This window comes from Burkholderia sp. BCC1208 (assembly GCF_902833095.1).
In the GTDB taxonomy this organism is placed as follows: Bacteria; Pseudomonadota; Gammaproteobacteria; order Burkholderiales; family Burkholderiaceae; genus Burkholderia.
The window spans coordinates 283,708-339,943 of the sequence record NZ_CADFDY010000011.1 but is presented as its reverse complement, the minus strand read 5'-3'; the positions used below and the strand labels follow the sequence as shown (position 1 = coordinate 339,943).

Here is a 56,236-nt window from a genome sequence, read left to right as displayed (position 1 = left end):
ATAGAGCGCGAGATGAATGCCGATGGCGTCCACGTCGCGCCGCGGGCGCCACAGGAAACTGAGCGTCTCGACGTCGCCGCGGCCCGCGAAATGCCGCGTCTCCGACACGTCGTACTGGACGTTCTGGTTCAGCAGATAGATCGCGACGTCCTTCGGGTTGTCGGTGAATGCCTGCAAATGGATATCCGAATGCGCGTTCGCGGTGCCGTTCAGCACGGCGCCCGTCACATAAGGATGGAACTCGGCGAGCCGGCGCATCCAGTCGAGCGCGATCTCGCGCAGGCGGCGCAGTTCGTCCGGCTGCGTGTCGCTCTGGAACAGTGCGAGATACTCGCGCAGTTCTTCCTCGATCTGGTCGTTATCCGGCAGCCATTCGCCGGCAACGCGCGAATCGCCCAGCAGCTGGCGCGCGGCCTTGCGCTTCGCGCCGGCATAGTCCTGACCATCCTCCGCGATCAGACGGGCGGCGGATTGGGCGATTTCCTCGCGGACGCGCCGCGGGTCGACAAGAGGTTTGCGAGACATGATCCGGCAATCATACTCGATCGTCGCGGCGCCCGAGCACGGGTGCGGCGGCCTGCCGCCCGAGGGTGCCGGCGCCGTTCGCGCGCATCGTTCGGGCCGCCGGGCATCGCAGGCCGTCAGTTACAATACTGTCCTTTGTGTCGCGGCCAGGTCGTTGGCCGGGCGCCGGCCGCACGGCCTCGCCGGTGCGCCGCACACGCATCCTTTCCGAATCGACGGCGCCCCGGCGGCGCGAAAGCATTCATCTATGCACATCCATATTCTTGGCATCTGCGGCACCTTCATGGGCGGTCTCGCCGTACTCGCCCGCGAGGCCGGCCACACGGTGACGGGTTGCGACGCGGGCGTCTATCCGCCGATGAGCACGCAGCTCGAGGGGCAGGGCATCACGCTGACCGAGGGCTACGGCGCCGAGCAGATCGACCTGAAACCGGACCTGTTCGTGATCGGCAACGTCGTCACGCGCGGCAATCCGTTGATGGAGGCGATCCTCGATCGCGGCCTGCCTTACGTGTCCGGCCCGCAGTGGCTGGGCGAGCACGTACTCGCCGGCAAATGGGTGCTTGCGGTCGCGGGCACGCACGGCAAGACGACCACGTCGTCGATGCTCGCGTGGCTGCTGGAAGACGCGGGGCTGAACCCGGGCTTCCTGATCGGCGGCGTGCCGCTGAACTTCGGCGTGTCCGCGCGGCTCACCGATTCGAGCTTCTTCGTGATCGAGGCCGACGAATACGACACGGCATTCTTCGACAAGCGCTCGAAGTTCGTGCACTACCGGCCGCGCACCGCGGTGCTGAACAACCTCGAATTCGATCACGCCGATATCTTCCCCAATCTCGCCGCGATCGAAACGCAATTCCATCATCTCGTGCGCACCGTGCCCGGCGTCGGGCGGATCGTCACGAACGGTCGCGCGGACGCGCTCGAGCGCGTGCTGGCGCGCGGCTGCTGGAGCGAGGTCGAGCGCTTCGGCGTCGACGGCGGCTGGCAGGCGCTGCCGGCGGAGGACGGCGTGCCGGTCGACGAACGCTTCGCGGTGTATTCGCACGCCGAGCGCGTCGGCGAAGTCGCCTGGCAGGTGCAGGGCGACCACAACCGGATGAACGCGCTCGCGGCGATCGCCGCCGCGCGCCACGTCGGCGTGCCGCCCGCGCAGGCCGCCGAGTCGCTCGCATCGTTCCGCAACGTGAAGCGCCGCATGGAAGTGCGCGGCAGCGTGGACGGCGTGACCGTCTATGACGATTTCGCGCACCATCCGACCGCGATCGACACCACGATCGCCGGCCTTCGTGCGCGCATCGGCCGCGAGAATGCCCGCATCCTCGCCGTACTCGAGCCGCGTTCGAACACGATGAAGCTTGGCGTGATGAAGTCGCAATTGCCGGCAAGCCTCGCCGATGCCGATCTCGTGTTCGGCTACGGCGCGCCCGCCGGGCGCGACGCGCTCGGCTGGAATCTCGCCGAAGCGCTCGCGCCGCTCGGCGCGCGCGCGCGCGCATTCGACGATCTGCATCTGCTGGTGAAGGCGGTGGTCGAGGCCGCACGTCCGGGCGACCACGTGCTCGTGATGAGCAACGGCGGCTTCGGCGGCGTGCACCAGAAGCTGCTCGACGCGCTCGGGAGCCGCACGTGATCCTGTATCTGCACGGCTTCCGGTCGTCGCCGGAATCGCAGAAGTCGCGGCTGCTCGCCGCGCGCATGGCCGAACTCGGCCGCACCGACGAGTGGCGGTGCCCGTCGCTGTCGGTGTCGCCGCTCGAGGCGATCGCCGTCGCGGAGTCGGAGGTCGCGGGCGCCCGCGACGTCACCGTGATCGGCAGCTCGCTCGGCGGTTATTACGCGACGTGGCTCGCCGAAAAGCATGGCTGGAAGGCCGTGCTGCTGAATCCGGCGATCGTGCCGCAGCGCGATCTCGAGCAGCATCTGGGCGAACAGCCGCTGTGGCACGGCGGCGGCACGATCGTCGTCGAGCGCCGTCACCTGCACGAGCTCGACGCGCTGCGCGTGCCGGCGATCACGCGCGCCGACCGCTACTATCTGTTCGCGGCGACCGGCGACGAAGTGCTCGACTATCGCGAGATGCTCGCCCATTACCCGGGCGCGAAAACCCGCGTGATCGACGGCAGCGATCACGGAATCAGCGAATTTGCCGACTATGTCGACGACGTTCTCGCGTTTTGCGACGGAAAGACGTCATAAACCGGCCACGTGCCGATCGAATTCCCATCATCATGCGGCGCCGCCGATGCGGCGCCCGGCAGTCTGAACGAGAGTACTGAGTGAACGTTTTCTTCGAGGAATCGGGCAGTTTCAAGGCGGGCAGCGTGCTGTCGCGCCAGGGCGACGCGTTTCAGGTCGAGTTGCCCGGCGGGCGGCGCGCGAAGGTACGCGCGAAAGACGTGCTGATCGAATTCGACAAGCCGGCCGCCGGCGAGCTGATGCATGAGGCCGATACGGCCGCGCAGCAGATCGATCTGGACTTCCTGTGGGAATGCGCGCCGGCCGACGAGTTCGCGTACACGGCGCTCGCCGCCGAATACTTCGGCGCGACGTATGGCCCGGTCGAGCGCGCGGCGCTCGTGTTGCGGCTGCACGGCTCGCCCGTCTATTTCCGCCGCAAGGGGCGCGGCCAGTACCAGCGCGCGCCGGAAGACCAGCTCAAGATGGCGCTCGCGTCGCTCGAGCGCAAGCGCCAGCAGGCGCTCGTGCAGGCGCAGTATGAAGAGGAACTGAAGGCCGGCAAGTTGCCGGAAGCGTTCGCGGGCAAGGTGCTCGGGCTGCTGACGCGCCCGGACAAGAATTCGATCGAGTACAAGGCGATGGAAGCGGCGGCCGGCGCGCGCGGCGTGTCGCCGGCGCGGCTGATGCTCGACTGCGGCGGCATCGAGTCGCCGCGCGCGCTGCACGAGGCGCGCTTCCTCTCGGAATTCTTCCCGCACGGCACGGGCTTCCCGCCCGTCACGGTCGGCCCGCTGCCGGACGACCTGCCGCGCGCGAACGTCGAGGCGTTCTCGATCGACGACATCACGACCACCGAAATCGACGACGCATTTTCGGTCGAGCACCTGTCCGACGGCCGGGTGCGGATCGGCGTGCACATCGCGGCGCCGGCGCTCGGCATCGTGCGCGGCGACGCGGTCGATGCGATCGCGCGCGCGCGCCTGTCGACCGTCTACATGCCGGGCGACAAGATCACGATGCTGCCGGACGACGTCGTCGACGTGTTCACGCTGAAAGAGGGCGATTACCGCCCGGCGCTGTCGCTGTACATCATCGTCAACCGCGAGACGCAGGACATCGTCGCGAACGAGACGCGCGCCGAGCTCGTGTTCGTGAAGAACAACCTGCGCCACAACACGCTCGACGAGCTCGTCAACGAAGAGACGCTCGCGGCCGGCACCGGCGACTATCCGCACAAGGACGACATCGCCGTGCTGTGGCCGCTCGCGCAGGCGCTTTTCGAGAAGCGCCAGGTCGCGCGCGCGGGCTACGGCCTGAAGCGCGAGGTGCAGCGCAACACCGACTACAACTTCTACGTCGAAGGCGAGCACGTGACGATCACGCCGCGCCGCCGCGGCTCGCCGCTCGATCTGATCGTGTCGGAGCTCGCGATTCTCGCGAACTCGACCTGGGGCGCGTTCCTGCACGACCACACGGTGCCGGGCATCTACCGCTCGCAGCGCGGCTTCGGCGCGCCGGGCCCGAAGCGCACGCGGATGCAGACGACGGCCGCGCCGCACGAAGGCCTCGGCGTCGCGCAGTACGCGTGGAGCACGTCGCCGCTGCGCCGCTACGTCGACCTCGTGAACCAGTGGCAACTGCTCGCGTGCGTGCAGCACGGCGTCACCGCGAAGCTCGCCGCGCCGTTCAAGCCGAAGGACGCCGACCTGTACGCGGTCGTGCAAGGCTTCGACGATACGTATACGGCCTACGCCGACTACCAGCGCCGGATGGAGTACTTCTGGTGCCTGCGCTGGCTCAAGCAGGAACAGAAGAAGCAGGTCGTCGCGAGCGTCGTGAAGGGTGATCTCGTGCGCCTCGAGGACATTCCGCTGCTGCTGCACGTGCCGGGGCTCGGCGTGCATGCGCGCGGCACGCGCGTGCTGCTCGACGTGATGTCGCTCGACGAGCTGACGATCGAGGCGTCGGTGCGCCTGCTCAACGTGCTCGACGCGCCGACCGTGACGAGCGGCGACGCGGCCGACGAAGAGGACGACGCCGAAGGCGGCGACGATACGCTGGTCGACGCGCAAGACGCGTCGGCGCAGGCCGAGGCCGAGGCGCTGGCCGAATCGGGCGACGCGGCGGACGCGGCGGCAGAAGGCGGCGAAGCCGCGAGCGGCAACGACGGCGAAGAGGGGCGCGCATCATGAACGCAGTTGCGTCGACGAGCGGCGCCGACCGCTATGTCGTGTTCGGCAACCCGGTGGCGCACAGCAAGTCGCCGTTCATCCACGCGCAATTCGCCGCGCAGACCGGCGAGCCGATCGAGTACACGCACCGGCTCGCGCCGGTCGACGGTTTCGAGGCCGCCGTGCGCGCGTTCGTCGCCGAAGGCGGTCGCGGCGCGAACGTGACCGTGCCGTTCAAGCTCGACGCGCATGCGCTCGCCGACACGCTGTCGCCGCGCGCGGCGGCGGCAGGCGCGGTGAACACGTTGCGTATCGACGCCGACGGCCGCCTCCACGGCGACAACACCGACGGCGTCGGCCTCGTGCGCGACATCGAAGCGAATCTCGGCGTGTCGCTGGCGGGTGCGCGCATCCTGCTGCTCGGCGCGGGCGGCGCCGCGCGCGGCGTCGTGCTGCCGCTGCTCGACCGCGCGCCGCTGTCGATCACGATCGTGAACCGCACCGCGAGCAAGGCCGAGGCGCTCGTCGGCCAGTTCATGCAGGCCGCGCACGATGCGGGCTGCACGTTCGCGGGGGGCGGCCCCGGCGTCGTGCGGGCCGAACCGTACGACGTGGTGATCAATGCGACGGCCGGCAGCCTCGACGCCGCGCTGCCGGAATGCGACGCTGCCGCGTTCGGCGCCGGCACGCTCGCGTACGACATGATGTACGGCGCGCAGCCGACCGTGTTCATGCAGCACGCGGCGTCGCTCGGCGCGCGCACGGCCGACGGGCTCGGGATGCTGGTCGAGCAGGCGGCCGAATCGTTCTTCATCTGGCGCGGCGTGCGGCCGGACGGTGCACCGGTGCTGGCCGCGCTGCGCCAGGCGCTCGCGGCGAGCTGAACGGAGCGCGGCACGTGGTGGCGGTGAGCGGCACGCAGCGCACGCGGACGACGAGCCTCGCTCGCTGGATCGTCTACGCGGGATCGGTGTTCGCGGGCGCATGGCTCGCGACGCAACTGTTCTATCTCGGGCAGATCGCGCTGTGGTCGTTCGTGAACCCGGGCTCGACCGCGTTCATGCGCACCGACGCGTGGTGGCTGTCGCGCGACACGCCGCCCGCGCAGATCCGGCACCAGTGGGTGCCGTACGACCAGATCTCGCGCAACCTGAAGCGTGCGCTGATCGCCTCCGAAGATTCGACCTTCGCGACCAACAACGGCTACGACGTCGACGCGATCCTGCAGGCGTGGGAGAAGAACAAGGCGCGCGGCAGGATCGTCGCGGGCGGCTCGACGATCACGCAACAGCTCGCGCGCAACCTGTTCCTGTCGCGCGAGAAGAGCTACATCCGCAAGGGGCAGGAGCTGATCATCACGTGGATGCTCGAAACGGTGCTCGACAAGGAGCGCATCTTCGAGATCTACCTGAATTCGGTCGAATGGGGGCGCGGCGTGTACGGCGCCGAAGCGGCCGCACGCTATTACTACAGGATTCCCGCGAGCCGGCTCGGCGCGTGGCAGTCGGCGCGTCTCGCGGTGATGCTGCCGAAGCCGCGCTGGTTCGATGCGCATCGCGGCTCGGCCTACCAGGCGCAGCGTGCGGCAGTCATCGCGCGCCGGATGGGCGCGGCCGAGCTTCCGCAATCCGAGTAAGCGGCGCGCCCGCGCCGCTGCATTGTCCGTTGCGCCGTCGACGCGCGATTGACGCGCTGCAGCGGATTCGTGTCGCCGCCATTTCGGGCCACATCCCTTAGACGAATCCGTCTATTTCGCTTTGCTGAGCAATGCCGGCGACCGCGCGATTTTGTTGGTGGGCAGCGCGTGAAATCCGTGCTTTTTTAGTCCGCACGGCTAAACGCGAAAGCCGATGAAAGCGACGTGAAATGCAACGTTTCGCGAATCGAAGCATTTCTGAAAGGTGTGCGCTGCACCGCCGGCGCGCCAAATATTTCCAAATTTTTCAAAGCTGACGGGCTCGCGTATATTGGCCAGCGCCTCGGCTTATCGGCCGCAATCGAGGCGGGGGGTGGCTTATCCGGCTGCTCGACACGAAAAACATCCGAGAGAAGGAACGCAACGATGCCAGCGAGCAAAGCGAAGCTGTTGTTGGGGGTGGTGTGTTCTTCGCTGATTTTGACGGCCTGCAACGACGACGTGACGTCGTCCGCCGCTGCGAGCGCCGCCGATTCAGCCGATCCCGCCGGTCAGGTCGACCGTGCGTACAACGATCCCAACAGTTATTCGTCGAGCGCGACCGCGTCGCTCGACGCGTCCGCCGCGGTCGAAAAAGCCGCCGTCACGCACCACCAGATCACGCTGAACGGCAAGACGATCCGGTACACGGCCACCGCCGGCCACCTCGTCGCACGCAATCCGCAGACGGGCGCGCCCGAAGCATCGTTCTTCTATGTCGCGTACACGGCCGACAACCAGCCCGCGGCGAAGCGGCCCGTCACGTTCCTGTACAACGGCGGCCCGGGCTCGGCCTCGGTGTGGCTGCACCTCGGTTCGTTCGGCCCGCGCCGGATCCAGACCGGCGACCCGAACGCGAACACGTCGACGTTCCCGTTCGTCGACAACCAGGAAACGCTGCTCGACACGACCGACCTCGTGTTCGTCGATGCGATCGGCACCGGCTTCTCGGAAGCGGTCGCGCCGAACACGAACCAGACGTTCTGGGGCGTCGACCAGGACGCCGGCGCGTTCCGCGATTTCGTGACGCGCTACCTGAGCGTGAACCAGCGCAACGATTCGCCGAAATACCTGTTCGGCGAATCGTACGGCACGCCGCGCACCGACGTGCTCGCGAACCTGCTCGAGACGGCCGGCGTGAAGCTCGACGGCATCGTGCTGCAATCGTCGATCCTGAACTACAACACGAACTGCGACATGGCGAGCGACTATGTCGGCAACTCGAACAACGGGGCGAGCCCGGTGAGCTGCGCCGGCTTCGTGCCGTCGTACGGCACGGTCGGCGCGTATTACCAGCTCGACAACCCCAACCCGTCGAACCTGCCGCAGTATGCGGACCAGATGCGCCTGCTGACGGCCGGCAGCTATGCGCCCGCCGTGAACGCGTATCTGGCGAGCCACACGCCGCCGCCGCCGAATCTCGTCACGACGATGGCGAATTCGACCGGCGTGAAGCAGGCGCTGTGGAATGCCGACTTCAACGTGGTCCCGACTTTCTTCGACAACAGCTTCCAGCTGTCGCTGGTCCCGGGCACGCTGATCGGCCGCTACGACGCACGCGTGAACGTGCCCGTGTCGAGCCCGCTCGCGGCCGACGGCGATCCGTCCAGCTCGTTCATCACGAAGCCGTTCACCGACACGATCGGCAGCTACCTGCCGAACGAACTGAAGTACACCGCGCAGTCGGCCTACTCGGTGAGCAGCAACGCGATCAACACGTGGGACTGGACGCACGACGGCCTGGCGATGCCCGACACGATCCCCGATCTGGCCGCGGCGCTGACGCTGAACCCGGCGCTGAAGGTGCTGTCGCTGAACGGGTATCACGACATCGCGACGCCGTTCTACCAGACCGAACTCGACCTCGCGCGGCTCGGGACACAACCGAACCTGACGATCAAGGACTATCAGGGCGGGCACATGGTCTATCTCGACGATACGTCGCGTCCGCAGGAGAAAGCCGACCTCGTGACCTTCTACGGCGCGGCCGCGCATTGATTGCGCCACGCCGGCGACAGGCGCCCCCCGGCGCCGCTCGCCGGCCGTCGATCCCATTCCAGACTGGAGCCTGACATGAAGAATCGTTTCATCGTCGTTGCCGCGGCGCTCGCATGCGTCGGCGCCGCAGCATCCCTTTCCGCGCAGGCGAGCGACGCCGTCGCGCCGGCGCGTGCGCGCCAGGCGCAGCTCGGCGACCCGTACGTGCCGCCGGCCGCGCGCCACGCGACCGCCGGCACGCAAACGACCGGCGCCGCGCTGCACGCGCAGGTGGTGCGCAAGCTCGCGCGGCAGTTCAGTGCGGCCGACACGCAGAACACGGGTTCGATCACCGAGTCGCAGGCGCGCGCGGCCGGCCTCGGCTATGTCGCGAACCACTTCCGGCAGATCGACGCGGGCGGCAACGGCCGCGTGTCGTTCGCCGACGTCCAGCGCTACATGCAGGCGCGCAGCACGAGCCAGCAGTAAGCGCGGGACGCGTTGGACAAACGGGGGCGGAACCTGCGACACGGCGGGTTCCGCCCCCGTGCGCATGACGCGGCCGTTGCGTCGAGCCCGCGGGCGATTTCGCCGCCATTCTCATTATCTGGACAACGCATTCAAATATTGGAGACGAGTGCGTGCGCTCCTACAATCCGAAGCACATCGACAGCTTCGGACCCACGCATCGCGCGGCGCCCGTCGCACACGGAGACACCTTCCATGAAGTTTGCCGGGCGCTTTACTCGGTGCATCGACCGCCGCCACGCCGCGGCACCGGACGCAGTTCCGGCGCCGCGCGAGCGGCTTCACCGATTCCGTTGAAGAAGCCCCGCCCCATGACCAAGATGCCAGATTCCCTTGCCCTCGACGCCCGGCGCGCGATGCCGGTCAATGCGTCGCTGACCGACAGCATCGGCGCGACCAGCACGCCGCTCGACCTCGCCGCGCAACAGGCCGGCACGCAGACGCTGCTGCGCGGCCTCGCGATTCTCGAAGCGATCGCCAACGGCGCGCGCGACATGCGCGCGATCGGCGCCGCGCTCGGCACGACGCGCAGCACGACGCACCGGCTCGTCAGCAGCCTCGTCCAGGCGCGCTATCTGCGCCAGGTGCAGGGCGGCTACCTGCTCGGCCCGAAGCTGATCGAGCTCGGCACGATCGCGCTCGAGCAGATGCCGCTCACCGCGGTGGCGCGTCCGCATCTCGAGGCGCTCGCGGAAGCGACGCTCGACACGATCCATCTCGGCGTGCGCGACGGCGACGACGTGTTGTACATCGACAAGATTCCCGGCACGCGCGGCCTCGAGATGCGCTCGCGCGTCGGCCACCGGATGCCGCTCGCGTCGACCGGCATCGGCAAGGCGATGATGCTCGACCTCGATCCCGACCTGTGGCGCTCGCTGTTCGAAGCCGCGCGGCGCGCGCTGGCCGGCGTCAATTTCAAGCCCGACAACCGGCCCGAGACGAGCGCGTTCCTGCAGCGCATGGCCCATTACGCGGCCGGCGGCTATACGTTCGATCTCGAGGAAAACGAGGCGTCGATCCGCTGCGTGGCCGCGCCGATCCGCGACGCGTCGGGCGCGGTCGTCGCGGCGGTGTCGGTGGCGAGCACGATTCCGTACATGCCGCACGACCGCATGGACGAACTGATTCCGCTCGTGCAGCGCGAAGCGCGAGCCATTTCCGCGGAACTGGGCTGGAGCCCGCCGCAGGGTACCCGCAGGATCAAACGATGACGACTTCGACCCGGCCCGTTCCGGATGCCAGTTCCGCTTCCCCGTCGCTGATCGCGCTCGACTGGGGCACCACGTCGCTGCGCGCATATTTGTACGACGCGCACGGCGTGCCGATCGACACGCGCAGCCGGGCAGCCGGCGTGATGCACGTGCCGGGCGGCGGCGCGCGTGCGTTCGACGCGGTGTTCGAGGAAGCGTGCGGCGACTGGCTCGACCGTGCGCCCGGCCTGCCGGTGCTCGCCGCCGGAATGGTCGGCAGCGCGCAGGGCTGGCGCGAGGCGCCGTACGTCGCGGTGCCGGCCGGGGCCGACGCGCTCGTCGCGGGCCTCATCACGGTGACGACGTCGCGCGGCGCGACTGTCTCGATCGTGCCGGGCGTGATCGCGACGGGCGAATTGCCCGACGTGATGCGCGGCGAAGAAACGCAGATCGTCGGCGCACTCGCGAGCGATCCGACGCTTGGCGCCGATCGTTCAGGGGTACTGATCGGCTTGCCGGGCACGCATGCGAAATGGGCGTGGGTGAAGGACGGGCTGATCGAGCGTTTCCAGACCTTCATGACCGGCGAGCTGTTCGCGGTGCTGCGCGATCACACGATCCTCGGCCGCACGATGCGAACGGGTGCGTCGCCCGACCGCGCCGCGTTCGTCCGCGGCGTAGCGGTCGCACGCGGCGCGCAGCACACGGGGCTGCTCGCGACGATTTTCAGCACGCGCACGCTGGGGCTGACCGACCGGCTCGCACCCGACGCGCAGGGCGACTACCTGTCCGGCCTGCTGATCGGCCACGAGCTCAATGCGCTCGACGCGATGCTCGCGGAGCGCGGCATCGCGCTCGCGGACCAGCCGCTGCTGCTGATCGGCGACGGCGGCTTGTGTTCGCGCTACGTCGATGCGCTCCAGGTATTCGGCCATGCGCACGCGCGTGTGGCCGCGCATGCGACCGAGCTTGGCCTGTGGCGGATCGCGTCGCGCGCCGGGCTCGTGCGCGCGGACGGCGAGCCCGTCTGCGCCGACCACTGAACTGCTTGTAGAGGAACCCTCGATGCCGACCGACCTGACATTGCCCGCACCGTACACGCCCCACGCCGCACTGATGCGCGCGTTCGACGCGTGTCCGCTGATCGCGATCATGCGCGGCATCGCGCCCGCCGAAGCGGCCGATCACGGCCGCGCGCTCTACGAAGCCGGCTTCCGGATCGTCGAGGTGCCGCTCAACTCGCCGGACCCGTTCGACAGCATCGCGGCGCTGCGGCGCGCGTTGCCTGACGACGCGATCGTCGGAGCGGGCACCGTGCTGCGCGCCGAGTACGTCGACCGCGTGCAGGACGCGGGCGGCGCACTGATCGTGATGCCGCACAGCGACGCGGCCGTGATTCGCCGCGCGCGCGAGCGCGGGCTGGCGAGCGCGCCGGGCGTCGCGACGCCGACCGAAGCGTTCGCGGCGCTGACGAACGGCGCCGACGTGCTGAAGATGTTCCCGGCCGAGCAACTCGGCGTGACGGTCGTGAAGGCATGGCGCGCGGTGATCGACCGCGCGGTGCCGCTGATTCCGGTCGGCGGGATCGCGCCGGACAACATGCGGCCGTTCCTCGACGCCGGCGCGAACGGCTTCGGGCTCGGTTCGGCGCTGTACCGCCCCGGCCAGTCGGCCGACACGACCGCGGCGAATGCGCGCGCGTTCCAGGCCGGCTTGCGCGTCGCGCGCGGCGGAGCCGCATGATGGGCCGCCTCGCGGGCAAGGTCGCGATGGTGACGGGCGCGGGCCGCGGCATCGGCGCCGCGATCGCGCGCGCGTTCGTGCGCGAAGGCGCGGCCGTCGCGCTCGTCGATCTCGACTTCCCGCAGGCGCAGCACACGGCCGCCGCGATTGCACAAGATTGCGACGGCGCGCGCGTGCTGCCGCTGCAGGCGGATGTCGCGCGGCAGCAGGCGGTGCGCGATGCGCTCGCGCAGACTGAAGCGGCGTTCGGCCCGCTCGACGTGCTCGTGAACAACGCGGGCATCAACGTGTTCGCCGATCCGCTGACGATGACCGACGACGACTGGCGGCGCTGCTTCGCGGTCGATCTCGACGGCGTGTGGCATGGCTGCCGCGCGGCGCTGGAGGGTATGGTCGAGCGCGGGCGCGGCAGCATCGTGAACATCGCGTCGACGCATGCATTCAGGATCATCCCGGGCTGCTTTCCGTACCCGGTCGCGAAGCACGGCGTGCTCGGCCTCACGCGTGCGCTCGGCATCGAATACGCGGCGCGCAACGTGCGCGTGAACGCGATCGCGCCGGGCTACATCGAGACGCAGCTCACGCGCGACTGGTGGGACGCGCAGCCCGATCCGGCCGCCGCGCGCGCCGAGACGCTCGCGCTGCAGCCGATGAAGCGGATCGGCCGCCCCGAGGAGGTCGCGATGACGGCCGTGTTCCTGGCGTCCGACGAGGCGCCGTTCATCAATGCCGCGTGCATCACCGTCGATGGCGGGCGCGCGGCGCTGTATCACGACTGACACGATTGACGTAGCGATTCGAAAGACCGCACGTGCGACGGCCGCGCGCACGCTGCGTCGAAACCAACAAGCGGCTGCATCCTGTTCGATGAAAACAAGGAGACTCTGGAGATGAAACGCAGAACGTTCGTAACGCTGGCCGCTGCGGCCGCGGTGGTGATGGGCAGCCCGGTCGCGCACGCGGCCGACCCGGTCAAGATCGGCTTCCTGGTGAAGCAGCCTGAGGAACCGTGGTTCCAGGACGAATGGAAATTCGCCGAGATCGCCGCGAAGCAGAAGGGCTTCACGCTCGTGAAGATCGGTGCGCCGTCCGGCGAGAAGGTGATGAGCGCGATCGACAACCTGTCCGCACAGAAGGCGCAGGGCTTCATCATCTGCACGCCCGACGTGAAGCTCGGGCCGGGCATCGTCGCGAAGGCGAAGTCGCACAACCTGAAGATGATGACGGTCGACGATCGCCTCGTCGACGGCGCGGGCAAGCCGATCGAGGCGGTGCCGCACATGGGGATCTCCGCGTACAACATCGGCAAGCAGGTCGGCGACGGCATCGCGGCCGAGATCAAGAAGCGCGGCTGGGACATGAAGGACGTCGGCGCGATCGACATCACCTACGAGCAGTTGCCGACCGCGCACGACCGCACGAGCGGCGCGACCGACGCGCTGGTCGCCGCCGGCTTCCCGAAGGCGAACGTGATCGCGGCGCCGCAGGCGAAGACCGATACGGAAAACGCGTTCAACGCGGCGAACATCGCGCTCACGAAGAACCCGCAGTTCAAGCACTGGGTCGCCTACGGCCTGAACGACGAGGCCGTGCTCGGCGCGGTGCGCGCGGCCGAAGGGCGCGGCTTCAAGGCCGACAACATGATCGGCATCGGCATCGGCGGTTCCGATTCGGCGCTCAACGAGTTCAAGAAGCCGCAGCCGACGGGCTTCTACGGCACCGTGATCATCAGCCCGAAGCGCCACGGCGAGGAAACCTCGGACCTGATGTACACGTGGATCACGCAGGGCAAGGCGCCGCCGCCGCTGACGCTGACGACGGGCATGCTCGCCACGCGCGACAACGTGGCGAAGGTGCGCGAGGAGATGGGGCTCGCGTCGAAGTAAGCGGCCCGCCGGCTGCCGCGGCGACGCGGCGGCCGGCGGTCGATCGATCTGGAAGTGGGGAGACGACGTGTCAGCGGCACTGCGTTTTGACAATATCGGCAAGGTATTTCCCGGCGTGCGCGCACTCGACGGCATTTCGTTCGACGTGCATGCGGGCGAGGTGCATGGCCTGATGGGCGAGAACGGCGCGGGCAAGTCGACGCTGTTGAAGATTCTCGGCGGCGAATACCAGCCCGATGCGGGCAGCGTGCAGGTCGACGGCCAGCCCGTGCAGTTCGCGAGTGCGGCCGCGTCGATCGCGGCCGGCATCGCGGTGATTCACCAGGAATTGCAGTACGTGCCCGACCTGACGGTCGCGGAAAACCTGTTGCTCGGCCGCCTGCCGAACGCGTTCGGCTGGGTGAGAAAGCGCGAGGCGAAGCGTTACGTGCGCGAGCGGCTCGCCGAGATGGGCGTCGATCTCGATCCGGATGCGCGGCTCGGGCGGTTGTCGATCGCGCAGCGGCAGATGGTCGAGATCTGCAAGGCGCTGATGCGCAACGCGCGCGTGATCGCGCTCGACGAACCGACGAGCTCGCTGTCGCATCGCGAGACCGAGGTGCTGTTCAAACTGGTCGACGATCTGCGTGCGCAAGGCCGCGCGCTGATCTACATCTCGCACCGGATGGACGAGATCTACCGGCTGTGCGATGCGTGCACGATCTTTCGCGACGGGCGCAAGATCGCGTCGCACCAATCGCTGGCCGACGTGCCGCGCGAGCGGCTCGTCGCCGAGATGGTCGGGCGCGAGATTTCGGACATCTACCATTACGCGCCGCGTGCGCTCGGCGACGTGCGGTTTTCCGCCGACGGCGTCGAAGGCCCGGCATTGCGCGAACCGGCGAGCTTCTCGGTGCGCGCGGGCGAGATCGTCGGCTTCTTCGGGCTCGTCGGCGCGGGTCGCAGCGAGCTGATGCGGCTCGTGTACGGCGCGGACCGCCGGCGCGCGGGCGTGCTGACGCTCGACGGCGCGCGCATCGACGTGAAGCGCACCGGCGACGCGATTCGTCACGGCATCGTGCTGTGCCCCGAGGACCGCAAGGAAGAAGGGATCATCGCGATCGCGTCGGTCGCCGAGAACATCAACATCAGCTGCCGCCGCCATTCGCTGCGCGCGGGGCTCTTCATCAACGGCAAGACCGAAAGCGAAACGGCCGACCGCTTCATCCAGCGGCTGAAGATCAAGACGCCGAACCGGCGCCAGAAGATCCGCTTCCTGTCGGGCGGCAACCAGCAGAAGGCGATCCTGTCGCGCTGGCTCGCGGAACCCGATCTGAAGGTCGTGATCCTCGACGAACCGACGCGCGGGATCGACGTCGGCGCGAAGCACGAGATCTACGACGTGATCTACCGGCTCGCGGAGCGCGGCTGCGCGATCGTGATGGTGTCGTCGGAACTGCCGGAAGTGCTCGGCGTGTCCGACCGCATCGTCGTGATGCGCGAAGGCCGGATCGCCGGCGAGCTGCCGCGCGCCGAGGCGAACGAGCACGCGGTGCTGAACCTCGCGCTGCCGCAGACGAGCGCGGTCGAGGCGGCCTGACGCGACATACGACATTCGAATCGAACACGCGCGGCGCGGGTCGCGCGATGCAGGAGCAGGAGATACACCATGCAAGTCAACGAAAACCTTGGCAGCGCCGCCGTGAAGCCGTCGGCCGACGCGCTGGTTCCACAGCAGAGCGACCGCCAGAAGTGGTGGCAGCATCTGACCGAATACAGCCTGATCGCGATCTTCGCGGTGATGTTCATCACGATGTCGCTGACCGTCGATCACTTCTTCTCGATCGACAACATGCTCGGCCTGGCGCTGTCGATCTCGCAGATCGGCATGGTCGCGTGCACGATGATGTTCTGTCTCGCGTCGCGCGACTTCGACCTGTCGATCGGCTCGACCGTCGCGTTCTCAGGCGTGCTGTGCGCGATGGTGCTGAACGCGACCGACAACACGTTCGTCGCGATCATCGCGGCGGTCGCGGCCGGTGCCGCGATCGGCTTCGTGAACGGCGCGGTGATCGCGTACCTGCGCATCAACGCGCTGATCACGACGCTCGCGACGATGGAGATCGTGCGCGGGCTCGGCTTCATCGTGTCGAAGGGGCAGGCGGTCGGCGTGTCGTCGGACACGTTCATCGCGCTCGGCGGGATGTCGATGTTCGGCGTGTCGCTGCCGATCTGGGTCACGCTGGTGTGCTTCATCGGGTTCGGCGTGCTGCTGAACCAGACCGTCTACGGCCGCAACACGCTCGCGATCGGCGGCAATCCGGAAGCGTCGCGGCTCGCGGGGATCAACGTCGAACGCACGCGCGTATACATCTTCCTGATCCAGGGCGCGGTGACGGCGCTCGCGGGCGTGATTCTCGCGTCGCGCATCACGTCGGGCCAGCCGAACGCCGCGCAGGGTTTCGAGCTGAACGTGATCTCCGCGTGCGTGCTGGGTGGCGTGTCGCTGATGGGCGGTCGCGCGACGATCTCGGGCGTCGTGATCGGCGTGCTGATCATGGGCACCGTCGAGAACGTGATGAACCTGCTGAACATCGACGCGTTCTACCAGTACCTCGTGCGCGGCGCGATCCTGCTCGCGGCCGTGCTGCTCGACCAGCTCAAGAACCGCGGCGTACGCGACTGACCGACCTGTTGACACGGAGACGATCCGCATGACCATCGACACTTCCGCGCCCGATCCGCACGCCGCGAGCGACGCGCGCTTCGCGCGCTACCCGAGCCTCGAGGATCGCGCGGTGCTGATCACGGGCGGCGCGACCGGCATCGGCGCGTCGTTCGTCGAGCACTTCGTCGAACAGGGCGCGCGCGTCGCGTTCGTCGATCTCGACGCGGCGGCCGGCGCCGCACTCGCGGAGCGCCTCGCGCATGCACGACATGCGCCGTTGTTCCTGTCGTGCGACCTGACCGACGTCGAGGCGCTGCGCCGGGCGATCGACGCGATCCGCGCACGCATCGGCGCGATCGCGGTGCTCGTGAACAACGCGGCGAACGACACGCGCCATGCGATCGGCGACGTGACGCCCGCGTCGTTCGACGCGGGCATCGCGGTGAACCTGCGTCATCAGTTCTTCGCCGCGCAGGCGGTGATCGACGACATGAAGCGGCAGGGCGCCGGCGCGATCATCAATCTCGGCTCGATCAGCTGGATGCTGAAGAACGGCGGCTATCCCGTCTACGTGATGGCGAAGGCGGCCGTGCAGGGCCTGACGCGCGGCCTCGCGCGCGATCTCGGCCCGTTCGGCATCCGCGTGAATTCGCTGGTGCCCGGCTGGGTGCTGACCGACAAGCAGCGCCGGCTGTGGCTCGACGACGCGGGCCGCGCGGCGATCAAGGCCGGCCAGTGCATCGATGCCGAACTGCTGCCGGCCGATCTTGCACGGATGGCGCTGTTTCTCGCGGCCGACGACAGCCGGATGATCACCGCGCAGGACGTGATCGTCGACGGCGGCTGGGCCTGACCGTTCGCACGACCTGCATCGTTTCTTCGACGAAGGAAAGGAGCTCACCATGACCGCCACGTCCTCGCGCGCATCGTCGTCCACCAGCCAGTCGCGCCGCGCGCGCCTGGCCGCCGCCGCCCAGCCGGTCAGCCCCGGCCCGCAGACGGCCGCGTTCGCGCAGGGCGTCGGCGCCGCGCATGCGGCGGCCGTCACGCTGTCGAACGCTTCGCTGCGGCTCGACGTGCTGCCGCACCTCGGCGGCGGCATCGCGCGCTTCGACTGGCGCGGCGACAACGGCGTGCTGATGCCGGTGTTCCGCCGTTGCGAGCACCCGGAGACGGCGACGGACCCGAACGAGCTCGCGTGCTATCCGCTGCTGCCGTACTCGAACCGGATCGGCGACGGGCGCTTCGAATGCGACGGGCGCAAGGTCGCGGTGCCGCGCAACCGCCGCGACGAGCCGCTGCCGATCCACGGCGACGGCTGGCTCGCGCCGTGGCAGGTGGACGATGCGACCGACACGTCGCTGCAACTGTCGCTCGACCGTGCCGCCGGCGCGCCGTACGCGTTCCGCGCGATCCAGTCGTTCGAACTCGACGACGCGACGCTGTCGATCGCGCTGACGATCGAGAACGCGGGGCGCGCGCGGCTGCCGTTCGGGCTCGGCGTGCATCCGTTCCTCGTGCGCGATGCGGTGACCGAGCTGGCCGCGGCGGCGGGCGGCCTGTGGCTGTCGGGCGCCGATTTCCTGCCGGTACGGCACGTCAGCGTGCCGCCGGCCTGGCAGTTCGGCGTCGCGTATCCGCTGCCGGCCACGCTCGTCAATCACGCGTTCACCGGCTGGGGCGGCCACGCGACGGTGAGCTGGCCGCGCCGCCGGCTGTCGCTGACCGTCGCGGCCGACGCCGACGCGTACGTGCTCTATACGCCGCCGGGCGAGGATTTCTTCTGCTTCGAGCCGGTCGATCATCCGATCAATGCGATGAACCTGCCGGGCGGCGCGACCGCGCACGGGATGACGCTGCTTGCGCCCGGCGAGCGGCTCACGCGGCGTTTCGCGTTCACCGTCGAGCGCGCCGATGCGCGCGGCAACGCCGCGGCACGCGAGGGCCGCCCGCGACGCGGGTAAAATACGCGGTCTACCAACGGTTTGCCGCGAGTACCCGCCATGTCTTCCCCGCTTACTTTCATTGAATCGCTGCGCGCCGCGTGGCTGCGCACGAATTCGCTGCTGTGCGTCGGCCTCGATCCCGAGCCGTCGCGCTTTCCCGTGCAGTTCGACGGCCAGCCCGACGCGATCTTCGAGTTCTGCCGGCAGATCGTCGACGCGACCGCGCAGTACGCGAGCGCGTTCAAGCCGCAGATCGCGTACTTCGCCGCGCATCGCGCGGAAGACCAGCTCGAGCGCCTGATCGCGCACATCCATCTGCAGCATCCGGGCCTGCCCGTGATCCTCGACGCGAAGCGCGGCGACATCGGCAGCACCGCCGAGCAGTACGCGCGCGAAGCGTTCGAGCGCTATCGCGCGGACGCCGTCACGGTGAACCCGTACATGGGCTACGACTCGGTCGAGCCGTACTTCGAGCATGAAGGCAAGGGTGTGATCGTGCTGTGCCGCACGTCGAACCCGGGCGGCTCGGACCTGCAGTTCCTCGAAACGAACGGGGCCGGCCAGCCAGGCCGGCCGCTGTACCAGGTCGTCGCCGATCTCGCGGCGAACAAGTGGAACGCGAGGAACGGCCAGCTCGGCCTCGTGGTCGGCGCGACGTTCCCGAAGGAAATCGAGGTCGTGCGCGGGATCGTCGGCGACATGCCGCTGCTGATCCCCGGCATCGGCGCACAGGGCGGCGACGTGCAGGCGACCGTCAACGCGGGCCGCACGGCCGGCGGCACCGGGATGATGATCAACTCGTCGCGCGCGATCCTGTACGCGAGCAAGGGCGAGGATTTCGCCGAGGCCGCGGCGCTCGCCGCGCAGAAGACGCGCGACACGATCAACGCGCATCGCTGATCGACTCGCACGACACCGTCTCGCACCACGCTGTCTCTCACCACACCGCCCAGCCGGCACGCTGGGCGGTGTGGTGCCGGCCCCGCGCCGGCGCTGCATCCTCCCGTCCCCCTTCGCTTTCCTCGATCCTCCCTGGCGCGCGCCGACAACTTCCCGTCGCTTCCGCATTGCATGTCGGCAATTTATTCGCGCGATCCTGCCTCTTGTCATCGATCCGTCACGAAAATGTCAAGAATAGGAGCGACGCCATGCCCAAGCTGTCCCGCCGTCTTCTGAGCGCGTTCGCCGCGTCGCTGTGCGTGACGTTCGCCCATGCGGCGGATCTCTCGCACTGGCCGGCCGATAGCGCGAAGGCGCTGAACGCGATGATCGCCGCGCATGCGAACCGCGGCGACTACGCGGTGTTCGACGCCGACAACACGACCTACCGCTACGACCTCGAGGAATCGCTGCTGCCGTATCTCGAGAACCGCGGCGTGCTGACGCGCGATTCGCTCGACCCTTCGCTGAAGCTGATCCCGTTCAAGGATTCCGCCGACTACAAGGAATCGCTGACGAGCTACTACTACCGGCTGTGCGAGATCGACGATCTGGTCTGCTATCCGTGGATCGCGCAGGCGTTCGCCGGGCAGTCGCTCGCCGACCTGAAGCGCCACGTCGACGCGATGCTCGCCGACGGCAAGCCGATCCCGATCCGCTACTGGCAGGGCGACAAGGTCGTCGACGGCACGGTGAACCCGCCGCGCTTCTTCCGCGGGATGCAGGAGCTGTACAACGCGCTGCGCGAGAACGGCATCGATGTCTACGTGATGACGGCCGCGCACGAGGAGCTCGCGCGGCTCGTGCTGTCCGACCCGAAGTACGGCTACAACGTGAAGCCGCAGAACGTGATCGGCGTGACGACGCTGCTGCGCAACCCGGCGACCGGCGCGCTGACGACGTCGCGGCTGCAGATCAAGGCCGGCAAGTACGACGAGGCCGCGAACCGCAACCTCGTGATCACGCCGTTCCTGATGAACCCGATGACGTGGTACGAAGGCAAGCTCGGTTCGATCGTCGGCTGGATCGACCAGTGGAAGAAGCCGGTGCTCGTCGCCGGCGACACGCCGACGTCCGACGGCTACATGCTGCTGAACGCGACCGATGTCGCGCGCGGCGGCGTGCGCGTGTGGGTCAACAAGAAGGACAAGCAGATGGCGCAGATCCGCGCGTGGTCGGACGAATCGGCCGCGAAGCAGAAGTCGCTCGGCCTGCCGGTGACGGCGGACAAGAACTGGATCGTCGTGAAGCCCGACGCGATTCAGTAAGCGCGCGGCGGGCGCGGCACGCCGCCGGCCCGCTCAGCGTTCGCGCTCGTCGAGCAGCTTCAGCAGCCCGCGCAGCGCATGCGCGGCCGCCTGCGTGCGGATCTGTTCGCGATCGCCCTTGAACACGAGCGTTTCGACGTCGGTATGCAGCCGGTTGCTCCAGCCGAACGACACGGTGCCGACCGGCTTCTTCTCGCTGCCGCCGGCCGGCCCCGCGATGCCGGTGACGGACAGCGCGACCTGCGCGCGGCTGTTGCGCAGCGCGCCTTCGGCCATTGCCCGCGCGACGGGCTCGCTGACCGCGCCGTGCTTGTCGATCAGGTCGGCCGGCACGCCGATCATCTCGATCTTGGCCTGGTTCGAGTACGTGACGAAGCCGCGCTCGAACCACTGGCTGCTGCCGGAGATGTCGGTGATCGCCGCGGCGATCATGCCGCCGGTGCAGGATTCGGCGGTGGCGAGCGTGAGGTGCTCGTCACGCAGCTTGTTGCCTGCGCGGATCGCAAGCTGGTGAACGACGGAATCGGTTGGCATGCGCGTCGGGAAACAGTCGGGGAAACAGTCGGGAAATCGGTCAGCCGGCGACGGAGCGCCACAGGGCGATCACGAGCAGCGTCATGAACGCGGCGACCAGGTCGTCGACCATGATGCCGAGCCCGCCTTTCAGGCGGCGCTCGAAGTAGCGGATCGGCGGCGGCTTGAGCATGTCGAAGAAGCGGAACGCGACGAACGCCCACAGCTGGCCGACGAAGGTCGCGGGCGTGACGAACAGCATCACGAGCCAGATCGCGACGATCTCGTCCCAGACGACGGCGCCCGGATCGGCCATCCCGGCCTTCTTCGCGGTGAAACCGGTGACCCACGTGCCCGCCACGAAGCCGACGGCGATCAGCGCCCACCATTCGGGCACCGTCAGGTAGCGGTTGAGCACGACGAACGCGAGCCAGCCGAACAGCGAGCCGAAGGTGCCGGGCATGATCGGCGCGAGCCCGCTGCCGAAGCCGAGCGACACGATATGCGCCGGATGCGACAGCATGAAGCGGGCCGTCATGCGTGTCGGCGCGGGCTGCGCGGCGCCGGGCTCGGCCGCGGCGTGCGCGGGCGTCGGATCAGTCTGCATGGAAGTGGTCGAAGCCGTGCAACGTGAGAGCGAGGGGCGCGCCGGCGGCGTCGCGCCACGCGATGGCGGGTTGCGCCGACGGCGCGGACAACGCGCGTATTGTACCGATTCGCGTGACCGGCACGCCGGCCGTGGCGCCCGCTGCGGCGACCGCCGCGCGCGCCGCAACCGGCGCCGTGAAGCAGAGTTCGTAGTCGTCGCCGCCGGCCAGCGCGCAGCGGCGCTGCACGTCGGCCGGCAGCGTCGCGAGCGCGGCCGAGCGCGGCACCGCGTCGGCGTCGATCTCGGCGCGCACGTTCGAGCGCGTCAGGATGTGCTGGAGGTCGCCGGCGAGGCCGTCCGAAAGATCGAGCGCCGCGTGCGCGACGCCCGCGAGCGCCAGGCCGAGCGCGACGCGCGGTTCGGGCCGCTCGAGCGCGCGCCGGAACGCGGCGGCTTCATCCGCGCCGGCCGCCCATTCGCCGCGGGCGACGCCGAGGCCCGCGCGCGCATCGCCGAGCGTGCCGGACACCCACACGTCGTCGCCGTCGCGCGCGGCATCGCGCCGCAGCGCCGTGTCGGGCGCGACTTCGCCGAACACGGTCACGCACAGGTTCAGCGGCCCGCTCGTCGTGTCGCCGCCGATCAGCTCGCAGCCGTATCGCTCGGCCAGCGCGAAGAGACCGTCGCTGAACGCCTCGAGCCACGCCGCGTCGGCACGCGGCAGCGCGCACGCGAGCGTGAAGGCGCGCGGCTCGGCGCCCATCGCCGCGAGGTCCGACAGGTTGACCGCGAGCGTCTTGTGGCCGAGCGCGTCGGGCGCGACATCGGGGAAGAAGTGGCGGCCTTCCACCAGCATGTCCGTCGAAATGGCCAGCAATTTCCCGGATCGGGGCGCAATCAGTGCGCAATCGTCGCCGATGCCGAGCGTCGACGCGCGGGCACCCTGCGCGGCGCGGCGCGTGAAGAAGCGTTCGATCAGCGAAAACTCGGAGAGGGCGGCTGGCACGGCGGGCGATCCGAAACGGTTGAAGGAACGGCATTGTACGAGGCGAGCGGCGGCGCGCCTGCACCATCCAGTACATTTTGGTCGCGGCTGTCGCACCCGAATCGCCGGTCTGGCGGCCGATGATTGGCGCTACAATGCCGTCGAACAGTTATTCTAATCCGCACGTCACGAGACACATGTCCACCCAAGCCTCCTCCAAAGCCAAGCTCCGCGAAGCCGCGCTCGACTATCACGAATTTCCGACCCCCGGCAAAATCGCGATCGCCCCGACCAAGCAGATGATCAACCAGCGCGACCTCGCGCTCGCGTATTCGCCGGGTGTCGCGTACGCGTGCGAGGAGATCGTCGAGAACCCGCTGAACGCGGCGCGTTTCACCGCCCGCAGCAACCTGGTCGGCGTCGTGACGAACGGCACGGCGGTGCTCGGTCTCGGCAACATCGGCCCGCTCGCGTCGAAGCCGGTGATGGAAGGCAAGGCGGTGCTGTTCAAGAAGTTCGCGGGCATCGACGTGTTCGACATCGAGCTGAACGAATCGGACCCGCACAAGCTCGTCGACGTGATCGCCGCGCTGGAGCCGACCTTCGGCGGGATCAACCTCGAAGACATCAAGGCGCCGGACTGCTTCATCGTCGAGCGCGAAGCGCGCAAGCGGATGAAGATTCCGGTGTTCCACGACGACCAGCACGGCACCGCGATCGTCGTGGCCGCGGCGGTCACGAACGGCCTGAAGGTCGTCAACAAGGACATCAAGAAGGTCAAGCTCGTCGCGTCGGGCGCGGGCGCGGCCGCGCTCGCGTGTCTCGACCTGCTGGTCGACATCGGCCTGCCGCTCGAGAACATCACGGTGACCGACCTGGCCGGCGTGGTCTACAAGGGCCGCACCGAGCTGATGGATCCGGACAAGGAGCGTTTCGCGCGCGAAACCGACGCCCGCACGCTGGCCGAGGTGATCGACGGCGCGGACATCTTCCTCGGCCTGTCGGCCGCGGGCGTGCTGAAGCAGGAGATGGTGAAGGGCATGGCCGAGCGCCCGCTGATCCTCGCGCTCGCGAACCCGACGCCGGAAATCCTGCCGGAAGCGGCGCTCGAAGTCCGCCCCGACGCGATTCTCGCGACCGGCCGCACCGACTATCCGAACCAGGTCAACAACGTCCTGTGCTTCCCGTTCATCTTCCGCGGCGCGCTCGACGTCGGCGCGACGACGATCACGCGCGAAATGGAGATCGCGGCCGTCAATGCGATCGCCGAACTCGCGCAGCACGAGCAGAGCGACATCGTCGCGACCGCATACGGCATTCAGGACCTGTCGTTCGGGCCCGAATACCTGATTCCGAAGCCGTTCGATCCTCGCCTGATCGTGAAGATCGCACCGGCCGTCGCGCAGGCCGCGATGGACGGCGGCGTCGCGACGCGCCCGATCGAGGACATGGAGGCGTATCGCGTCCATCTGCAGCAGTTCGTGTATCACAGCGGCACGACGATGAAGCCGATCTTCCAGATCGCGCGCGCCGCGCCGGAAGCGAAGAAGCGCGTCGTGTTCGCGGAAGGTGAAGAAGAGCGCGTGTTGCGCGCCGTTCAGATCATCGTCGACGAAAAACTCGCGAAGCCGATCCTGATCGGCCGCCCGTCGGTGATCGAGCACCGGATCCAGCGCTACGGCCTGCGCCTCACGCCCGGCACCGATTTCACGGTCGTCAACACCGAGCACGACGAGCGCTACCGCGACTTTTGGCAGACGTACCACAAGATGATGGCGCGCAAGGGTATCAGCGAGCAGCTCGCGCGCGTCGAAATGCGCCGGCGCACGACGCTGATCGGCTCGATGCTGGTGAAGAAGGGCGAGGCGGACGGGATGATCTGCGGCACGATCAGCACCACGCATCGCCACCTGCACTTCATCGACCAGGTGATCGGCAAGCGCCCGGGTTGCAGCGTGTACGCGGCGATGAACGGCCTCGTGCTGCCGGGTCGCCAGATTTTCCTCGTCGATACGCACGTGAACGTCGATCCGACCCCGGAGGAGCTGGCCGAGATCACGATCATGGCCGCGGAAGAAGTGCGCCGCTTCGGCATCGAGCCGAAGGTCGCGCTGCTGTCGCACTCGAATTTCGGCACGAGCAATGCCCCTTCGGCGAAGAAGATGCGCGATACGCTCGCGATCCTGCAGGAAACCGCGCCGGAGCTGAAGGTCGACGGCGAGATGCACGGCGACGTCGCGCTCGACGCGGCGCTGCGCAAGGAGATCCTGCCGGAATCGACGCTGGAAGGCGACGCGAACCTGCTGGTCCTCCCGAACATCGACGCCGCGAACATTGCGTACAACCTGCTGAAGACGGCCGCCGGCAACAACATCGCGATCGGGCCGATCCTGTTGGGCGCCGCGGAGCCGGTGCACGTGCTGACCGAATCGGCGACCGTTCGTCGCATCGTCAACATGGCGGCGCTGCTGGTCGCCGACGTCAACGCCGCCCGCTGAGCGAGAACGAACGCGCGGCGCCGGTCGGACCGGTGCCGCACGTCGGGCGAAATTGTAAACAAAAGCAAAAAGAGGCGTGCCCGCAATGGGCACGCCGCGGGCAGGGCGCAAACGCGCTTCCCTCAAAGCAACAGCAGCATCTCTCCACTCCAGGCAGCGAGTGTGGCGAGGAGGCAGGGACTCGCCATACGAAAGATGCCGGCCGTATTTTATCCTATGTAAGTTAAATGTAGTGCAAATTCGGTAAGAAATACGCATATCCGCGTGTCGTCGGGCTTTCGATTCCCAAACGGACATTGATTCGCGCGGCCAATAACGCTACGCTAACGCCTTTGTTGGTCGTCAACTACTTGATTTAACAGCGGGAACCCTGGTTCATGGCACGCAAGTGGCTCCGCAACGGCGCGCTCGCGTCCGTCTTCGCGATGTTCGCGATGGGTATCGTCGGCACGCCGATGGGCAGTCTGGTTTCCGCCGCTTACGCACGGGAGGCCGTTCCGGCCGACGTGGCCGCGAGCGGGCTCGATACGATCCCGACCGCCCGTCTTCCGCGCGAGGCCGTGACCACGCTGGGACTGATCGGCGCCGGCGGCCCCTATCCGTACGAGAAAGACGGCGTCGTGTTCGGCAACCGCGAGCGGATTTTGCCGAAGGCGAAGCGCGGCTACTACCATGAGTACACGGTACCGACGCCGCGTGCGCGCAATCGCGGCGCGCGCCGGATCGTCTGTGGCGGGCCGTTGCGCCGGATCGACAACTGTTATTACACGGGCGACCACTACAACAGTTTTAAACGTATTGTTGAATGACTTCGGGACGAATGGCATGAGCGACTCCATCTACGCGCACGATTCGGCGGCGGCGGAACTGTTCGCGGCCGGCGACGGCAATCTGTTTCAGCGCGTGATTCAACTGAACGCGGCGGCACAGGCCGTCGGCGCGCCGGAACAACAGGAAGCCGAGCCCGGGCTTTCATCGAACGAGGAGCCTATGAGCCTTTTCACGACCGTGCGACCCAATCTCGTGCAGTCGATCCGCGCGTTCCGCGTGCAGGATCTCGCCGACGAAGCCGGTCGGCTCGGCCAGCACTTTCTGTACGCGTATTGCGGCGCCGCGCAGTCGAAGCAGGAAGTAATGGAAACGATCGCGACGTCGTTCCTGTTCCCGAAGCATTTCGGGAAGAACTACGATGCGCTGTACGACTGCCTGACCGACCTCGTCGCGAAGGCCGGCGCGCAGCCCGGTTTCGTGATCGTCCTCGAAGGGCTGCCGATCGCGCAGAAGTTCGACAAGGAAGGGCGCGAGACGCTGCTCGACGTGTTCCGTGAGGCAGCCGAGTTCTGGGCCGAGCGCAAGGTCGCGTTCCGCGTGTTCTACTCGTTCGCGTAAGTTTGCATCGACGGCCCGGCACGCAGCGTCATCGCAGCTTCCGGTCGCGTACGCCGCCGGCACCGGAATCAGGTCCGCAACTTCTCCAAAACCCGCCTTCGTGCGGGTTTTTTTACGCTTGGCGACAAAATCCGCGGGCACGCCGGCACCCACGGACCATGCTTCGCGTCATCGCGGCCGTGCCGGCGACAAGCACATCGACGCAATAGCACCACGCAGCTTTTTGCTTGTCACCACCCGCCCCAGCGCGCCGCCAACGCCGCCAGCACCGCCGCGCCCGCAGTCTCCGTGCGCAGCACACGCGGCCCGAGCGACAGCGCGGTGAACCCGCGTGCGCGCGCCGCGTTTTCCTCGTCGGGCGACAACCCGCCTTCAGGCCCGATCAGCAATGTGACGTTCGCAGTCGGTGGCGCATCGGGCAGCGACGAAAACGGAACGCTCGCGCGCGGCGACAGCAGCAGCCGCAGCTCGCCGTCGGCCGGCCCCGCCGGCAGCATATCGAGCCACGCGCCGAAGCCGCATACCGGCGCGACCTCGGGCACACGGTTGCGCCCGCACTGCTCGCACGACGCGCGTACGACACCGCGCCAGTGCGCGACGCGTTTGTCCGCCCGTTCGCCGGCGAGCTTCACGACGCCGCGCGCGGTCGACAGCGGCACGACCGCCGCGACGCCGAGCTCGACGGCCTTCTCGATCACCCAGTCCATCTTGTCGCCGCCGGCGATCCCCTGCGCGAGCGTCACGCGATAGGGCGGCTCGGCCTCGGCGGGCTCGAACGTCTCGACCTGCGCGAGCGCGTTGCGCTTGTCGACTTCGACGAGCCGTGCGCGGTACTGGCCGCCCGTGCCGTCGAACAGCGCGAGCACGTCGCCGGGCTGCAGGCGCAGCACCTGCACGTGGCGCGCGACGTCGGCCGGCAACGCGAGCGTGGCGTCGGCGCACAGCGCGGCGTCGACGAAAAAGCGCGGCACGGCCGCGGTGGTGGTGGCTTCGTTCATGCGTGTGGGGGTTTCGGTCATGCGTCGAGACGGCACCCGAGCGCCCAGCGGTAGCCGTCGAGATCCTCGATCTGCGCGAACCGGTCGCCCCAGAACTGATCCTGCGGCGCGCTCAGCGATTTCGCGCCCGCGTCGAGCGCGCGCTGCCAGGTGGCGTCGACGTCGTCGACATACAAATAGAACGATTGCGGCGCGGTGGCGTTCGCGCGCTTCGGCGTGAGCGCGGGCGAGCCGAACGCGCCTTCGGGCGCGAACATCACGATCAGCTGGCCGCGATAGGCCATCTCGACGTGCATGATCGCGCCGTCCTCGTCGTGCATGTCGCGCACGGTGAAGCCGAATGCGGCCTGGAAGAAATCGATGGCCGCGCGCGCGTTGCGTACGGCCAGGTAGGGTGTCAACCAAGGCACGTTGGCCGGACGTGGATCGGTCATGAAATCTCCTGTTGCAGTGTCGGCGCGTCGGCGCCTGCGCCGGTCTCATGCTGGAACAACGGAACGTTGCGGCCGTCCGGAGGTTCAGCGGCGAACGCCCAGTGTATCGCGCAGCGCGCGCGGCAGGGCAAAGAGGGACGCATGCAGCCGTGCATCGTAGTAGCGCAAGCCGTCGACCCGGCGGGCCGCGAGCCGTTCGTCGACGTCGTGCGAGAACAGTGCGGCCGCATCGAGCGTGTCGCTCGCGATCGCCATCAGCCACTGCGAGCCGTACAGCGGCACGTGCGCGGACAGCGGATCGACGACCGCGAAGCTCGCGCGCAGGTCGCTGAGCAGCGCGGCGATGCGCGCGGCATGGAACACCGGCGAGCCGAGATGCATCGAGATCGCGCCGCAGCGCGTGAGGATCCGCTTGAGTCGCGTGTAGAACGCGCGCGTGTAGAGGCCGGCCGCCGGCGAATCGGGCGGCGTGAGGTCGAACACGACGAGATCGAAATGTTCGACCGTCGAATCGACGAAATGCGCGGCGTCGCCGATCACGACCTCGACACGCGGGTCGTCGAGCGCGCCCTGGTGCACGTCGTCGAGATAGCGGCGCGCCATCCCGACCACCTCGTCGTCGAGTTCGGCGATCACGATCCGCTCGATGCACGCGTGCTTGAGCAACTGGCGCGCCGCGCCGCCGTCGCCGCCGCCGAGCACGAGCGCCTTGCGCGGCGACGGATGCGCGAGCGCGGCCGGGTGCGTCATGCACTCGTGATAGACGTATTCGTCGCCGACCGACGTCATCGGCCGGCCGTCCAGCGTGAACAGGCGGCCGAGCTGCGGGGTTTCCCAGACTTCGATCCGCTGGTGCGGGGACGCGACGTGCGCGAGCCGCCGGGCATTCGGGAAGCCGTAGGTGGCGTCGGGCGTCGGGTGAAAGAGAAGGGTGGTGCTCACGGGCAGGCCGCTGGGGCAGGCAGTTCCGACGCCTGAATTATAGGAGGCGGGCGGTTTCGTGGAAAACCGTGCCGGAACAGTGCGTGCCGACAAGGGAAATGCCGGCCCATCTGTTAAAATGACGAGCTTTGCAGCCCCGTCCGTAGGCTCCGTCCGCTTCGCGTCCGTCAGGCGCCGCACCGCGCGCCGGGAACGATTGACGCTCGAGCTTCCGGATGCCGCCGTGCTCCCGTTTCCTCGACTCGTTCTCCGGACTCGACATGACGACTTCGTCTCCCGCCTCCACCACCCTGATGGCCAACGCGATCCGTGCGCTCGCGATGGACGCCGTCCAGCAAGCGAACTCCGGCCACCCCGGCATGCCGATGGGCATGGCCGAAATCGGCGTCGCGCTCTGGTCGCGCCATCTGAAGCACAATCCGACGAACCCGCACTGGGCCGACCGCGACCGTTTCGTGCTGTCGAACGGCCATGGCTCGATGCTGCTGTACTCGCTGCTGCACCTGACCGGCTACGACCTGCCGATCGAAGAGCTGAAGAACTTCCGCCAGTTGCACTCGAAGACGCCGGGCCATCCGGAATACGGGATCACGCCGGGCGTCGAGACGACCACCGGCCCGCTCGGCCAGGGGCTGGCGAACGCGGTCGGCATGGCGCTCGGCGAAGCGCTGATGGCCGACGAGTTCAACCGTGACGGCGCGAAGATCGTCGATCACCACACGTACGTGTTCCTCGGCGACGGCTGCCTGATGGAAGGCATCTCGCACGAAGCCTGCTCGCTCGCCGGCACGCTGAAGCTGAACAAGCTGATCGCGCTGTACGACGACAACGGCATCTCGATCGACGGCGACGTCGTCAACTGGTTCCACGACGATACCCCGAAGCGCTTCGAAGCCTACGGCTGGAACGTGATCCCGAACGTGAACGGCCATGACGTCGACGCGGTCGACGCGGCCATCGCGAAGGCGAAGCTGTCGGACAAGCCGACGCTGATCTGCTGCAAGACGGTGATCGGCAAGGGCGCGGCGACCAAGGCCGGCGGCCACGACGTGCACGGCGCCGCGCTCGGCGCGGAAGAAATCGCGAAGACGCGCGAAGCGCTCGGCTGGAAGTGGGAGCCGTTCGTGATTCCGCAGGAAGTCTATGCGGCATGGGACGCGAAGGAAGCCGGCAAGCGCGCCGAAACCGAATGGGACGCGACGTTCGCGGCCTATCGCGCGAAGTTCCCGGCAGAAGCCGCCGAATTCGAGCGCCGGATGGCCAACAAGCTGCCGGCCGACTGGGCCGAGAAGGCTGCCGCGATCATCGCCGGCGCGAACGAGCGCGCCGAGACGGTCGCGACCCGCAAGGCGTCGCAGCAGGCGATCGAAGGGCTGGCCGCCGCGCTGCCCGAGCTGCTCGGCGGCTCGGCCGACCTGACCGGCTCGAACCTGACCAACTGGAAGGCGTCGAAGGCCGTGCGCGCGAATCCGGAAGGCGCGGGCGTGCTGCTCGGCAACCACATCAACTACGGCGTGCGCGAATTCGGCATGAGCGCCGCGATCAACGGCCTCGCGCTGCACGGCGGCCACAAGCCGTTCGGCGGCACGTTCCTGACGTTCTCCGACTACAGCCGCAACGCGCTGCGCGTGGCCGCGCTGATGAAGCTGCCGTCGATCTTCGTGTTCACGCACGACTCGATCGGCCTCGGCGAAGACGGCCCGACGCACCAGTCGATCGAGCACGTGTCGAGCCTGCGCCTGATCCCGAACCACGACGTCTGGCGCCCGGCCGACACGGTCGAGACGGCCGTCGCCTGGACCCACGCGATTGCCGCAGACCGTCCGTCGAGCCTGATCTTCAGCCGCCAGAACCTCGCATTCAACCCGCGTACCGATGCGCAGATCGCCAACATCGAGAAGGGCGGTTACGTGCTGAAGGACTGGGACGAGGAAATCGTCGCGCGCAAGATCATCCTGATCGCGACGGGCTCGGAAGTCGAACTCGCGATGAAGGCCGTCGAGCCGCTCGCGCAGCAGGGCATCGCGGCACGCGTCGTGTCGATGCCGTCGACCAACGTGTTCGACCGCCAGGACGCCGAATACCGCGAACGCGTGCTGCCGCACGGCGTGCGCCGCGTCGCGATCGAAGCGGGCGTGACGAGCTTCTGGCACAAGTACGTCGGCCTCGACGGCGGCGTCGTCGGGATCGACACGTTCGGCGAATCGGCGCCGGCCGGCGTGCTGTTCAAGTACTTCGGCTTCACCGTCGAGCACGTCGTCGAAACCGCGAAGGCCGTGCTGGCCTGAAAGCATACGCGACGCGCGCCACCCGTTGCGCGCGTCGCACCGTGAAGCTGCACGAACCGAATTTTTTCAGCCATCAGGAGATAGACCATGACGATTCGCGTCGCAATCAACGGCTACGGCCGTATCGGCCGCAACACGCTGCGCGCGTTTTATGAAAACGGCAAGAAGCACGATCTCGAGATCGTCGCGATCAACGATCTGGGCGATGCGAAGACCAACGCGCACCTGACCCAGTACGACACCGCGCACGGCAAGTTCCCGGGCGAAGTGTCGGTCGACGGCGACTACCTCGTCGTGAACGGCGACAAGATCCGCGTGCTGGCGAACCGCAACCCGGCCGAACTGCCGTGGGGCGAGCTGGGCGTCGACGTCGTGATGGAATGCACGGGCTTCTTCACGACGAAGGAAAAGGCGAGCGCGCACCTGAAGGGCGGCGCGAAGAAGGTGATCATCTCGGCGCCGGGCGGCAAGGACGTCGACGCGACGATCGTCTACGGCGTGAACCACAACGTGCTGAAGGCCGAGCACACGGTCATCTCGAACGCATCGTGCACGACGAACTGCCTCGCGCCGCTCGTCAAGCCGCTGAACGACCGGATCGGCCTCGAAACCGGCCTGATGACGACGATCCACGCGTACACGAACGACCAGGTGCTGACGGACGTCTATCACGAAGACCTGCGCCGCGCGCGTTCGGCCACGCACAGCCAGATCCCGACGAAGACGGGCGCGGCTTCCGCCGTCGGCCTGGTGCTGCCGGAACTGAACGGCAAGCTCGACGGCTACGCGATCCGCGTCCCGACGATCAACGTGTCGATCGTCGATCTGTCGTTCATCGCGAAGCGCGACACGACGGTCGAGGAAGTCAACGCGATCATGAAGGAAGCGTCGGAAGGCACGCTGAAGGGCATCCTCGGCTACAACGACGCACCGCTGGTGTCGATCGACTTCAACCACAACCCGGCTTCGTCGACGTTCGACGCGACGCTGACCAAGGTGTCGGGCCGCCTCGTGAAGGTGTCGAGCTGGTACGACAACGAGTGGGGTTTCTCGAACCGCATGCTGGATACGGCTGTCGCATTCGCGAACGCGAAGTAATCCCGCACGTCGCGCGGCCGCTGGAAGGCAGCCGGCGTGGCGAACGAACCCGGCCCGGGGCTTCCCGGCCGGGTTTTTTATTGGCCGGCGCAAATTCTCGGAGAGCATGGGGCGGGTTGGCCGCGTTCGGTCAAAAATTGATGGTGGTCGCCTAGAAGAACGAACATTTGACGCCAAAGTGAGCGGCGGACAGGAACTGGGCGTAGGTCTGCCGGTAATCATCCGCATAGATTGAAAAGCTAGGCGTTAGATAACTTCCTTGCCTTCATTTCCCGAGACATTTTGCTTGCGCGAGTTTTGTACGATTCGTTGAATGAGTGAATTGAAACCAATGACCAGTTGCCCCAAGCTGTGATTGTGAATGGTTATGGACTTTGAATAGTCGTTTCGATGGGCATAGATAGAAATTACTGTCGGAGTATCGGCGCCCCATGCGCGTGCTTCGGGCAGTAGATAGCTATGCTTATACGAATTCGATAACTCTATGAGGATTTCGGCGATTTCTTCATTCGGTTGAATGTACTCACGGATAATTTCAGCGCCAAACTCGGTCGGCCTGCCGGAACGAAATAGCATCCCATATCCGTCAACCTCAATGCGCCGAGTTTTCACTACTTCTTCCGATCGGGATCTGCAGTAAAGCGACATGACAAGATCGTCGATTACCCGCCGCATGGATAGGAGCACCGCTTCGACCGTGAAAAAGTATTTGAATACTTCCTTGGCTTGATAGGCATCGGTTGCCGCATCAACTAACATGGCCAGATGTCGGAGGCGATTCTCGATTTCAACTGCAACCAGCACGCCGTTGATTAAGCCAGGGATGCTAGGGGGATGAGGAAGTTGAAACGTACTGTACTGTTCAACTAAATACGGTAACTGGGATTTGGAGCCCGAGTAAAAATTTCGCTCTGTGACGTTTGCGTTGGTTGCCATGTTCGACCTATGGTTTTCGGGTGAGATCGCCGTACCGATACCGCATGAAGTTCTATGCACCCTAGCCGTTTTCGTGCGTAGGCGACACTTGTGCTTACTTGAACGATTGATGTGCCTCGGTGCGCGACGTCTACGGAAATTTGCGCATGCTCTTTTTTATGGCCGAGAATCGGCCGTCACCTGCTCGATCGCATCGACGAACGCCCGCTTCAGCGGGCTGTCGAGATCGGTCCACGCGAGCCCGATGCCGCTGCGGTGACCGGCCAGATCGAGCGGCCGCGCGAGCACGTTCGGCGGCAGCGCGCTCGCCGCCTGCGCCGGGATCAGCCCGATCCCCATTCCCGCCGCGACGAGCGCGAGCATCGTCGTGAATTCCCCGAACTCCTGCGCGATCTCGAGCGTCGTGCCCGCGCGACTCAATGCGAGCAGCATGTCGTCGTGAAAGCCGGGCGCGTAGCGGCGCGCGAGCACGAACGCGGGGTGGCCGCGCAATGCGGCGGGCGAAATCGCATCGTGCGCGGCGAGCGGATGGTCGAGCGGCAGCGCGACGACGAAGCCTTCCTCGAGCACCACACGTAGGTCGATGCCCGGATACGCGGCCGGCAGCCGGATCATTCCGAAGTCGATCCGGCGCTCGCGCAGCGCGGCGATCTGGTCGGGCGTCGGCATGTCTTTCAGTTCGAGCGCGATCAATGGATAGCGCTCGCGCATCGTGCGCAGCACGGCCGGCAGCAGCGCCGGCAAGACCGACGACACGAACGCGATTCGCAGCGTGCCGATTTCGCCGCGGCTCGACAGCCGTGCCATCTGTTCCGCGCGTGCGGCCTGCTGCAGCGTCGCCCGCGCTTCGGGCAGGAACACGCGCCCCGTGCCGCTCAGTTCGACCTTGTGCCGGTCGCGCTCGAACAGGCGCGCGCCGAGTTGCGCCTCGAGCGCCTTGATCTGCATGCTCAGCGCCGGCTGCACGATGCACAGGCGCTGCGCGGCGCGCCCGAAATGCAGATCTTCCGCGAGCGTGACGAAGGCGCGCAATTGCTTGAGTTCCATGGGCGGCGGGCACGAAAGGGCGGTAATCAGTTTTCATGATAACCGGATCAAGAAAGACCATTGGCGCGGCGCCCGCTTGCGGCGGAAGATACCGTCGATGCGAGACCGGCCGCGACGGGCAGCCGGCTCGACCGGCACGAGGAGACATTCATGACTAACGCGCTTGACCGGTTCCGCCTCGACGGCCGCCGCGCGCTGATTACCGGTTCCGGCCGCGGGATCGGGCTGACGCTCGCCCGCGGACTCGCGGAGGCCGGTGCGGCAATCGTCATCAACGATCGCAATGAGGAGAAGGCCGCGACGCTCGCGCGCCGTTTCCGCGACGAAGGCTTCGCGGCCGATCACGCGTTGTTCGACGTGACCGAGCACGCGCAGGTGCGCGCGGCGATCGACGATGTCGAGGCGCGCGTCGGCGCGATCGACATCCTCGTGAACAACGCGGGCATCCAGCGTCGCGCGCCGCTCGATGCATTCGACCCGGACGACTGGCATGCACTGATGCGCGTGAATCTCGACGGCGTGTTCAACGTCGCGCAGGCCGTCGCGCGGCACATGATCGCGCGCGGCCGCGGGAAAATCATCAACATCTGTTCGGTGCAGAGCGAGCTCGCGCGGCCGACGATCGCACCGTATGCGGCGACCAAGGGCGCGGTGCGGATGCTGACCAAAGGGATGTGCGCCGACTGGGCGCGCCACGGCATCCAGGCGAACGGCCTCGCGCCCGGCTATTTCGAAACCGAACTGAATCGCGCGCTGGTCGACGATGCGGCGTTTTCGGACTGGCTGTGCAAGCGCACGCCGGCCGGCCGCTGGGGGCAGGTCGACGAGCTGTGCGGCGCGGCGATCTTCCTCGCGTCGGCCGCGTCCGATTTCGTGAACGGCCAGACGCTGTTCGTGGATGGCGGGCTGACCAGTGCCGTCTGACAAGGAGCGTGTCATGCGTATGCGTTGCATGTGTGTCGTGATCCACGGGCCGAACGACCTGCGGGTCGAGGAGCAGGACGCGGGCGAGATCGGCCCGGGCCAGGTGCGCGTCGACGTCGCGATGGGCGGCATCTGCGGCTCCGACCTGCATTACTTCCGGCATGGCGGCTTCGGCGCGATCCGGCTGCAGCAGCCGATGGTGCTCGGCCACGAGGTCGCCGGCACGGTCGCGGAAGTGGCGCCGGACGTGACCTCGGTGAAGGCCGGCGATCGCGTCGCGGTCAATCCGAGCCGGCCGTGCGGCGCGTGCCGCTACTGTCTCGAAGGGCTGCCGAACCAGTGTCTCGACATGCGCTTCTACGGCAGCGCGATGCGGATGCCGCACGTGCAGGGTGCGTTCCGCAACGCGCTCGTGTGCGACGCGGCGCAGTGCGTGAAGGTCGCCGATCACGTGCCGCTGTCGCTCGCAGCGCTTGCCGAGCCGTTCGCGGTCGGGCTGCATGCGGTGTCGCGCGCGGGCCCGCTGATCGGCAAGCGCGTGCTCGTGTCGGGCTGCGGGCCGATCGGCGTGCTGGCGGTCGCGGCGGCGCGCGTGCACGGCGCGGCGGAGATCGTCGCGACCGACGTCGTCGACGCGCCGCTGGAAGTGGCGCGCGCGCTCGGCGCGGACCGCACGATCAACGCGGCGACCGATGCCGGTTGGGTCGAACGGTACGGCGCCGACAAGGGCACGTTCGACGTGATGATCGAGTGTTCGGGCAATGCGCGCGCGCTGCGCGACGGGCTGGACGTGATGCGGCCGCGCGGTGTCGTCGTGCAGCTCGGGCTCGGCGGCGACGTGAGCCTGCCGCAGAACGTCGTGGTCGCGAAGGAGTTGTCGATCTGCGGCTCGTTCCGCTTTCATGCGGAATTCGCGCTGGCCGTGCAGCTGATCAACGCGGGGCGCGTCGACCTGCGGCCGGCCGTCACGCGCGTGTTCCCGATGCGCGATGCGAACCTCGCGTTCGAACTGGCGGGCGATCGCCAGCGGGCGATGAAGGTGCTGATCGATTTCGCGAACGAGGCCGCGTGACGGTGCGGCGTCAGCGCGTCGCGCCGGCCGCGGCACCCTTGGCAAAAAGGCACGCCCGCGATGCGCGGCGCGTGCCTTTTTCGTCGTGCGGCGCAAACGGATTGCCGGCCCGCGGCATCACTGCGTGACCCGCCGCGTGCCGACACGTTGCGATGCGAGCCACAGCGCGATCAGCGCGCCCGCCAGCGCGGCACCCGCGACGCACACGCCGCGCCAGCCGTCGAGGCCGTACGCGACGCTCGCCGCGAACGACCCGAACGCGCCGCCGATGAAATAGCTCGTCAGGTAGATCGTCGTCACGCGGCTGCGTGCGTTGCCCGCGAGCGCATAGATCACGCTCTGGTTCGAGATGTGCATGCCCTGCACGCCGACGTCAAGCAGCAGGATGCCCGCGATCAGCGCCGCGAGCGAATGCGAGCCGGTCGCGATCAGCGCGAACGACGCGAGCACGGCCGCCGCGAACAGGCCGGTGGCCGCATTGCCGTGGCCGCGATCGACGAGCCGGCCGGCCGACGTCGCCGCGAGCGCGCCGACCGCGCCGACGATCCCGAACAGGCCGATCTGCCCTTCCGAATAGCTGTACGGCGGTTGGCTCAGCAAAAACGTGAGACCCGTCCACAGCAGGCTGAAGCACGCGAACACGAGCGCGCCGTAGGTCGAGCGCAGCGCGATCGGCGGCTGCGCGCGCACCAGCGCGACGAGCGACTTCATCAGCGCCGCATAGTCGACGCGCGCGTCGCGGCGATCCTTCGGCAGCTTCACGGCGAGCACGCCGGTCAGCGCGAGCACCATCGCCGCGGCGATGCCGTACACCGCGCGCCAGCCGAACCAGTCGGCGATCGCGCCGGCCGCGACGCGTGCGAGCAGGATACCGAGCAGGAGCCCGCTCATCACGGTGCCGACCGCGCGGCCGCGCGAGCGCGCGTCGGCGAGCGACGCCGCGAACGGCACGAGCAGCTGTGTCGAACAGGTGACGAAGCCGACCGCGACGTTCGCGACGACGAACATCGTGAAGTTCGTGCTGAACGTGACCGCGATCAGTGCGACGACGTTGAGCATCAGCAGCCGCACGATCAGCGTATGGCGATTGACCGCGTCGCCCAGCGGGACGATCAGCAGCAGGCTGGCCGCATAGCCGAGCTGCGTCAGCGTGACGAGATAGCCGAGCTCGGTCGGCGCGCGCCCGAAGCTGTGCGCGATCGCGGCGAGGAGCGGCTGCGCGTAATAGATGTTGCCGATGACGATGCCGCACGCGCAGGCGAACAGCAGCGTCATGCCGCGGGTAAGGGGAGGGTGGTTGTCGTGATGCGGTTCCATGGTCGCGAAAAACAGCGGCGCCGGCCGGCGGCACGGGGCCATCGGTTGCGCGGGGTGACGGAAATCGGGGCCGGCGTCGACGGATCGGCGGTGAGCCGATGCGTGCCGGGCGGTTCGCGCCCGGCCTGCATCGGGCGGGCGGCGGACCGCCGTGCGACGGGCCGAGCCCGGGCGGGCCCGGGCGGGCCGCTCCGGTGCGGCGACAGCGGCACTGCACGGAAGCGGATGTGCGTATGATGCGGGAATCGACCCATAGCGTCCAAGACTGGATCGTTATGGTCTCTATTGGAAAAACCAATACGTTGGTCGCGATGCTTCTCCGCCACATCCGCTATTTCCTGGCCGTCGCCGAGCAGCGCAGTTTCACGCGCGCGGCCGATGCGCTGCACGTGTCGCAGCCGACGCTGTCGCAGCAGGTGCGCCAGCTCGAGGAAACGCTCGGCGTGCAGTTGTTCGACCGTTCGGGCCGCACGGTGCAGCTCACCGAATTCGGCGAGGTCTATGTGCGCCATGCGCGCGCCGCACTGCACGCGCTCGAGACCGGGCAGCGCGCGCTGCACGACGTCGCCGATCTCGGCAGCGGCTCGCTGCGGCTCGCGATGATGCCGACTTTCGCGGCCTACCTGAGCGGCTCGCTGATCGACGCATTCCATGCCGACCATCCGAACATCGCACTGACGATCGACGCGATGCCGCAGGCGCGCATCGAGGCGCTGCTCGCCGACGACCAGCTCGACGCCGGTTTCGCCTTCATGCCGCCGCGCGCGCCGGAGATCGACGCGCTGCCGCTGTGGGACGAGCCGCTTGCACTGGTGACGGGCCGCACGCACCGCCTCGCGCGCCGCCGCCGCGCGCTGACGCCGGCCGAGCTCGGCGGCGAGCCGCTGGTGCTGCTGAGCCGTGCGTTCGCGACGCGCGAGCGCATCGACCGGTATTTCGTCGAGCACGGCGCGCAGCCGTTGATCGCGATCGAGACGAATACGGTCAGCGCGGTGCTGGAGCTCGTGCGGCGCGGCCGGCTCGCGACGGTGCTGCCCGAGGCTGTCGCGCGCGAGAGCGCCGACTTGTGCGCGCTGGAGATCGATCCGCCGCTGCCGACGCGCACGGCCGCGCTGCTCACGCGCAAGGGCGCGTACCGCAGCGTCGCGGCGCGTGCATTCATCGAGCGCGTGCTCGCGTATCGCGCTCCGTCGGAACGGTGACCGGTAAGGCCGAACGCAGGGCCAGGCGGCGCGGGAGGGTTACGCGCCAGGCGTCGGGAAGAAGACGCCCGCGCGCTGCGCGGCGTTCGCGATGTGCGTTTCGATCGCGGTGCCGGCGGCGCCCGCGTCGCGCGCGATCAGCGCGTCGACGATCGCACGATGCTCGTGCCATGTCGACAGCAGCAGTTCGCGCCGGTAGAACGGCATGCGCTGGCTTTCCTTCATGATGTCCGCGCTGCTGCGCAGGATGGACTCGATCGCCGCGTTGCCGGCCAGATGGATGATCCGCATGTGGAAGTCGAAGTCGAGCCGCGATGCTTCGTCGAGCGCGTTCTCCGTCAGCGCGACGTGCAGGTCGGCGAGGTTGTCCTCGAACCACGCGATGTCGGCGTCGCTGACCACGCGCGCGGCCATCTGCGCGGCGAAGCCTTCGAGCGCATAGCGCATCTGGTAGGTATCGGGCGGCGACGACTGTTCGGCGAATTGCCACGGATGCGCGGCCGACGCCTGCGCGCTTTCGACGTATACACCCTTGCCCGCGCGGATGCGCAGCATCCCGAGCGCCTCGAGCGTCGACAGCGCCTCGCGCAGCGACGCGCGGCTGATTTCCAGCTCCTCCGAGAGCTGGCGCTGGGCCGGCAGCAGGCTGCCGACCGGGTACACGCCCGTCTCGATCCGGTCGCGGATCGTCGCGATGGCGGTGTCGGTCACGGTATGCGGAACATTTTTCATGATGTGAACGATGGCCGGTCTGACCGGCATTGTAATCCGCACGCAGCCGGTGCACGACCGCCTACGGGAAAGCCACGATCCGCCCCCTTATGGGGCACCGCCAGCACACGCGCAGGGGCGGGAAATCCCTATTTTGTCCGTCCTTGACGTCACTATATCGGCTTCCTACTATCCACCATAACATCACTGGTCTTACCAGTATGAACAGACGAAACTGCAACCGTTGGATCGGGAGAGCGCCGTGTCGAAATTCCTCAATTCGCTGTTTGGCCGGGTAGTCGTCGCATTAATCCTGGGGGTCGCGCTCGGCGCGTTCTTCCCGCACTTCGCCGAGTCGCTGCGTCCGCTCGGCGACGGCTTCCTAAAGCTCATCAAGATGGTCATCGGCCCGATCGTGTTCTGCGTCGTGGTCAGCGGGATGGCCAATGCGGGCGACCTGAAGAAGGTCGGCCGGGTCGGCCTGAAGGCCATCGTCTACTTCGAGGTGATGACGACGCTCGCGCTCGGCATCGGGCTCGTCCTCGCATGGGTCACGCGCCCGGGCGTTGGGATGAACATCGACCTGCGCTCGCTCGACGCGGCGTCGCTGTCGACGTACGCGAAGAACGCCGAAAGCCTGAAGGACACGGCCGGCTACCTGATGAAGATCATCCCCGAGACCGCGATCGACGCGTTCGCGAAGGGCGACATCCTGCAGATCCTCGTGTTCGCGGTGCTGTTCGGCTCCGCGCTGTCGCTGCTCGGCGACAAGGCGCAGCGCGTCAATTCGCTGATCGAGGAACTGTCGCACGTGTTCTTCCGGATCATCGGCTTCATCATCAAGCTCGCGCCGCTCGGCGTGCTCGGCGCGATCGCGTTCACGACCGGCAAGTACGGCGTCGCGTCGCTCAAGCAGCTCGGCTACCTGGTCGCGGTGTTCTACCTGAGCTGCTTCGTGTTCGTCACGGTCGTGCTCGGCACGGTGATGCGGCTCGCGGGCTTCTCGGTGTTCAAGCTGATCCGCTACCTGCGCGAGGAACTGTCGATCGTGCTCGGCACGGCGTCGTCGGACGCGGTGCTGCCGCAGGTGATGAGCAAGCTCGAATACATGGGCATCAAGGATTCGACCGTCGGCCTCGTGATTCCGACCGGCTATTCGTTCAACCTCGACGGCTTCTCGATCTACCTGACGCTCGCGGTGCTGTTCATCGCGCAGGCCACCAACACGCCGCTGTCCACGCACGACCTGATCGTCGTGCTGCTCGTGTCGCTCGTCACGTCGAAAGGCGCGCACGGCATCCCCGGCTCGGCGATCGTGATTCTCGCGGCGACGCTGTCGGCGATTCCCGCGATTCCGGTGCTCGGCCTCGTGCTGATCCTGCCGGTCGACTGGTTCGTCGGCATCGCCCGCGCGCTGACCAACCTGATCGGCAACTGCGTCGCGACGGTGGTGGTCGCGGTGTGGGAGAACGACATCGACCGTGCCCGCGCGAAGCGCGTGCTGAACCGCGAGCTGCGCTACGTGGCCGATGTGCCGGGCAGCGCCGCGCCGGTCGCCGGCGACCAGGCTCACGCGCTTTGAACACGACGCTCGCGCGGTGCGGCTTCCCCGGCCGCACCGCGCGAGCGAACTTCATGCGACCGGCGCGCCGACGCGTCGGCGCTTGCCAAAAAAAGTGGAGACGACATGGCAGCCCCCATCCTCGATCCGAACGCGCCGGCTTTCACGCGGCGCTACATGAACCTCGCCGACCCGCGCTTGGGCGCGCAGGCGCTCTTCGCCAGCGACGAATTCTTCGCGCCGAAGGAGCGCATGCTCGATCCCGAGCCGGCCGTGTTCATTCCCGGCAAGTACGACGACCACGGCAAGTGGATGGACGGCTGGGAAACCCGCCGCAAGCGCACGACCGGCCACGACTTCTGCGTGGTCCGGCTCGCGCGGCCGGGCGTGATCCACGGCGTCGATCTCGATACGAGCCACTTCACCGGCAACTTTCCGCCGGCCGCGTCGATCGAGGCCTGCGCGGTGGACGGCGACACGCCGCCCGACGACGCCGCATGGCGCACGATCGTTCCCGCGACGACGCTGCAGGGCAATTCGCATCACTACGTGAGCGTCGACGATGCGCGGCCGGTCACGCACCTGCGCGTGAACCTGTATCCGGACGGCGGGCTCGCGCGGCTGCGCGTGTACGGCCAGCCGCAGCGCGACTGGCGCCACGTGCCGGCCGGCGAACTCGTCGATCTCGCGGCGATCGAGAACGGCGGCTACCTGGTGGCCGCGAACAACCAGCACTTCGGCCCGGCCTCGCAGATGCTGATGCCGGGGCGCGGCGCGAACATGGGTGACGGCTGGGAAACGCGGCGCCGCCGCGAACCCGGCAACGACTGGGCGATCGTCGCGCTCGCGCGGCCGGGCATCATCCGGCGCGTCGAGGTCGATACGGCGTTCTTCAAGGGCAATTTCCCCGATCGCTGCTCGCTGCAGGCCGCGCACGTGACGGGCGGCACCGACGATTCGCTCGTCACGCAGGCGATGTTCTGGGCCGAACTGCTCGGTGAGCAGAAGCTGCAGATGGACCACGTGCACACGTTCGACTCGCTCGCGGCGCTCGGCCCCGTCACGCACGTGCGGTTCAACATCTTCCCGGACGGCGGCGTGTCGCGCCTGCGTCTGTGGGGCGAGCCGGCTTGACGGAGGGCAACGGCATGAGCGGAACTCCCATCCTGCGCGTCGAGCGCCTGACCCGCGAAGCGTTCGCGCCGTTCGGCGACGTGATCGAGCTCGAAGGCGCGCGGCATTTCCCGATCAACGGCGGCACGACCGAGCGCTTTCACGATCTCGCGACGATCGACGTCTGCGCGGACGGCGGCCGGCCGCTCGTCAGCGTGTTTCGCGCGCAGCCGCGTGCGCTGCCGGTCGCGATCACGCTGATGGAGCGTCATCCGCACGGCAGCCAGGCGTTCATCCCGCTCGCGGCGGTGTCGCGCTACGCGATCGTCGTCGCGCCGGCCGGCGAATTCCGGCCCGACGCGATGCGCGCGTTCCTGGCCGAAGGCTGGCAGGGCGTCAATTATGCGAAGGGCGTCTGGCACCATCCGCTGCTCGCGCTCGACGCGGTCAGCGATTTCGTGATCGTCGATCGCGGCGGCCCGCAGCCGAACTGCGACGAGATCCCGCTGGAACGCGCGTGGGCGCTCGATTTCGAGCCGGCCTGCGCGGGCGCCGAAGGGCTTTCGTAAGCATTCCGGGCGCGCGGCAGGCACGCCGAAAAAGCAGACGGCCCGGGCGGCGAGATGCCGGCCGGGCCGTGCCGCGTGCGCGGGAGGCGCGATTCAGTGCTTGCGGTGCGGGCAGTTCTCGGTCGTGCACGAGCCGTACATCGCGAGCGAATGCTCCTGGAGCCGGAAGCCGCGCTCCTTCGCGATCGCCTGCTGGCGGCCTTCGATCTCGGCGTCGAAGAATTCCTCGACGCGGCCGCAATCGAGGCACACGAGGTGGTCGTGGTGCGAACCTTCGTTCAGCTCGAACACCGCCTTGCCGGATTCGAAGTTGCTGCGCGTGAGCAGGCCGGCCTGCTCGAACTGCGTGAGCACGCGGTAGACGGTGGCGAGCCCGATGTCGAGCTGCTCGTTGAGCAGGTTGCGGTAGACGTCTTCGGCCGTCAGGTGACGCACGGGGCTCTGCTGGAAGATCTCGAGAATCTTGAGGCGCGGTAGGGTGGCCTTTAGCCCGATATTCTTGAGATCCGTCGGATTGGTCATGGCTAGGCATCCCTAGAGTACAATGCAGGGCTTCAATGTTACCGGCTTTTCGCCGTTCCAGATATACGCGCGGCCTGCACGCGGGCCAGCACGGTGAAGGAAATGATCCCAGAATCGCTTTCGCACTTTCAGAGGAGTCGCATGCGGAGTGCCATCATCGCTGCCGCCGCCGTTGTCGCGCTGGCGGGTTGTTCGTCGTACGACAGCGTGACGCAGCGCATTGCGCAGAGCATCACGCCGTATCGGATCACCGTCGTGCAAGGCAACTTCGTGTCGCAGGAGAAAGCCGCACAGTTGCAGGTCGGCATGACGCGCGAGCAGGTCCGCGCGCTGCTCGGCACACCGCTGCTGGCGGACATGTTCCACGCGGATCGCTGGGATTACCTGTTCTATTTCAAGCGCGGCTCGACGTCGATCGTCCAGCAGCGTGACCTCGTGGTGATCTTCGCGGGCGATCGCGTGGCGAGCTGGAGCGGCGCCGACAACCTGCCGTCCGAGCTCGACCTGCTGGCCGACATCGACGGCGACCGCGGCGGCAAGAAGGCGAAGGCCGCCGCCGCGGCGAAGAAGGCGTCCGAAGCCGCCGCCGCGAGCGCCGCGCAGGCCGCCGCTGCCGCGAGTCCGGCCGCGGTGCCGGCGTCCGGCGCGGTGGTCGAGCAGGATGCGGATGCGAACGCCCAGGCGGCACGCGCGGCGAACCGCGCGACCAACCAGGTGTCGGGGCAGGGTTCGGCGTCGCGCCGATTCACGCCGTCCGCGCAGGCATCGGGCGGCGCGCCGGTGCCGGGCGGGCAGCCGCCGGGCGCCGCGCCGGCGATCCAGCCGCAGTTCCAGTTCCATCGTCCGCCGCAGCCGAACTTGTCGAACGAGGCTGCGCCGCCGGTCGGCCCGCAAGGCTCGGACAACCTGCAGAACCAGCCGCTCACCGCACCGGCCCAGTAAGCGGCCGGCATGCGGAAACGGGGCGGCATGCGCCGCCCGCCTTTAGACCTGTCGTGTAGAAAGCCATGAAGATTGCGATTGCCGGCGCATCGGGCCGAATGGGCCGGATGCTGATCGAAGCCGTTCTCAACGATGCCGACGCGCAGCTCGTCGGCGCGCTCGACCGCGCCGGTTCGCCGTTCCTCGGCCAGGACGCCGGTGCGTTCCTCGGCAAGGACACCGGGATCAAGCTGACCGACGACCTCGACGCCGTGTTCGCGCAGGCCGACTACCTGATCGATTTCACGCGTCCGGAAGGCACGATGGCCCACATCGAGGCCGCGCTGCGCCACGACGTGAAGCTCGTGATCGGCACGACCGGCTTCACCGCCGAGCAGAAGGCCGAGCTGCAGGCCGCTGCGGCCAAGGTCGGCATCGTGTTCGCGGCGAACATGAGCGTCGGCGTGAACGTCACGCTGAAGCTGCTCGAATTCGCGGCGAAGCATTTCTCGCACGGCTACGACATCGAGATCATCGAGGCGCATCACCGCCACAAGGTCGACGCGCCGTCGGGCACCGCGCTGATGATGGGCGAAGCCGTCGCCGGCGCGCTCGGCCGCTCGCTCGACGATTGCGCGGTGTACGGCCGCCACGGCGTGACGGGCGAGCGCGATCCGTCGTCGATCGGCTTTGCCGCGGTGCGCGGCGGCGACATCGTCGGCGACCACACCGTGCTGTTCGCCGGGATCGGCGAGCGCATCGAGATCACGCACAAGTCGTCGAGCCGCGTGTCGTATGCGCAGGGCGCGTTGCGCGCGGTCCGCTTCCTGTCGGCGCGCGGCGCCGGCCTGTTCGACATGCAGGACGTGCTCGGCCTGCGCTGATCCCGCGAGGAAACTCCGATGGCGATTCCCACCGGCGTTGTCCACTACCTCGAAAGCGGCGATGCGATCACGCACGCCGTCTCCTACGTGCTGCTGGCGATGTCCGTCGCCAGCTGGTGCTTCCTCTTCATGAAAGCCTGGCTGCTGGTCCGCGCGAAGCGGCAGGGGCCGCTTGCGCTCGCCGCGTTCTGGCGCGCGCCGTCGCTCGACGCGGGTATCGCCGCGCTCGCCGGCGCCGATCGCGAGCGCGTATTCGTGCCGCTCGCCGAAGCCGCGCGCGACGCGGCCGACGACCACGACCCGGCCGCGCTGGCCGCGCGCGTCGAGCGCGGCGAACGCGTGTTGCGCGCGTTGCGTCATGCGATGCTGCGCTCGCAGCGGCGCCTCGAATTCGGCCAGGTGCTGCTCGCGTCGATCGGCAGCACCGCGCCGTTCGTCGGGCTGCTCGGCACCGTCTGGGGCATCTATCACGCGCTCGGCAGCATCGCCGCGAGCGGGCAGGCGCAGATCGAGAACGTCGCGGGGCCGGTCGGCGAGGCGCTGATCATGACCGCGTTCGGGCTGGTCGTCGCGATTCCCGCGGTGCTCGCGTACAACATCCTCGGCCGGCTCGTCCGGCAGCTCAGCGAGGAACTCGACGGCTTCGCGCGCGATCTGCACGTATTCGTGTGCGCACAGGGACAGGGCGCCTGACGCGCCGGCTCCGGAGGAACGACCATGGCATTCGGCGGGCTCGAGCACCACAAGACGTCCGCGCCGATGGCGGAGATCAACATGACGCCGCTGATCGACGTGATGCTCGTGCTGCTCGTCATCTTCATCATCACCGCGCCGCTGATGACGCACGCGATCCGGCTCGACCTGCCGAAGGTCGCGGCCAGCGTCGCGCGCGACACGCCGCAATCCGTCACCCTGTCGATCGACGACGCGGGCAAGCTCTACTGGGACGACGCGCCCGTGGCGCTCGACGCGCTGCCCGCGCGCTTCCGGGCCGCTGCCGCGGGCGCCGCGCCGCCCGAGTTGCGGCTGCGCGCGTCGCGCGCGACGCGCTACGACGTGATCGCGCAGGTGATGGGCGCCGCGCAGGCCGCGGGCCTCACGCGGATCGGTTTCGTGACCGACGTGCCGGCGGCCGTCGCCGCGCCGGCCGCTGCCGGCGCGAAACCCTGATTCGTCGTCGTTGCGGGCCCTCCGGCCCGAGAGACCGGCCGTGCGGGCCCGCACGGGCGGTATAATCGACGTTTTTCCCGGCCCGGAACCGCTCAGCCGTTCCTGCGCCGGGCACGCACGATTTCGATCCAATCCTGCGCGCGCCGTCGCGCCGCTTAAAGCCTAGCCCGAACCACACCATGCACGAGAGATACGTACCCGCCGACGTCGAAGCCGCCGCCCAGGGCGACTGGCGCGCAGCCGATGCCTACAAGACGAGGGAAGATTCGCAGAAGCCGAAGTTCTACTGCGTATCGATGCTGCCGTACCCGTCCGGCAAGCTGCACATGGGTCACGTGCGCAACTACACGATCAACGACGTGATGTACCGCTATCTGCGGATGAACGGCTACAACACGCTGATGCCGATGGGCTGGGATGCGTTCGGGATGCCGGCCGAGAACGCCGCGATGGCGAACGGCGTGCCGCCTGCGAAGTGGACCTACGACAACATCGACTACATGAAGGGCCAGATGCAGTCGATGGGCCTCGCGATCGACTGGTCGCGCGAGATCGCGACGTGCAAGCCCGACTACTACAAGTGGAACCAGTGGCTGTTCCTGAAGATGCTCGAGAAGGGCATCGCGTACAAGAAGACGGGCACCGTGAACTGGGATCCGGTCGACCAGACCGTGCTCGCGAACGAGCAGGTGATCGACGGCCGCGGCTGGCGTTCGGGCGCGCTCGTCGAGAAGCGCGAGATCCCGATGTACTACCTGCGCATCACGCAGTACGCGGATGAGCTGCTGAACGACCTCGACGGCCTCGGCTGGCCCGAGCGCGTGAAGATCATGCAGCAGAACTGGATCGGCAAGAGCTTCGGCGTGAACTTCGGCTTCCCGTACGAACTCGACGGCGAGCAGAAGCTGTTGCGCGTGTTCACGACGCGCGCCGACACGATCATGGGCGTCACGTTCTGCGCGATCGCGGCCGAGCACCCGCTCGCCACGCGCCTCGCGCAGGACAAGCCGGAACTGCTCGCGTTCATCGACGAGTGCAAGCGCGGCGGCGTCGCCGAGGCCGACGTCGCGACGATGGAGAAGAAGGGCGTCGCGACCGGCTTCTCGGTCAAGCACCCGCTGACCGGCGAGCCGGTCGAGGTGTGGATCGGCAACTACGTGCTGATGAGCTATGGCGAAGGCGCGGTGATGGGCGTGCCGGGCCACGACGAGCGCGATTTCGCGTTCGCGAAGAAATACGCGCTGCCGATCAAGCAGGTGATCGCGAGCGAAGGGCAGACGTACTCGCTCGACGCGTGGCAGGAGTGGTACGGCGACAAGGAAACCGCGGTCTGCGTGAACAGCGGCAAGTACGACGGCCTGCGCTACACGGAAGCGGTCGACGCGGTCGCCACCGACCTGAAGGCCGGCGGCTTCGGCGACAAGCAGGTCACGTGGCGCCTGCGCGACTGGGGCGTGTCGCGCCAGCGCTACTGGGGCACGCCGATCCCGATCATCCACTGCCCGTCGTGCGGCGACGTGCCGGTGCCGGAGCAGGATCTGCCCGTCGTGCTGCCGGAAGACCTCGTGCCGGACGGCTCGGGCAACCCGCTCGCGAAGTCCGAGGCGTTCCTGAACTGCACGTGCCCGACATGCGGCGCGGCGGCGAAGCGCGAAACCGACACGATGGACACCTTCGTCGATTCGTCGTGGTACTTCTCGCGCTACACGGCGCCGGACGCCGAGACGATGGTCGACGCGCGCACCGATTACTGGATGCCGATGGATCAGTACATCGGCGGCATCGAGCACGCGATCCTGCACCTGCTGTATTCGCGCTTCTGGACCAAGGTGATGCGCGACCTCGGCCTCGTGAAGTTCGGCGAGCCGGCGAAGAACCTGCTCACGCAGGGGATGGTGCTGAACGAGACGTACTACCGCGAGGACGCCGCGGGCAAGAAGACCTGGTACAACCCGCTCGACGTGACGGTCACGCACGACGACAAGGGTCGCCCGGTCGGCGCGACGCTGAATGCGGACGGCCAGCCGGTCGTGCTCGGCGGTATCGAAAAGATGTCGAAGTCAAAGAACAACGGTGTCGATCCGCAACTGCTGATCGACCAGTACGGCGCCGATACCGCGCGCCTGTTCACGATGTTCGCGGCGCCGCCCGAGCAGCAGCTCGAGTGGTCGGGCGCGGGCGTCGAGGGCGCGAGCCGCTTCCTGCGCCGCGTGTGGAGCTTCGGCTACGGCAACCGCGAAGCGCTCGCCGCGCGCGCGGGTTTCGATGCCGCCGCGCTCGGCGACGCCGACAAGGCGCTGCGCCGCGAGATCTACAGCGTGCTGAAGCAGGCCGATTTCGACTACCAGCGCCTGCAGTACAACACGGTCGTGTCGGCCGCGATGAAGATGCTGAACGCGATCGACGGCGCGAAGGGCGCGACGCCCGCCGTGCTGCGCGAGACGTACGGCGTACTGCTGCGCGTGCTGTACCCGGTCGTGCCGCACGTCACGTTCGAGCTGTGGAAGACACTCGGCTACGCGGACGAATTCGGCCCGCTGCTCGATGCGCCGTGGCCGAAGGTCGACGAGGCCGCGCTCGAGCAGGCCGAGATCGAACTCGTGCTGCAGGTGAACGGCAAGGTGCGCGGTGCGCTGAAGGTCGCGAAGGACGCGAGCCGCGACGCGATCGAAGCGGCAGCGGTGGCCGACGAGGCATTCGCGAAATTCAGCGACGGCAAGCCGGCGAAGAAGATCGTCGTCGTGCCGGGCCGCCTCGTGAACATCGTCGTCTGACGGCCGCCGGCCGTCGGACGTACCCAGAAGGAGCGAAGGTGATCCGCAGATCGTTTTTGATGCTCGTCGGCAGCGCGGTCGCGCTGTCGGCATGCGGCTTCCAGTTGCGCGGCCAGCAGGACTACGCGTTCAAGCACCTGTTCGTGGCCGGTGCGCCGGCGCCCGTCCAGGCGCGGCTCACGCGCCTCGTCCAGGCCGGCAGCGACACGAAGATCGTCAAGTCGGCGGACGACGCCGACGCCGTGCTGCGCATGTGGGAGTCGCGTGGCCAGAACACGCTGACACTCAACAAGTACGGCTCCGCGCAGGAATACGCGCTGTTCTACACGCTGAACTACACGCTGACGAGCAAGGACGGCACCGTGCTGATCCCGCCGAGCGCGATCGCGCTGAACCGCGCGATGACGTACAGCGACCAGTACACGAACGCGAAGGCGCAGGAAGCCGACATCCTGTACGGCGACATGCAGAACGACGCGGTCGACCAGCTGATGCGGCGTCTCGCGATCGTCCACACGCTGACGCCGGCGCCGGAGGACGTGGTGCCGGGCGTGGCGCCGCGCGCGCCGCTGCCGCCGCCGCCGCTCTGATCGCGGGCGCACGCAGCGATGCAATTGCGACTTGATGCGCTGGAGCCGCACCTCGCGAAGGGGTTGGCCGGGCTCTACACCGTCTACGGCGACGAGCCGCTGCTCGCGCAGGAAGCGTGCGACCGCATTCGTGCGGCCGCGCGCGCGGCCGGCTTTACCGAGCGTTCGGTGCATACGGTCGAGCGCGGCTTCGACTGGAGCGTGCTGCTCGGCGCGACCCAGGCGATGTCGCTGTTCGGCGAGCGCCAGCTGATCGAGCTGCGCATTCCGTCGGGCAAGCCCGGCAAGGAAGGCGCCGATGCGCTGAAGACGCTCGCGGCCACGCCCAATCCGGACGCGCTGCTGCTCGTCACGTTGCCGCGCCTCGACGCGGCCACGCAGAAATCCGCATGGTTTACCGCGCTGCAGAACGGCGGTGTCGCGCTGAAGATCGATCCGGTCGACCGTGCGCAACTGCCGAACTGGATCGGCCAGCGACTCGCGATGCAGGGCCAGCGTGCCGCGCCGGGCGATGACGGGCGTCGCGCGCTGCAGTTCATCGCGGAGCGCGTCGAGGGCAACCTGCTCGCCGCGCACCAGGAAATCCAGAAGCTCGGGCTGCTGTATCCGCAAGGCGCGCTGTCGTTCGAGCAGGTGCACGACGCGGTGCTGAACGTCGCGCGCTACGACGTGTTCAAGCTGAACGAGGCGATGCTCGCCGGCGACGCCGCGCGGCTCGCGCGGATGATCGACGGGTTGAAGGGCGAAGGCGAGGCGATCGTGCTCGTGATGTGGGCCGTCGTCGAGGAACTGCGCACGCTGCTGCGGATCAAGCGCGGCACGACGGCGGGCAAGCCGCTCGCGACGCTGCTGCGCGAGAACCGCGTGTGGGGGCCGCGCGAGCGGTTGATCGCGCCTGCGCTGAACCGCGTGTCGGAAGCGGTGCTCGAAAAGGCGCTCGCGTTCGCCGCGAAGCTCGACCGGCAGGTCAAGGGGCTCACGGCCGTCGCGCCGGGCCGCCGCACGCAGGACGAACCGCCGCCGGACCCGTGGGACGGGTTGTTCCAGCTCGCGATGACGGTCGCGGGCGCCCGCGGCGAGCGACCGCCGACCGCGGGTCGCGGGCGGCGCTGAGCCCCGTTCGGGCCTTCAGCGCGCGCCGCGCAACCCGCTTACAATGCTTCGACGGCTGGCGCGGCATATCGGCCGCTGCCCTGCACGGAGGGCTGTCCCGCGGATCGTCGCCCCCGAATGGCCGGCCCCGGATGGCCGATCCACGCTTCCCCACGAATTCATGCCGCTCCGCGCGGCTCGCTTCTCGAGTCACACGATGGATATCGATCAGTACATGACCGACCTGGGCCGCCGCGCCCGGCACGCTTCCCGCGCGATGGCGCGCGCCAGCACGGCCGCGAAGAACGCGGCGCTCGACGCCGTGGCCCGCGCGATCGAACGCGACGCGCAGGCGCTGAAGGACGCGAATGCGCGCGACGTCGCCCGCGCCCGTGAAAAAGGGCTCGATGCGGCGTTCGTCGACCGCCTGACGTTGTCGGACAAGGCGCTGAAAACGATGGTGGAAGGGCTGCGCCAGGTCGCGTCGCTGGCCGATCCGATCGGCGAGATCGGCAACCTCAAGTTCCGCCCGAGCGGGATCCAGGTCGGCCAGATGCGCGTGCCGCTCGGCGTGATCGGCATCATCTACGAGTCGCGCCCGAACGTGACGATCGACGCGGCCGCGCTGTGCCTGAAGTCGGGCAACGCGACGATCCTGCGCGGCGGCTCCGAAGCGCTCGAATCGAACACGGCGCTCGCGAAGCTGATCGGCGAAGGGCTCGAAGCGGCCGGGCTGCCGCAGGACGCGGTGCAGGTCGTCGCGACGGCCGATCGTGCTGCGGTCGGCAAGCTGATCACGATGACCGAATACGTCGACGTGATCGTGCCGCGCGGCGGCAAGAGCCTGATCGAACGGCTGATCGACGAGGCGCGCGTGCCGATGATCAAGCACCTCGACGGCATCTGCCACGTGTACGTCGACGATCGCGCCGATCTCGACCGCGCGCTGACCGTCTGCGACAACGCGAAGACGCACCGCTACGGCACCTGCAACACGATGGAGACGCTGCTCGTCGCGAGCGGCATCGCCGCGAAGGTGCTGCCGCCGCTCGGCAAGCTGTATCGCGACAAGCAGGTCGAACTGCGCGTCGATGCGGCCGCGCGCGCGGTGCTCGCCGACGCGGGCGTCGGCCCGCTCGTCGACGCGACCGAAGCAGACTGGCACACCGAGTATCTCGCGCCGGTGCTCGCGATCAAGGTCGTCGACGGGCTCGACGCCGCGATCGAGCACATCAACCATTACGGCTCGCATCACACGGATGCGATCGTCACCGAGGATCACGACCGCGCGATGCGGTTCCTGCGCGAAGTCGATTCGGCGAGCGTGATGGTCAACGCGTCGACGCGCTTCGCGGACGGTTTCGAATTCGGCCTCGGCGCGGAAATCGGCATCTCGAACGACAAGCTGCACGCGCGCGGGCCGGTCGGCCTGGAAGGGCTCACGTCGCTGAAGTACGTGGTGCTCGGGCACGGCGAAGGCCGTCAGTAAGTCAACAGCGAGGCGCAACACCAATGGCAATGCTCTGGGTCAAGACGTTCCACATCGTTCTGATCGCCGCGTGGTTCGCGGGGCTGTTCTACCTGCCGCGTATCTACGTGAACCTGGCCATGGAGACCGATCCGGCCGCGGTGCGGCGCCTGCTGCTGATGGCGCGCAAGCTGTTCCGCTTCATGACGATGATCGCGGTGCCCGCGCTGGCCTGCGGGCTCTGGCTCTGGCTCGTGATCGGCATCGGGCAGGGGCAGGGCTGGATCCATGCGAAGGTGACGGTCGTGCTGCTGCTCGTGATCTACCACGCGTATTGCGGGCACCTGCTGCGGGTGTTCGAGCGCGGCGAGAACCGCCGCACCGACAAGTGGTATCGCGTGTTCAACGAACTGCCGGTGCTCGGCATGCTCGCGGCGGTCGCGCTGGTGGTGATCAAGCCGTTCTGAGCGGCGCGGCAAGCACGGCCGGCGGTCGATGAACGACGGCACCCCACGGGGTGCCGTTGTGCGTTTACGGGCGGTTCCGCGCGGCGCCGGTTCAATCCTTCGTGCCGTCGTCGATCCGGCGCCGCGTGATCGCTTCCTTCGCGCGGCCGACCCGTTCCATCAGCGCCGGCCCGCGCGACAGCGCGACGCCGACCGCGAGAATGTCGCCGATCGCGAGATGCGACATCCGCGACGTCATCGGCGAGAACACGTCCGTTTCCTCGGCGACGTTCGACGCGAGGCTGACCGTCGCGAGCTTCGCGAGCGGCGAATGGCTCTGCGTGATCGCGACGACTTTCGCGCCGCACGCGAGCGCGGAGCGCGCGGCGTCGACGATGTCGCGCGTGCGGCCCGTATTCGAGATCGCGACGACGACGTCGTGCGGCCCGAGCAGCGCCGACGACATCGAGAACGTGTGCGGATCCGAATACGCGACGCTCGGCACGCCGAGCCGGAAGAACTTGTGCTGGATGTCCTGCGCGGCGATGCCCGAGCCGCCGGCGCCGTAGAACTCGATGCGCGACGCGTTCGACAGCAGCGCGATCGCGTCGGCGACGCTGCCCGCGGACAGGCTGTTGCGCACTTCGATCAGCGCGCCGATCGTGCGGTCGAACACCTTGCCGATGATGCCGGGCGCCGGTTCGTCGGGCTCGACGTCGCGGTACACCGACGACACGCCCGGCGCCACGCTCTGCGCGAGCCGGATCTTGAATTCGCGAAAGCCGCTGCAGCCGAGCGCCTGGCAGAAGCGCGCGATCGTCGGCTGGCTGACGCCCGCACGGGTCGACAGCTCGGTCATCGCGAGGTCGAGCACCTCGCGCGGCGCGGCGAGAATGTAGTCGGCGAGCTTGCGCTCCGACGGGCGCAACTCGGCGCGGATCGCTTCAATGCGGGGCAGCATGGGACGGCATGTGGAAATCGGGTTCGGATGAGCGAGTGTATCTCATCGAATTGTAGAAAATCTACATGAAAATACTAGCGCAATTGTGATGATTCCGATGCGGGGCCGGCGAGGTGAATTAGGGTTTTCACTGATTAAAGCCTTGCTGGTGGCGGGAATAAGGGTTGCGAGCGAACTGATCTGCATTGCATGCTTGTAGTTTTTCTACTAGACTGCTCTCGTTCGATCGACGAAGCTCGACCGTCCCCACGATTCCAACCGCCGGTGTCGGCCGGCATACAGGAGCGCCCAGCATGACGTCGCTGCACCCCACTCTGGCGAAGGTCACCGAACGCGTGATCGCCCGCAGCCAATCGACCCGTTCCGCCTATCTGCAGCGCATCGACGGCGCGCAAGGCAAGTTCCCGGCACGCGGCGCGCTGTCGTGCGCGAACCTCGCGCACGGCTTCGCGGGCCTCGAGGGCAGCGACAAGTTCGCGATCAAGGCGATCCGCGAGCCGAACATCGGCATCGTGTCCTCGTACAACGAGATGCTGTCCGCGCACGCGCCGTACAAGGATTTCCCCGAGATCATCAAGGCGGCCGCGCGTGAAAACGGCGGGGTCGCGCAATTCGCGGGCGGCGTGCCGGCGATGTGCGACGGCGTCACGCAGGGCAACCCGGGCATGGAGCTGTCGCTGTTCTCGCGCGAGGCGATCGCGATGGGCACGGCGATCGCGCTCACGCACAACATGTTCGATGCGGCGCTCTGCCTCGGCATTTGCGACAAGATCGTGCCGGGCCTGCTGATCGGCGCGCTGCAGTTCGGCCACCTGCCGACGATCTTCGTGCCGGCCGGCCCGATGACGAGCGGCCTGTCGAACGACGACAAGGCGAAGATCCGCCAGCAGTTCGCGACCGGCCAGGTCGGCCGCGACGCGCTGCTCGAAGCCGAATCGGCCGCGTATCACGGCCATGGCACCTGCACGTTCTACGGCACCGCGAACAGCAACCAGATGCTGATGGAGCTGATGGGGCTGCACCTGCCGGGCTCGGCATTCGTTCACCCGCATACGCCGCTGCGCACCGCGCTGACGGCCGAGGCCGCGCGCCGCGTGCTCGATCTGACGGTCGAGCGCGGCCACTACACGCCGATCGGTCATGTGATCGACGAAAAGGCGATCGTCAACGGGATCGTCGCGCTGCTCGCGACGGGCGGCTCGACCAACCACACGCTGCACCTCGTCGCGATCGCGCGCGCGGCCGGCATCCTGATCGACTGGAACGACTTCGACGAGCTGTCGGCCGTCGTGCCGCTGCTCGCGAAGATCTACCCGAACGGCAAGGCCGACGTGAACCATTTCCATGCGGCGGGCGGTGTCGCGTTCCTGGTACGCAACCTGCTCGAAGGCGGGCTGCTGCACGAGGACGTGACGACGGTCGCGGGCAAGGGCCTTTCGCACTACACGAAGGAGCCGAAGCTGATCGACGGCAAGCTGACGTGGATCGACGGCGCGGCCGAGAGCCACGACACGAAGGTGCTGCGCGGCATTCGCGAGCCGTTCCAGCCGGACGGCGGCCTGCGCCTGATGCAAGGGCGGCTCGGCCGCGGCGTGATCAAGATCTCGGCGGTCGCGCCGGAGCACCGCAAGGTGACGGCGCCCGCGATCGTGTTCGACTCGCAGGAAGCCGTGCAGGAAGCGTTCGATCGCGGCGAACTGAAGCGCGATTTCGTCGCGGTGGTGCGCTTCCAGGGCGCGCGCGCCAACGGCATGCCCGAGCTGCACCGTTTGACGCCGCTGCTCGGCGTGCTGCAGGATCAGGGTTTCCACGTCGCGCTGGTGACCGACGGCCGCATGTCGGGCGCATCGGGCAAGGTGCCGGCCGTGATCCATGTGTCGCCGGAAGCGTTGCTGGCCGGCCCGATCGGCAAGGTGAAGACGGGCGACACGCTCGTGATCGACGCGGAAGCCGGCGTGCTCGACATCGAGGTCGACGACGCCGAGTGGCACGCGCGCCCGGTCGCGCAGCCGCGGCACCAGGCCGAGAACGAAGTCGGTTTCGGGCGCGAACTGTTCGGCGTGTTCCGCGCGGCCGCGGCGCCGGCCGAGCAGGGCGCATCGGTTTTCGGGACGCTGGTCGGCGAAACGGCCGTCAGCGTCGCCGCATGAATTTCAAGGAGCCAATTCAATGAAGACGATTGCTGAAATCGTGAAGCTGGGCCCGGTCATCCCGGTGCTCGCATTCGACTCGGTCGAGCAGGGCGAAAACGTGTCGCGGGCATTGCACGCGGGCGGCGTGAAGGTGCTCGAGATCACGCTGCGCACGCCGGCGGGCCTGGAGGCGATCCAGCGCGCGAGCCAGCTCGCGGACGACATCGTCGTCGGCGTCGGCACGATCACGAAGCCCGAGCACTGCGCGCAGGCCAAGCGCGCGGGCGCGAAATTCGGCGTATCGCCGGGCCTGACGAAGGACCTGCATCTCGCGTCGCTCGACGCCGGCCTGCCGCTGCTGCCGGGCGTGATGACGCCGAGCGACATCATCCAGGCGCTCGAATTCGGCTACGA

Annotated in this window: 53 protein-coding genes (2 of these 53 running past the window's edge); 40 read left to right on the top strand and 13 right to left on the bottom strand. The window is 67.9% G+C overall.

Features of this window, described 5'->3' with window-relative positions:
- Nucleotides 1–525: the 5' portion of a UDP-N-acetylmuramate--alanine ligase gene (locus HWX09_RS26965; RefSeq protein WP_027783495.1), read on the bottom strand. 120 nt of this gene lie to the left of the window's left edge; only the first 525 of its 645 coding nucleotides appear in the window; it begins with the start codon at nt 523–525; the stop codon falls past the left edge of the window.
- A gap of 247 nt (nt 526–772) precedes the next feature.
- Between HWX09_RS26965 and mpl the strand changes: the two genes are divergently transcribed.
- The 18 genes from mpl (at nt 773) to HWX09_RS26875 (ending at nt 20,676) form a co-directional block, all read left to right on the top strand.
- A complete protein-coding gene (gene mpl, locus HWX09_RS26960; protein WP_027783496.1) occupies nt 773–2,158 on the top strand; it encodes a UDP-N-acetylmuramate:L-alanyl-gamma-D-glutamyl-meso-diaminopimelate ligase in 1,386 nt (461 codons plus the stop codon).
- The gene (locus HWX09_RS26955) at nt 2,155–2,724 is read left to right on the top strand and encodes a YqiA/YcfP family alpha/beta fold hydrolase (protein WP_027783497.1); all 570 of its coding nucleotides are present in this window, start codon (nt 2,155–2,157) and stop codon (nt 2,722–2,724) included. The genes mpl and HWX09_RS26955 overlap by 4 nt, the downstream gene beginning before the upstream one ends.
- A gap of 80 nt (nt 2,725–2,804) precedes the next feature.
- A complete protein-coding gene (locus HWX09_RS26950; RefSeq protein ID WP_027783498.1) occupies nt 2,805–4,898 on the top strand; it encodes an RNB domain-containing ribonuclease in 2,094 nt (697 codons plus the stop codon).
- Nucleotides 4,895–5,761: a shikimate dehydrogenase gene (gene aroE, locus HWX09_RS26945; RefSeq protein WP_027783499.1), complete on the top strand. Its 867-nt coding sequence runs from the start codon at nt 4,895–4,897 to the stop codon at nt 5,759–5,761. The genes HWX09_RS26950 and aroE overlap by 4 nt, the downstream gene beginning before the upstream one ends.
- A 14-nt stretch (nt 5,762–5,775) precedes the next feature.
- Nucleotides 5,776–6,513, top strand: coding sequence for a monofunctional biosynthetic peptidoglycan transglycosylase (gene mtgA / locus HWX09_RS26940; RefSeq protein WP_027783500.1), 738 nt, complete (start codon nt 5,776–5,778; stop codon nt 6,511–6,513).
- 426 nt (nt 6,514–6,939) lie between these two features.
- Complete coding sequence (locus HWX09_RS26935) at nt 6,940–8,550, top strand: peptidase S10 (protein ID WP_027783501.1); 1,611 nt, start codon at nt 6,940–6,942, stop codon at nt 8,548–8,550.
- A gap of 75 nt (nt 8,551–8,625) precedes the next feature.
- Nucleotides 8,626–9,018, top strand: coding sequence for an EF-hand domain-containing protein (locus HWX09_RS26930; RefSeq protein WP_027783502.1), 393 nt, complete (start codon nt 8,626–8,628; stop codon nt 9,016–9,018).
- A gap of 350 nt (nt 9,019–9,368) precedes the next feature.
- Complete coding sequence (locus tag HWX09_RS26925) at nt 9,369–10,268, top strand: IclR family transcriptional regulator (protein WP_027783503.1); 900 nt, start codon at nt 9,369–9,371, stop codon at nt 10,266–10,268.
- Nucleotides 10,265–11,290, top strand: a complete 1,026-nt coding sequence (locus HWX09_RS26920; protein WP_027783504.1) for a 2-dehydro-3-deoxygalactonokinase — start codon at nt 10,265–10,267, stop codon at nt 11,288–11,290. Before HWX09_RS26925 ends, HWX09_RS26920 begins: the two co-directional genes overlap by 4 nt.
- A gap of 22 nt (nt 11,291–11,312) precedes the next feature.
- Nucleotides 11,313–11,990: a 2-dehydro-3-deoxy-6-phosphogalactonate aldolase gene (locus HWX09_RS26915; protein WP_027783505.1), complete on the top strand. Its 678-nt coding sequence runs from the start codon at nt 11,313–11,315 to the stop codon at nt 11,988–11,990.
- Complete coding sequence (locus HWX09_RS26910) at nt 11,990–12,769, top strand: SDR family oxidoreductase (RefSeq protein ID WP_027783506.1); 780 nt, start codon at nt 11,990–11,992, stop codon at nt 12,767–12,769. The genes HWX09_RS26915 and HWX09_RS26910 overlap by 1 nt, the downstream gene beginning before the upstream one ends.
- A 111-nt stretch (nt 12,770–12,880) precedes the next feature.
- Entirely contained in the window at nt 12,881–13,876 is a 996-nt protein-coding gene (locus tag HWX09_RS26905) for an arabinose ABC transporter substrate-binding protein (RefSeq protein WP_027783507.1), read from the top strand.
- 67 nt (nt 13,877–13,943) lie between these two features.
- Nucleotides 13,944–15,455 carry an L-arabinose ABC transporter ATP-binding protein AraG gene (gene araG, locus HWX09_RS26900; RefSeq protein ID WP_027783508.1) on the top strand — a complete coding sequence of 504 codons (1,512 nt, stop codon included), beginning with the start codon at nt 13,944–13,946 and terminating at the stop codon, nt 15,453–15,455.
- A gap of 69 nt (nt 15,456–15,524) precedes the next feature.
- Nucleotides 15,525–16,541 carry an L-arabinose ABC transporter permease AraH gene (gene araH / locus HWX09_RS26895; RefSeq protein ID WP_027783509.1) on the top strand — a complete coding sequence of 339 codons (1,017 nt, stop codon included), beginning with the start codon at nt 15,525–15,527 and terminating at the stop codon, nt 16,539–16,541.
- Nucleotides 16,542–16,569: 28 nt separating this feature from the next.
- Entirely contained in the window at nt 16,570–17,376 is an 807-nt protein-coding gene (locus HWX09_RS26890) for an SDR family oxidoreductase (RefSeq protein ID WP_027783510.1), read from the top strand.
- 49 nt (nt 17,377–17,425) lie between these two features.
- Nucleotides 17,426–18,487 carry an aldose 1-epimerase gene (locus tag HWX09_RS26885; RefSeq protein ID WP_027783511.1) on the top strand — a complete coding sequence of 354 codons (1,062 nt, stop codon included), beginning with the start codon at nt 17,426–17,428 and terminating at the stop codon, nt 18,485–18,487.
- 39 nt (nt 18,488–18,526) lie between these two features.
- Nucleotides 18,527–19,369: an orotidine-5'-phosphate decarboxylase gene (gene pyrF / locus HWX09_RS26880; RefSeq protein ID WP_027783512.1), complete on the top strand. Its 843-nt coding sequence runs from the start codon at nt 18,527–18,529 to the stop codon at nt 19,367–19,369.
- Between the two features lie 248 nt (nt 19,370–19,617).
- Nucleotides 19,618–20,676, top strand: coding sequence for a hypothetical protein (locus HWX09_RS26875; RefSeq protein WP_027783513.1), 1,059 nt, complete (start codon nt 19,618–19,620; stop codon nt 20,674–20,676).
- A 33-nt stretch (nt 20,677–20,709) separates the two neighbouring features.
- Here the strand turns inward: HWX09_RS26875 and HWX09_RS26870 are convergent, their stop codons facing one another.
- Genes HWX09_RS26870 through thiL form a run of 3 tightly spaced genes read right to left on the bottom strand, consistent with a single transcriptional unit; the run spans nt 20,710 to nt 22,784 of the window.
- Nucleotides 20,710–21,210 (bottom strand): CinA family protein, encoded by a 501-nt coding sequence (locus HWX09_RS26870; protein WP_027783514.1) that lies wholly within the window; start codon nt 21,208–21,210, stop codon nt 20,710–20,712.
- Between the two features lie 40 nt (nt 21,211–21,250).
- Nucleotides 21,251–21,796 (bottom strand): phosphatidylglycerophosphatase A, encoded by a 546-nt coding sequence (locus HWX09_RS26865; RefSeq protein ID WP_027783515.1) that lies wholly within the window; start codon nt 21,794–21,796, stop codon nt 21,251–21,253.
- On the bottom strand, nt 21,786–22,784 hold the full coding sequence (gene thiL, locus HWX09_RS26860; protein ID WP_027783516.1) for a thiamine-phosphate kinase: 999 nt from the start codon (nt 22,782–22,784) through the stop codon (nt 21,786–21,788). The genes HWX09_RS26865 and thiL overlap by 11 nt, the downstream gene beginning before the upstream one ends.
- A gap of 134 nt (nt 22,785–22,918) precedes the next feature.
- On the opposite strand from thiL, the gene HWX09_RS26855 reads away from it, so the two are divergent.
- The 3 genes from HWX09_RS26855 (at nt 22,919) to HWX09_RS26845 (ending at nt 26,650) form a co-directional block, all read left to right on the top strand.
- Entirely contained in the window at nt 22,919–25,261 is a 2,343-nt protein-coding gene (locus tag HWX09_RS26855; RefSeq protein WP_027783517.1) for an NADP-dependent malic enzyme, read from the top strand.
- Between the two features lie 377 nt (nt 25,262–25,638).
- Nucleotides 25,639–26,070: a ribonuclease gene (locus tag HWX09_RS26850; RefSeq protein ID WP_027783518.1), complete on the top strand. Its 432-nt coding sequence runs from the start codon at nt 25,639–25,641 to the stop codon at nt 26,068–26,070.
- Between the two features lie 16 nt (nt 26,071–26,086).
- Nucleotides 26,087–26,650 carry a barstar family protein gene (locus HWX09_RS26845; protein WP_027783519.1) on the top strand — a complete coding sequence of 188 codons (564 nt, stop codon included), beginning with the start codon at nt 26,087–26,089 and terminating at the stop codon, nt 26,648–26,650.
- A 230-nt stretch (nt 26,651–26,880) separates the two neighbouring features.
- On the opposite strand, the gene HWX09_RS26840 is transcribed toward HWX09_RS26845, so the two are convergent.
- The 3 genes from HWX09_RS26840 to speE form a co-directional block, all read right to left on the bottom strand.
- Nucleotides 26,881–27,648 carry a 16S rRNA (uracil(1498)-N(3))-methyltransferase gene (locus tag HWX09_RS26840; protein ID WP_027783520.1) on the bottom strand — a complete coding sequence of 256 codons (768 nt, stop codon included), beginning with the start codon at nt 27,646–27,648 and terminating at the stop codon, nt 26,881–26,883.
- A gap of 17 nt (nt 27,649–27,665) precedes the next feature.
- A complete protein-coding gene (locus HWX09_RS26835) occupies nt 27,666–28,082 on the bottom strand; it encodes a glyoxalase/bleomycin resistance/extradiol dioxygenase family protein (RefSeq protein ID WP_027783521.1) in 417 nt (138 codons plus the stop codon).
- An 84-nt stretch (nt 28,083–28,166) separates the two neighbouring features.
- On the bottom strand, nt 28,167–29,024 hold the full coding sequence (gene speE, locus HWX09_RS26830; protein WP_027783522.1) for a polyamine aminopropyltransferase: 858 nt from the start codon (nt 29,022–29,024) through the stop codon (nt 28,167–28,169).
- A 215-nt stretch (nt 29,025–29,239) separates the two neighbouring features.
- Between speE and tkt the strand changes: the two genes are divergently transcribed.
- Both tkt and gap read left to right on the top strand, forming a co-directional pair.
- Complete coding sequence (tkt, locus tag HWX09_RS26825; RefSeq protein WP_027783523.1) at nt 29,240–31,312, top strand: transketolase; 2,073 nt, start codon at nt 29,240–29,242, stop codon at nt 31,310–31,312.
- An 87-nt stretch (nt 31,313–31,399) separates the two neighbouring features.
- Nucleotides 31,400–32,410, top strand: a complete 1,011-nt coding sequence (gene gap / locus HWX09_RS26820; protein WP_027783524.1) for a type I glyceraldehyde-3-phosphate dehydrogenase — start codon at nt 31,400–31,402, stop codon at nt 32,408–32,410.
- A gap of 246 nt (nt 32,411–32,656) precedes the next feature.
- Here gap and HWX09_RS26815 read toward each other — a convergent pair whose 3' ends face one another.
- Nucleotides 32,657–33,346, bottom strand: coding sequence for a hypothetical protein (locus HWX09_RS26815; RefSeq protein WP_155257340.1), 690 nt, complete (start codon nt 33,344–33,346; stop codon nt 32,657–32,659).
- Nucleotides 33,347–33,502: 156 nt separating this feature from the next.
- Nucleotides 33,503–34,393 carry a LysR family transcriptional regulator gene (locus HWX09_RS26810; RefSeq protein WP_027783525.1) on the bottom strand — a complete coding sequence of 297 codons (891 nt, stop codon included), beginning with the start codon at nt 34,391–34,393 and terminating at the stop codon, nt 33,503–33,505.
- A gap of 150 nt (nt 34,394–34,543) precedes the next feature.
- Between HWX09_RS26810 and HWX09_RS26805 the strand changes: the two genes are divergently transcribed.
- Entirely contained in the window at nt 34,544–35,317 is a 774-nt protein-coding gene (locus tag HWX09_RS26805; RefSeq protein WP_027783526.1) for an SDR family NAD(P)-dependent oxidoreductase, read from the top strand.
- Nucleotides 35,318–35,330: 13 nt separating this feature from the next.
- Complete coding sequence (locus HWX09_RS26800; RefSeq protein WP_027783527.1) at nt 35,331–36,389, top strand: L-idonate 5-dehydrogenase; 1,059 nt, start codon at nt 35,331–35,333, stop codon at nt 36,387–36,389.
- Between the two features lie 117 nt (nt 36,390–36,506).
- Here the strand turns inward: HWX09_RS26800 and HWX09_RS26795 are convergent, their stop codons facing one another.
- Nucleotides 36,507–37,706, bottom strand: a complete 1,200-nt coding sequence (locus tag HWX09_RS26795) for an MFS transporter (protein WP_027783528.1) — start codon at nt 37,704–37,706, stop codon at nt 36,507–36,509.
- Between the two features lie 311 nt (nt 37,707–38,017).
- On the opposite strand from HWX09_RS26795, the gene cynR reads away from it, so the two are divergent.
- Nucleotides 38,018–38,908, top strand: a complete 891-nt coding sequence (gene cynR / locus HWX09_RS26790) for a transcriptional regulator CynR (RefSeq protein ID WP_027783529.1) — start codon at nt 38,018–38,020, stop codon at nt 38,906–38,908.
- Nucleotides 38,909–38,947: 39 nt separating this feature from the next.
- Here the strand turns inward: cynR and HWX09_RS26785 are convergent, their stop codons facing one another.
- Nucleotides 38,948–39,670, bottom strand: a complete 723-nt coding sequence (locus tag HWX09_RS26785) for a FadR/GntR family transcriptional regulator (protein ID WP_027783530.1) — start codon at nt 39,668–39,670, stop codon at nt 38,948–38,950.
- Between the two features lie 211 nt (nt 39,671–39,881).
- On the opposite strand from HWX09_RS26785, the gene HWX09_RS26780 reads away from it, so the two are divergent.
- From HWX09_RS26780 to HWX09_RS26770, 3 genes are all read left to right on the top strand, one after another.
- Nucleotides 39,882–41,201, top strand: a complete 1,320-nt coding sequence (locus HWX09_RS26780) for a C4-dicarboxylate transporter DctA (protein WP_027783531.1) — start codon at nt 39,882–39,884, stop codon at nt 41,199–41,201.
- A 105-nt stretch (nt 41,202–41,306) separates the two neighbouring features.
- Nucleotides 41,307–42,314 (top strand): allantoicase, encoded by a 1,008-nt coding sequence (gene alc, locus HWX09_RS26775; RefSeq protein ID WP_027783532.1) that lies wholly within the window; start codon nt 41,307–41,309, stop codon nt 42,312–42,314.
- 14 nt (nt 42,315–42,328) lie between these two features.
- Nucleotides 42,329–42,862: an ureidoglycolate lyase gene (locus HWX09_RS26770; protein ID WP_027783533.1), complete on the top strand. Its 534-nt coding sequence runs from the start codon at nt 42,329–42,331 to the stop codon at nt 42,860–42,862.
- Nucleotides 42,863–42,955: 93 nt separating this feature from the next.
- Here the strand turns inward: HWX09_RS26770 and fur are convergent, their stop codons facing one another.
- Entirely contained in the window at nt 42,956–43,384 is a 429-nt protein-coding gene (gene fur, locus HWX09_RS26765; RefSeq protein WP_011350926.1) for a ferric iron uptake transcriptional regulator, read from the bottom strand.
- A 141-nt stretch (nt 43,385–43,525) separates the two neighbouring features.
- Here fur and HWX09_RS26760 point away from each other — a divergent pair, with 141 nt between their 5' ends.
- From HWX09_RS26760 to HWX09_RS26720, 9 genes are all read left to right on the top strand, one after another.
- Nucleotides 43,526–44,326, top strand: a complete 801-nt coding sequence (locus HWX09_RS26760) for an outer membrane protein assembly factor BamE (protein WP_027783534.1) — start codon at nt 43,526–43,528, stop codon at nt 44,324–44,326.
- 65 nt (nt 44,327–44,391) lie between these two features.
- Nucleotides 44,392–45,189, top strand: coding sequence for a 4-hydroxy-tetrahydrodipicolinate reductase (gene dapB, locus HWX09_RS26755; RefSeq protein ID WP_027783535.1), 798 nt, complete (start codon nt 44,392–44,394; stop codon nt 45,187–45,189).
- An 18-nt stretch (nt 45,190–45,207) separates the two neighbouring features.
- Nucleotides 45,208–45,882 (top strand): MotA/TolQ/ExbB proton channel family protein, encoded by a 675-nt coding sequence (locus HWX09_RS26750; protein ID WP_027783536.1) that lies wholly within the window; start codon nt 45,208–45,210, stop codon nt 45,880–45,882.
- A gap of 24 nt (nt 45,883–45,906) precedes the next feature.
- Nucleotides 45,907–46,359, top strand: coding sequence for a biopolymer transporter ExbD (locus HWX09_RS26745; RefSeq protein ID WP_027783537.1), 453 nt, complete (start codon nt 45,907–45,909; stop codon nt 46,357–46,359).
- 179 nt (nt 46,360–46,538) lie between these two features.
- Nucleotides 46,539–49,133 carry a leucine--tRNA ligase gene (leuS, locus tag HWX09_RS26740; RefSeq protein WP_027783538.1) on the top strand — a complete coding sequence of 865 codons (2,595 nt, stop codon included), beginning with the start codon at nt 46,539–46,541 and terminating at the stop codon, nt 49,131–49,133.
- Nucleotides 49,134–49,171: 38 nt separating this feature from the next.
- On the top strand, nt 49,172–49,723 hold the full coding sequence (lptE, locus tag HWX09_RS26735) for an LPS assembly lipoprotein LptE (RefSeq protein WP_027783539.1): 552 nt from the start codon (nt 49,172–49,174) through the stop codon (nt 49,721–49,723).
- An 18-nt stretch (nt 49,724–49,741) separates the two neighbouring features.
- Entirely contained in the window at nt 49,742–50,836 is a 1,095-nt protein-coding gene (gene holA, locus HWX09_RS26730) for a DNA polymerase III subunit delta (RefSeq protein WP_027783540.1), read from the top strand.
- A gap of 196 nt (nt 50,837–51,032) precedes the next feature.
- Nucleotides 51,033–52,304, top strand: a complete 1,272-nt coding sequence (locus tag HWX09_RS26725; protein ID WP_027783541.1) for a glutamate-5-semialdehyde dehydrogenase — start codon at nt 51,033–51,035, stop codon at nt 52,302–52,304.
- A gap of 23 nt (nt 52,305–52,327) precedes the next feature.
- Entirely contained in the window at nt 52,328–52,750 is a 423-nt protein-coding gene (locus HWX09_RS26720) for a CopD family protein (RefSeq protein ID WP_006760213.1), read from the top strand.
- 91 nt (nt 52,751–52,841) lie between these two features.
- Here HWX09_RS26720 and HWX09_RS26715 read toward each other — a convergent pair whose 3' ends face one another.
- A complete protein-coding gene (locus HWX09_RS26715; protein WP_027783542.1) occupies nt 52,842–53,690 on the bottom strand; it encodes a MurR/RpiR family transcriptional regulator in 849 nt (282 codons plus the stop codon).
- A gap of 293 nt (nt 53,691–53,983) precedes the next feature.
- On the opposite strand from HWX09_RS26715, the gene edd reads away from it, so the two are divergent.
- Together edd and eda are read left to right on the top strand one after the other, a co-directional pair.
- Nucleotides 53,984–55,840: a phosphogluconate dehydratase gene (gene edd, locus HWX09_RS26710; RefSeq protein ID WP_027783543.1), complete on the top strand. Its 1,857-nt coding sequence runs from the start codon at nt 53,984–53,986 to the stop codon at nt 55,838–55,840.
- Nucleotides 55,841–55,859: 19 nt separating this feature from the next.
- Nucleotides 55,860–56,236 carry the 5' portion of a bifunctional 4-hydroxy-2-oxoglutarate aldolase/2-dehydro-3-deoxy-phosphogluconate aldolase gene (eda, locus tag HWX09_RS26705; protein ID WP_027783544.1) on the top strand. 250 nt of this gene lie beyond the right edge of the window, so the window shows 377 of its 627 coding nt (coding positions 1–377); the start codon lies at nt 55,860–55,862; its stop codon lies off the right edge, out of view.

What these genes read in the sequence shown, in the direction of transcription:
- mpl (WP_027783496.1), top strand. Translation starts at nt 773, where the DNA reads ATGCACATCCATATTCTTGGCATCTGCGGCACCTTCATGGGCGGTCTC.
- aroE (WP_027783499.1), top strand. Translation starts at nt 4,895, where the DNA reads ATGAACGCAGTTGCGTCGACGAGCGGCGCCGACCGCTATGTCGTGTTC.
- HWX09_RS26935 (WP_027783501.1), top strand. Translation starts at nt 6,940, where the DNA reads ATGCCAGCGAGCAAAGCGAAGCTGTTGTTGGGGGTGGTGTGTTCTTCG.
- HWX09_RS26930 (WP_027783502.1), top strand. Translation starts at nt 8,626, where the DNA reads ATGAAGAATCGTTTCATCGTCGTTGCCGCGGCGCTCGCATGCGTCGGC.
- HWX09_RS26925 (WP_027783503.1), top strand. Translation starts at nt 9,369, where the DNA reads ATGACCAAGATGCCAGATTCCCTTGCCCTCGACGCCCGGCGCGCGATG.
- HWX09_RS26920 (WP_027783504.1), top strand. Translation starts at nt 10,265, where the DNA reads ATGACGACTTCGACCCGGCCCGTTCCGGATGCCAGTTCCGCTTCCCCG.
- HWX09_RS26915 (WP_027783505.1), top strand. Translation starts at nt 11,313, where the DNA reads ATGCCGACCGACCTGACATTGCCCGCACCGTACACGCCCCACGCCGCA.
- HWX09_RS26910 (WP_027783506.1), top strand. Translation starts at nt 11,990, where the DNA reads ATGGGCCGCCTCGCGGGCAAGGTCGCGATGGTGACGGGCGCGGGCCGC.
- HWX09_RS26905 (WP_027783507.1), top strand. Translation starts at nt 12,881, where the DNA reads ATGAAACGCAGAACGTTCGTAACGCTGGCCGCTGCGGCCGCGGTGGTG.
- araH (WP_027783509.1), top strand. Translation starts at nt 15,525, where the DNA reads ATGCAAGTCAACGAAAACCTTGGCAGCGCCGCCGTGAAGCCGTCGGCC.
- HWX09_RS26890 (WP_027783510.1), top strand. Translation starts at nt 16,570, where the DNA reads ATGACCATCGACACTTCCGCGCCCGATCCGCACGCCGCGAGCGACGCG.
- HWX09_RS26885 (WP_027783511.1), top strand. Translation starts at nt 17,426, where the DNA reads ATGACCGCCACGTCCTCGCGCGCATCGTCGTCCACCAGCCAGTCGCGC.
- pyrF (WP_027783512.1), top strand. Translation starts at nt 18,527, where the DNA reads ATGTCTTCCCCGCTTACTTTCATTGAATCGCTGCGCGCCGCGTGGCTG.
- HWX09_RS26875 (WP_027783513.1), top strand. Translation starts at nt 19,618, where the DNA reads ATGCCCAAGCTGTCCCGCCGTCTTCTGAGCGCGTTCGCCGCGTCGCTG.
- HWX09_RS26870 (WP_027783514.1), bottom strand. Translation starts at nt 21,210, where the DNA reads ATGCCAACCGATTCCGTCGTTCACCAGCTTGCGATCCGCGCAGGCAAC.
- HWX09_RS26865 (WP_027783515.1), bottom strand. Translation starts at nt 21,796, where the DNA reads ATGCAGACTGATCCGACGCCCGCGCACGCCGCGGCCGAGCCCGGCGCC.
- HWX09_RS26855 (WP_027783517.1), top strand. Translation starts at nt 22,919, where the DNA reads ATGCCGTCGAACAGTTATTCTAATCCGCACGTCACGAGACACATGTCC.
- HWX09_RS26850 (WP_027783518.1), top strand. Translation starts at nt 25,639, where the DNA reads ATGGCACGCAAGTGGCTCCGCAACGGCGCGCTCGCGTCCGTCTTCGCG.
- HWX09_RS26845 (WP_027783519.1), top strand. Translation starts at nt 26,087, where the DNA reads ATGAGCGACTCCATCTACGCGCACGATTCGGCGGCGGCGGAACTGTTC.
- HWX09_RS26840 (WP_027783520.1), bottom strand. Translation starts at nt 27,648, where the DNA reads ATGAACGAAGCCACCACCACCGCGGCCGTGCCGCGCTTTTTCGTCGAC.
- HWX09_RS26835 (WP_027783521.1), bottom strand. Translation starts at nt 28,082, where the DNA reads ATGACCGATCCACGTCCGGCCAACGTGCCTTGGTTGACACCCTACCTG.
- tkt (WP_027783523.1), top strand. Translation starts at nt 29,240, where the DNA reads ATGCCGCCGTGCTCCCGTTTCCTCGACTCGTTCTCCGGACTCGACATG.
- gap (WP_027783524.1), top strand. Translation starts at nt 31,400, where the DNA reads ATGACGATTCGCGTCGCAATCAACGGCTACGGCCGTATCGGCCGCAAC.
- HWX09_RS26815 (WP_155257340.1), bottom strand. Translation starts at nt 33,346, where the DNA reads ATGGCAACCAACGCAAACGTCACAGAGCGAAATTTTTACTCGGGCTCC.
- HWX09_RS26810 (WP_027783525.1), bottom strand. Translation starts at nt 34,393, where the DNA reads ATGGAACTCAAGCAATTGCGCGCCTTCGTCACGCTCGCGGAAGATCTG.
- HWX09_RS26805 (WP_027783526.1), top strand. Translation starts at nt 34,544, where the DNA reads ATGACTAACGCGCTTGACCGGTTCCGCCTCGACGGCCGCCGCGCGCTG.
- HWX09_RS26800 (WP_027783527.1), top strand. Translation starts at nt 35,331, where the DNA reads ATGCGTATGCGTTGCATGTGTGTCGTGATCCACGGGCCGAACGACCTG.
- HWX09_RS26795 (WP_027783528.1), bottom strand. Translation starts at nt 37,706, where the DNA reads ATGGAACCGCATCACGACAACCACCCTCCCCTTACCCGCGGCATGACG.
- cynR (WP_027783529.1), top strand. Translation starts at nt 38,018, where the DNA reads ATGCTTCTCCGCCACATCCGCTATTTCCTGGCCGTCGCCGAGCAGCGC.
- HWX09_RS26785 (WP_027783530.1), bottom strand. Translation starts at nt 39,670, where the DNA reads ATGCCGGTCAGACCGGCCATCGTTCACATCATGAAAAATGTTCCGCAT.
- alc (WP_027783532.1), top strand. Translation starts at nt 41,307, where the DNA reads ATGGCAGCCCCCATCCTCGATCCGAACGCGCCGGCTTTCACGCGGCGC.
- HWX09_RS26770 (WP_027783533.1), top strand. Translation starts at nt 42,329, where the DNA reads ATGAGCGGAACTCCCATCCTGCGCGTCGAGCGCCTGACCCGCGAAGCG.
- fur (WP_011350926.1), bottom strand. Translation starts at nt 43,384, where the DNA reads ATGACCAATCCGACGGATCTCAAGAATATCGGGCTAAAGGCCACCCTA.
- HWX09_RS26760 (WP_027783534.1), top strand. Translation starts at nt 43,526, where the DNA reads ATGCGGAGTGCCATCATCGCTGCCGCCGCCGTTGTCGCGCTGGCGGGT.
- dapB (WP_027783535.1), top strand. Translation starts at nt 44,392, where the DNA reads ATGAAGATTGCGATTGCCGGCGCATCGGGCCGAATGGGCCGGATGCTG.
- HWX09_RS26750 (WP_027783536.1), top strand. Translation starts at nt 45,208, where the DNA reads ATGGCGATTCCCACCGGCGTTGTCCACTACCTCGAAAGCGGCGATGCG.
- HWX09_RS26745 (WP_027783537.1), top strand. Translation starts at nt 45,907, where the DNA reads ATGGCATTCGGCGGGCTCGAGCACCACAAGACGTCCGCGCCGATGGCG.
- leuS (WP_027783538.1), top strand. Translation starts at nt 46,539, where the DNA reads ATGCACGAGAGATACGTACCCGCCGACGTCGAAGCCGCCGCCCAGGGC.
- holA (WP_027783540.1), top strand. Translation starts at nt 49,742, where the DNA reads ATGCAATTGCGACTTGATGCGCTGGAGCCGCACCTCGCGAAGGGGTTG.
- HWX09_RS26725 (WP_027783541.1), top strand. Translation starts at nt 51,033, where the DNA reads ATGGATATCGATCAGTACATGACCGACCTGGGCCGCCGCGCCCGGCAC.
- HWX09_RS26720 (WP_006760213.1), top strand. Translation starts at nt 52,328, where the DNA reads ATGGCAATGCTCTGGGTCAAGACGTTCCACATCGTTCTGATCGCCGCG.
- HWX09_RS26715 (WP_027783542.1), bottom strand. Translation starts at nt 53,690, where the DNA reads ATGCTGCCCCGCATTGAAGCGATCCGCGCCGAGTTGCGCCCGTCGGAG.
- edd (WP_027783543.1), top strand. Translation starts at nt 53,984, where the DNA reads ATGACGTCGCTGCACCCCACTCTGGCGAAGGTCACCGAACGCGTGATC.